Source organism: Desulfovibrio desulfuricans (assembly GCF_004801255.1).
Taxonomy (GTDB): domain Bacteria; phylum Desulfobacterota; class Desulfovibrionia; order Desulfovibrionales; family Desulfovibrionaceae; genus Desulfovibrio; species Desulfovibrio desulfuricans_C.
On sequence record NZ_CP036295.1, the window covers coordinates 2,166,462 to 2,223,523 of the forward strand.

Genomic DNA, 57,062 nt, shown 5'->3' on the forward strand with positions numbered 1-57,062 from the left:
ACGACGGAGCAGGCATGGCCCGCGCCATGCAAAACGCCCTGCGCGAGGCAGGCATTGACGCTTCGGCCATTGGCCACATCAATGCCCACGCCACCTCCACCAGCCTCAACGACAGCACCGAGACCAAGGCCATCAAAACCGTCTTTGGCGCGCATGCCGGCAAGGTCAAGATTTCGGCCACCAAGTCCATGACCGGGCATCTGCTCGGCGCGGCCGGCGGCATCGAATCAGTGTTCACCGCCCTGGCGCTTCGTGACGAAATGCTGCCCGGCACAATCAACCTTGAGAACCCTGATCCCGCCTGCGACCTCGACTACATGGCCGACGGCTCCAAGCACATCGCCTGCGAATACGCCATGTGCAACTCCTTTGGCTTCGGCGGCACCAACGCAAGCGTGATCTTCAAAAAGTGGCAGCAGTAACCGGCAACGTTATTACCGGCTTCTGCCCCCCCCCGTTTGATAATCCTCTGCCCGCCGTTGTGGCGGGCAGAACATTTCAAAAGGATGCGACGTCATGGACGAAATCCTGCTGCAAGACCCGGAACTGGCGCGAGCCATCACGCTTGAATCCAACCGCCAGATGAGCAAACTTGAGCTCATCGCCTCTGAAAACTTTGTTTCGCGCGCCGTGCGCGAAGCCCAGGGCAGCGTGCTTACTCACAAGTATGCCGAAGGCTACCCCGGCAAGCGCTATTACGGCGGCTGCGAATACGTGGACATAGCCGAGACGCTGGCTCAGGACCGTGCCAAAAAGCTCTTTAACTGCGAATACGCCAACGTGCAGCCGCACTCCGGCTCGCAGGCCAACATGGCAGCCTATCTGGCCTTCATGAAGCCCGGCGACACCATCCTTGGCATGAACCTCTCGCACGGCGGGCACCTTACCCATGGCAGCCCCGTGAACTTTTCGGGCCGTCTGTTCAACATCGTTTCATACGGCGTGCAGCGCGAAACAGGCCGCATCGACTATGACGAAGTGGCCGCCCTCGCCCGCGAGCACAAGCCCAACGCCATTGTGGCGGGCGCCAGCGCCTACCCCCGCGCCATTGATTTTGCCCGCTTCCGCGAGATCGCCGACGAGGTCGGCGCCAAGCTGGTGGTAGACATGGCCCACATCGCCGGCCTTGTGGCCGCCGGTCTGCACCAGAGCCCTCTTTCGTACGCCCACATCACCACCACCACCACGCACAAGACCCTGCGCGGTCCTCGCGGCGGCATGATTCTGTCTACCGAAGATATGGGCAAAACCCTGAACAGCCAGATTTTCCCCGGCATTCAGGGCGGCCCGCTCATGCACGTTATCGCGGCCAAGGCCGTGGCCTTTGGCGAGGCGCTGCGTCCTGCCTTCAAGAGCTACCAGCAGCGCGTGGTCACCAATGCCGCCGTGCTCGCCAAGTATCTCATGGATGCCGGGTACGAGCTTGTTTCCGGCGGCACGGACAACCACCTCATGCTGGTCGACCTGACCAACAAGGACATCACGGGCAAGGACGCGGAACACGCTCTTGATCTGGCGGGCATTACCGTCAACAAGAACACTGTGCCCTTTGAAACCCGCTCGCCCTTTGTGACCTCGGGTGTGCGCCTTGGCACTGCCGCCCTGACCACGCGCGGCATGAAGGAAGACGACATGCGCACAGTCGGCGCGTTTATTGTTGACGCCATCGACAAGCGCAACGACGAAGCCGCGCTGGCAAAGATCAGCAAAAACGTTGAGGAATTTGCCCGCCAGTTCCCGCTATTTGCCTGCTAACGGGCAGACATCAGGGCGATTTTTTTGCGACTGCGGCTTTGATGGAAACATCAGGCCAAGGCGCAGAGAACCGCACCCCCTTTGGCAAAGCCCCGGTTTTGAGAAAAACAGGGGCTTTGCCGTGCAGGACGGGGCATTCCCTAAGGCGGAAAGCACGACGCACGCGATGAATTTGACGACCAGAGCCGCCAACGCAGCCTGACGCGGCATCACGGCAAAAGGGACCGCCCCGCCGTGTTGGGATTTTTTGCCGTCAGGCAAGGAAGGCAAGTGAGAGGCGGCGGGAGTGTACTCTTACGGTACACGACCAGAGCCGCCAACGCAGCCTGACGCGGCATCACGGCAAAAGGGACCGCCCCGCCGTGTTGGGATTTTTTGCCGTCAGGCAAGGAAGGCAAGTGAGAGGCGGCGGGAGTGTACTCTTACGGTACACGACCAGAGCCGCCAACGCAGCCTGACGCGGCATCACGGCAAAAGGGACCAACACGGCAACTTGGCATTTTGCCCGGCCGCCTGTACACTGCCCTGAATATATAGGTGGGTGCTTTATGCAGCGAATGCCGTGGCCGGAATATTTTATGAACATCACGTACCTGGTGAGCGGGCGTTCAACGTGCACCAGGCGCAAGGTGGGCGCTGTGGCGGTAAAGGACAAACGCATCCTTGCCACGGGGTACAATGGTGCGCCTGCGGGGGTTCCGCACTGTCTCGAGGTGGGTTGCCTGCGCGAACAGCTGGGCATTCCGTCGGGGCAGCGGCACGAGATATGCCGGGGCCTGCATGCCGAGCAAAACGTCATCATCCAGGCGGCTGTGCACGGCATCAACATCAGAGGCGCTGAAATATACTGCACTACGCACCCGTGCGTGCTGTGCAGCAAGATGCTGATAAACTGCGGCATCCGTCATATTTTTTATGCGGAGTATTACCCGGACGACCTGGCGGAGCAGATGCTCAAGGAAGCTGGGGTGATCGTGGAAAAACTGGACTTTACACCGCCTGTCATCAGTGCCCAAGCCGGAGTAGGCAGCTATGTCTGAAATGGATTACGTCCCCTTTATGCGTGAAGCCATCGCCCTTGCAGAACAGGGCCGGTGGCATACCTGCCCCAATCCTGCGGTGGGGGCTGTGCTGGTGCGAGACAACAAGGTTGTGGCTCGCGGCTGGCATCACGCTGCAGGGCAGGATCATGCGGAAGTGGACTGCATCAAGGATGCTGCCGCCCGTGGCGTAAACCCGGCGGAATGCACGCTGGTCGTCACGCTTGAGCCATGCTGCCACCATGGCAAAACACCCCCCTGCACCGACGCGGTGAGGGCTGCGGGCATCAAGCGGGTTGTGGTGGGCCTGGCCGACCCCAACCCCCAGGCCTGCGGCGGAGCATGCCAGCTGCGCGCAAGCGGCCTTGAAGTTATCGAAGGCGTGTGCGAGCAGGAATGTCAGGACCTTGTGGCCGATTTTCTGGTTTGGCAAAAGCACAAGCGCCCCTATGTACTGCTGAAAATGGCCGCCACCCTCGACGGGCGCATCGCCACCCGCAAGGGGCAGTCAAAGTGGATCAGCTGCGAAGAATCACGCAACGAGGTACAGGAGCTGCGCGCGGGCATCGGCCTGTGCGGCGGAGCCGTTCTTGTGGGCGGCGGCACATTTCGCGCCGACAATCCCCAGCTTACCGTGCGGGGCGAGAACCAGCCCCCCCAGCCTCTGGCCTGCGTGCTCACCTCGCGCCTGCCCCAGCCCGACGCCGATTTTCACCTGCTGAAGGACCGCCCCGAGCAGACCGTTTTTATGGTTTCGCCTGCAGCGGCGGCATCTACCACTGCCAAGGCCCTGCGCGACATCGGCGTACGGGTGCTGGCGCTTGGCCCCGGCATGCACGGCGGGCCGGATTTTCCCGGTTTGCTGCACACCATGTGGGAAGAACTCAACTGCCCCTACCTGCTTTGCGAAGGCGGCGGCCATCTGGCCCTGAGTCTGCTTGAAGCCGGGCTGGTGGATGATTTTCGCCTGCATCTCGCGCCCATGATTCTGGGCGATGAAGATGCTTTGCCGCTCTTTTCCGGCCGCGCGCCCCTCAGCCTTGAAGACGCCCTGCGCATGCGCGTGAGCAACACGCACCTGTGCGGCACCGACATTCACATCCACCTGCGGCCGCTGGAAGCCGCCAAGGCGTAGCGGCATGTTTACAGGCATCATCCAGGGACAGGGCGAGGTTCTGGCGCTGCGCGACAGCGGTACGGAACGCAGGTTTACCCTGCGGCCCCTGTTTACCCTGCCCTCCATTGAGGATGGCGAATCCATTGCCGTAAACGGCGCGTGCCTTTCTGTGGAAACGCACGGCGAAAACGTGTTTACGGCCTATGCCTCGGCGGAGACCCTGTCGCGCACCACGCTCGGCAGGCTCAAAACCGGCGACATGGTCAATATGGAAAGGGCGCTGGCCATGGGCGACAGGCTCGGCGGGCATCTGGTGAGCGGGCATGTGGACTGCCTTGCCACAGTGCGCAGCGTGACGGGCGCTGGCCAGTCGCTATGCTGCCGCCTCGCATTTCCCAAAGAATACGGGGTCGAGGTCATCGCCAAGGGCTCGGTGGCCCTTGACGGCATCAGCCTTACCATTAATGCTTGCGGACCGGATTTTCTCGAGGTCAACATCATCCCCGATACGCAAAAGCGCACCACCATGCGCAACTGGCGGACCGGTACGCTGGTGAATATGGAAACCGACCTCATCGGCAAGTATGTGCGCAGTCTTTTGGGAGCCTGGGTTCCCGGCGGCAACAGCGCGGCAAAAGAGACGGAAATCGCGGCCAAGGCTGGCGGCCTGAGCCGTGAGATGCTGCTGCGCAACGGATTTATCTGACAATAATTTCCCATTATCAAAAAATTACTATAAAACGCGTTTGCGCGGGCAGTTGCGCCGCCGCGCCAAGGAGTAGCCATGAGCACTGTTACCACCATCGCAGGCCAGTTGGATGCCAAAGGCCTCAAAGTGGCCATTGTAGCCACCCGCTTCAACGACTTTATCGTCGACCGCCTTGTGGGCGGCGCGCAGGATTATCTGGAGCGCCACGGTCTTGATGCCGCCAACATCACCCTGGTGCGCATCCCCGGCGCATTTGAGATGCCGCTGGTCTGCCAGAAGCTCGTCAACTCCGGCAAGTACGACGGCGTGCTGGCTCTTGGCGCGGTTATACGCGGCGGCACGCCCCACTTTGAATATGTGTGCGCCGAGGCCAGCAAGGGCATTGCCCAGGCCATGATGCACTCCGGCATCCCCATCGGTTTTGGCCTGCTCACCTGCGACACCATCGAACAGGCCATTGAGCGCGCTGGTTCCAAGGGCGGCAACAAGGGCGTGGAAGCGGCCGCCGCCATGCTCGAAACCATCCGTGTAATGGAGCAGTTGTAATCCATGGCAAAAGGCAAATCAGCCACCCGTCGAGGCGAACGCGAACTGGCCTTTCAGGTTCTGTACGGCCTTTCCTTCACCCCGGCCAGTGATGTCGATGATCTACGGCGTATTTTTCGCATTTCTCCCGACTACCTTGCCCGCTGGCAGGGTCAGGAACCGCCCGTCCATCCCTCTGGCTTTGCCTGGGAGCTGGTGGAGGGCGTGTGGAGTAAGAGCGACGAGCTTGACGCATCGATCAGCAATTTTTCGCGCAACTGGCGCGTCGACCGAATGGGTCGCGTCGAGCTGACCCTGCTGCGGCTGGCAGTTTACGAAATCATGTTCCGCGCTGACGTGCCGCCCAAGGTCGCCATCAACGAGGCGCTGGAACTCAGCCGCCAGTTTGGCGAAGACAATGCCAAAAGCTTTATCAACGGCATCCTCGATGCCGTGGCCAAGGCTCTGGAAACCGGCGGGATCACGCGTCCCGCCGCCGATTCGTCCACCATATCCGAGTAACCCGGTAAAGCCCCATGACGCACGAACGCTATAATCCGCAAGCTATCGAAGAAAAATGGCAGGCCCGCTGGCAGGCCGACAACGCCTTTGCCTGTACCGACAAAAGCGACAAGCCCAAGTACTATGTGCTTGAAATGTTTCCCTACCCTTCGGGCAATATCCACATGGGCCATGTGCGCAACTATGCCATTGGCGATGTGGTGGCGCGCAGCAAACGCATGCTGGGCTTTAACGTGCTGCACCCCATGGGCTGGGACGCATTTGGCCTGCCTGCGGAAAACGCGGCCATCAAGCACAACACCCACCCGGCCAAGTGGACCTACGCCAATATCGACAACATGCGGGCCCAGCTCAAACGCCTGGGGTATTCCTACGACTGGGATCGCGAGATAGCCACCTGCCGCCCCGAGTACTACCGCTGGGAGCAGATGTTCTTTTTGCGCATGCTGGAAAAAGGCCTCGTGTACCGCAAAAAAGCCGCGCAAAACTGGTGCCCCTCGTGCCACACGGTGCTGGCCAACGAGCAGGTCATCGACGGCCTGTGCTGGCGTTGCGACAGCCGCGTGGTGCAGAAGGATCTGACCCAGTGGTTTCTCAAGATCACGGCTTACGGCGACGAGCTGCTGCAAGACCTGCAGGGGCTTGAAGGCGGCTGGCCCGACCGCGTTATCGCCATGCAGCGCAACTGGATAGGCAAATCTACCGGCGCGGCCATAACCTTTGGGCTTGAAAACGCCGCGCTGCTGGCCGAGGGCGTCAAGGGCATCGACGTGTTCACCACCCGGCCCGACACGCTCTTTGGCGTGACCTTCATGACGCTGGCGCCCGAGCATCCGTTGGTGGAAAAGCTCATTGAGGGCTACGACAAGGCCGACGAAGTACGCGCCTTTGTGGAACGCATCCGCAATATGGACCGCATCGACCGGCAATCCGACTCGCTGGAAAAAGAAGGCATCTTCACCGGCGCTTACGCCGTGCACCCCTTTACCGGGCAGCGCGTGCCGCTGTGGCTGGGCAACTTTGTGCTGGCCGACTACGGCACTGGCGCGGTCATGGGCGTGCCCGCGCACGACCAGCGAGATTTTGAATTTGCCCGCAAATACAACTTGCCCGTGCGCGTGGTCATCAGCCCCAAGGATGAACAGATCAACGCCGAAACCATGACCGAGGCCTACACCGCCGAGGGCTTCATGGTTAACTCCGGCTCTTTTGACGGAACGGCCAACGAAGACGGCAAAAAGGCCGTGGCCCAGGCGCTGGAAAAAGAGGGCAAGGGCAAGGCCACCACGCAGTTCCGCCTGCGCGACTGGAATATCTCGCGCCAGCGTTACTGGGGCGCGCCCATCCCCGTCATTTATTGCGACAAGTGCGGCGTGGTGCCTGAAAAGGAAGAAAACCTGCCCGTACTGCTGCCCATGGATGTAAAAATTCGCGAGGACGGACGCTCTCCCCTGCCGGAAACGCCCGGATTCGCCTCGTGCGTCTGCCCCAAGTGCGGCGGCCCGGCCCGGCGCGAAACCGACACCATGGATACCTTTGTGGAATCCTCGTGGTATTTTGCCCGTTACACCAGCGCCCGCAATACCGAAGCGCCCTTTGACGGCGAGGCCCTCAAGTACTGGCTGCCAGTGGACCAGTACATCGGCGGCGTGGAGCACGCCATACTGCACCTGCTCTACTCGCGCTTTTTCACCAAGGTGCTGCGTGATCTGGGCTTTTTCCCCGCCGGGCTCGACGAGCCTTTCGCCAATCTGCTCACTCAGGGCATGGTGCTTAAAGACGGCAGCAAGATGTCCAAATCCAAGGGCAACGTGGTTGCGCCTTCGGACATGATCGACAAATACGGCGCTGATACCGTACGCCTGTTCTGCCTGTTTGCCGCGCCCGCCGAGCGCGACTTTGACTGGTCCGACTCGGGCATTGAAGGCGCTTCGCGCTTTATTGGCCGCGTGTGGCGTCTGTTTGACGATGAAAAAGACCGACTGCTGCCCCTCAAGGCCTGCCAGTCCACCGCGCAGGACGCCCAGAGCGAAGAAGCCCGCGACCTGCGCCGCCGCGAGCACCTCACCGTCAAAAAATGCAACGAAGACATGGGCGACCGCTTCCAGTTCAACACGGCCATCGCCGCCGTGATGGAGCTGGTCAACGCCATGTACCTCTCGCGCGAGAAGCTCGGCGCAAGCGAGGGCGACCGCCGCGTTTTCTCGTCGGCCATGGCCTCTGTGCTCACGTTGCTCTCGCCTATTACGCCGCACGTCTGCGAAGAGCTGTGGCAGCGCCTGGGCCATAGCACGACCCTTTCGGACGTGCTGTTGCCCAGGTGGGACGAAGCCGCGACCGTTCAGGACATGCTTACCGTGGCCTTGCAGGTCAATGGCAAGCTGCGCGGCACGGTGCAGATTCCCGCCGCTGCCGACAAGGCCGCCATGGAGCAGGCCGCGCTGGCCGACTCCTCAGTGCAGCGCCACATTGACGGCCTCACTGTGCGCAAAGTGGTGATTGTGCCGGGCAAGCTGGTCAACATCGTCGCCAACTAGGGCACGAACGACATACCATGATTGCTTGATCCTTGCGGGTGGAGGGGACGCGTTTTCGCAGCCGAAAAAACGTCCCTTCCACCTGAAACCTCTTCCCCGCAACACATTTTGCACTTATATTAACTGCATTGGCAGTTCTGGCCCGACGGCAAAGCCCCCCATGCGTTTTGCGCCGCCACCCGAGACTGCCTTGGCAGTCTTTTTTTATAATTTTTCAGCCTACGGAAGACCATGAGCGCGGCACATCCCGGATTCACCTTTCTTGTTTGCCCCGACGGGCAATTGCTGCGCGCGCGCATGGAGCAGATGCTCGCCTCGTTTCCGCCTGCGTCCGGCCAGTGGGAGCGGCACGTGTACTGGGGCGACGAGGAACCCTCCCCCCGCTTTTGGGAGCAGCTGACCCTGCAGGGCCTGTTTGGCGCGCCCAGGGTGCTGGTGGCGCGCCAGGCGCAGCTGTGGCCCGCAGCGGTATGGAAAAAAATTTCGCACGCGCTGGCCCGCCCCTCTGAGCAATGCTGGCCTTTTTTCTGCATGGAGGTGGCCTGGGACAAGGGGCAGCCCAAAATTCCCGCACACATCGCCAAGCTGCGCTGCATGGCCTTTGCCGACCAGCAGGGCTGGATATGGCGGCAGGACGGCTTGAACGAGCGGGCGGTCAAAAAGCATGTGCTGCAGCGCGCGCACGAGCTTGGCCTGCGCTTTGAGCAGGATGCCCTGGAGCAGTTTTGCGCCTCAGTGCCGCCCGACGCCCAGGCCATCGAAAACGAACTGCGCAAGCTGCAGCTGTTGCGCAATGCCGCGCAGGATGTTGCGCGCACTGGCGCGCAAGCCCCGGAATCCGGCAACATAACCCTGGCCATGACGGCCACCGCAGCCTGGAATCCGGAATGCAACGTCTTTGACTGCATCCGTCACATGGAGGCGGGCAACCTTGCCGCGGTCTGGAAGGAACTTTCGCGCAGTCAGGACGGCGACAGCCTGCTGTTTTCTCTGCTGGCCCTGCTGGCGCGCGAGCTACGGCTGCTCTGGCAACTGTGGGCGGGCGAAAAGGTGCGCGTGCACCCCAACGAGGCGGCATTTAAAAAGCAGCTGGCTACCCGCCTGGGGCCAGCAGTGCTCGCCGAATGCATGTCCACGGTTATGGATGCGGAGCTGCAGGTAAAGAGCGGCCGCCGGTCGCCGGGGCAAAGCCTGGATTACCTGGCCGCGCGCATGACGGATATGTTTGCCGGGGGTCGCGTACGCGCCTGACGCAGTGCGGGCGCTGCGAGGGCGAGATCCCACCCAAGAGCGGCCCCTGACTGATCGGGTTTACGGTCGGCGTGCGCAGACACGACTGACAAAATACAGTTTTCAAATTCTGCTCGGATCAGCGCGCGTCTTAAGGTTTGCAGGCATGCGCCCGCCTTTCGACGCACCTGCCCCTTGCGCAACCTCCAATACTGCTTACCTTATGACAGCAAAGCCAATATCCAATCCGTCCACGAGTCTCGGGCATCGTGAACGGCTGCGGCAAAGACTTGAACTCGAACCTGCGGCAGTGGCCGATTATGAAGTACTTGAGCTGCTGCTTGGCTATGGCCTGACCCGCAAGGACACAAAGCCTCTGGCCAAGGAACTCATACAGAAATTCGGGAGCATTCGAGGCGCGCTGGACGCACGGTCTGAAGAACTGCTTGAAGTTCCCGGTTTCGGGACGGGGCTTGCGGCCCTGTGGCGGGTTCTGGCCGAGACGCGGGCGCGCTACGCGGCGGCAGAGCTGCGGCAAAAGGAAGTTCTGGCCACGCCGGAGGCTGTGGCGCGTATGGCTCAGGCCAGACTGGGGACAAACCGGCACGAGGAGTGCTGGCTGGCCCTGGTAGACAGGCGCAACCGCCTGATGGCCTGGGAGCGCTTGCGCAGAGGCGGCATTGCAGAGGTTGCGATTTACCCGAGGGATGTTCTTGAAGCAGCCCTGTTGCGAAAGGCCAGCGGCATCATACTGGTGCACAACCACCCCGGCGGTAATCCGGGGCCGTCGCAGGAAGACCGCCTGCTCACAGAAGAGCTGCAAAGACTGGCCCCCCGCATGGGGCTGCGCTTTCTGGATCACGTCATCGTTACAGATGGAGACTGCTACAGCATAACGCAATCACAACGCATTTGAATCGAAAGCAGTCGGGGAGAATATATATGGCTGACATCAATGAAAAAGACATTTTGTTGCACCAGGGCGAACCCGTCGAGGCAGAACCTGCCATCGATGCGGATCAGGACAAGCCGGAGCTGAGCGCACACGAAGCGCTGGAGCGCGAGGGCGGACTTAACACCGCCGCGCAGAGCATCCCTGATACCTTGCCCGTATTGCCCGTGCGCGACGTGGTGATCTTCAACTATATGATTCTGCCGCTTTTTATCGGGCGCGACAAATCCGTTCAGGCGGTGGACGCAGCCCTCAAAAACGGACGGCATCTGCTGGTCTGCGCCCAAAGGGAAGAATCTACCGAAGATCCCAAACCGGAAGACCTCTATGAAGTCGGCACGGTGGTGCAGGTTATGCGCATGCTCAAGATGCCCGATTCGCGGGTAAAAATTCTTGTGCAGGGCGTCAGCCGCGCCCGCGTTACCGGCTACCGTCAGGTTGAGCCTTTTCTTGAGGCCCGAGTGGAAACCCTGCCGGAGCAGATTCCGGTTGTGGACGCCACAGTCGAGGCGCTGCTGCGCTCTGTGCGCGAGCAGAGCGAAAAGGTGCTGACCCTGCGCGGCCTTTCATCGCCCGACGTGCTCGCAGTGCTGCAGGGCGTGGACGATCCTGGCCGTCTGGCCGATCTTATCGCCGCCAACATGCGCATGAAAACCGCCGACGCCCAACGTATTCTCGAGGCGGAAAACCCCATCGACCGTCTCATGCTGGTCAATACCCAGCTGCAGCGCGAGGTGGAGGTGGCCACCGTGCAGGCGCGCATCCAGAGTTCGGCCCGTGAGGGCATGGACAAGGCGCAGAAGGATTACTTTCTGCGCGAGCAGCTCAAGGCCATCCGCACCGAGCTTGGCGACAAGGACGAAGACGGCGAGGAGGATCTTGAAAACCTCAAGCAGGCCCTCGAAAAAGCCGGGCTGCCCAAGGATGTGCGCAAGGAGGCCGACAAGCAGCTGCGCCGCCTCTCGGGCATGCACGCCGATTCTTCCGAGGCCAACGTGGTGCGCACCTACCTTGACTGGCTGGTGGATCTGCCGTGGAAAAAGTTTTCGCGCGACAGGCTCGACATTGTTCATGCCAAGCAGATTCTGGACGAGGATCACTGCGGACTCGACAAAATCAAGGACCGCATCCTCGAATTTTTGAGCGTGCGCAAGCTCAACCCGCAGTCCAAGGGTCCCATCCTGTGCTTTGCGGGCCCTCCCGGCGTGGGCAAAACCTCGCTTGGCCGCTCCATCGCGCGGGCTATGGGCCGCAAGTTCCAGCGGCTTTCGCTGGGCGGCATGCACGACGAGGCCGAGATACGCGGCCACCGGCGAACCTACATTGGCGCCATGCCGGGGCGTATCATCCAGGCGCTCAAGCAGGCGGGCACGCGCAATCCTGTTATCGTGCTGGACGAGGTGGACAAGCTGGGCACGGATTTCAGGGGCGACCCCTCCTCCGCCCTGCTGGAAGTGCTTGACCCGGAACAGAACAACACCTTCAGCGATCATTACCTGAACGTGCCCTTTGATCTTTCCAAGGTCATGTTTTTGTGCACGGCCAACCATCTGGAGACCATCCCGGCGGCCCTGCGCGACCGTATGGAGGTTATTTCGCTGCCTGGCTACACCATGCAGGAAAAAGCCCAGATCGCCCGCATCCATCTGCTGCCCAAAAAAGTGGCGGACAACGGCCTGGCCGCAAAAGACGTGGAGTTGACCGAGCCGGCGCTGGAAAAAATTATCAGGGAATACACGCGCGAGGCAGGCCTGCGCAACCTTGAGCGCGAGCTTTCGTCCATCTGCCGCAAACTGGCCCGGAGCAAAGCCGAGGGCAAAAAGCCGCCCTTCAAGGTTGACGCGGCCGATGTGGAAAAACTGCTGGGCGCGCCCCGCTTTATTGAAGACGAAAAGGAAAAGAAGCTCATGCCCGGCATGGCTCTGGGCCTGGCCTGGACCCCGGCCGGCGGCGAGGTGCTTACGGTTGAGGCCACAGTCATGAAGGGCAAGGGAGGCCTTACCCTTACCGGCCAGCTTGGCGACGTCATGAAAGAAAGCGCCCAGGCGGCGCTGAGCTACATACGCAGCCGCGCTGAAGACCTCGGCGTGGACCCCGACTTTGTGGGCAAGTACGATCTGCACGTGCACGTACCCGCAGGGGCAACCCCCAAGGATGGCCCCTCGGCGGGCGTGACGCTGACAACGGCGCTCATTTCTGCGCTCAGCGGGCGTCGGGTACGCGCCGACCTGTGCATGACCGGCGAGATAACCCTGCAGGGACGAGTGCTGCCCGTGGGCGGCATCAAGGAAAAAATTCTGGCGGGCGTGACGCGCGGCCTCAGGCATGTGGCCATCCCGCACCAGAACGTCAAGGATCTTGAAGACGTGCCCAAGGAACTGCTCAAGCGCATAACGGTGCATCCCATCCACCATTATGACGAACTGCTGCCTCTGGTTTTTGAAACCAAGGGCGGACGCGGGGGCAGCTCCTCGGCTGGCAAGAGCGGCGCAACAAAGGCGGAAGAACCCGCCGCTGCTGCGGCCAAACCTGTCAGCGGCAGGGGCCGCAAACGCCCTGCCGAAGCCGGAGCCTGACCTGCGTGCGGCTCAGACAGTATATTGATGAAGCTACCGCGCAATTGACCAGGGCGGGGGTGGACAGCCCCCGCCTTTGCGCGGAAGTTCTGGCCCGCGAGGCCCTGGGCGGCGATGCCGCAAGCTCCGCGCGGCTTTTCTGCATTCTGGCGGCAGACCGGCAAATTGAACCGGACGAGAGGCAAAGGCTGGATGCGCTGGTCGCCCAACGCGCCACCGGACAGCCCCTGGCGCAGATCATTGGCCGCAAGGAATTTTATGGGCGCGACTTTGTAGTAACCCGCCACACGCTTATCCCACGGCCAGAGACAGAGCTGCTCGTCGATACGGCGCTTGAGCTGCTGCCCGAAGAACCACTGCGTTTTGCGGACCTTGGCGCGGGCACAGGCTGCATCGGCCTGACCCTGCTGGCCGAGCGCCCCGCCTGGAGCGGCCTGCTTGTGGACATCTGCCCGCAGGCCATAGCAGTAACCGCCCAAAACACCAGGCTGCTGGGCCTTGAGGGCCGGGCCGCAGCCGTGCGGAGCGACATGTGCAGGCCTCCGCTCAAGGCCCAATCGTTGCGTCTGCTTGTGAGCAACCCGCCGTACATTGCCGAGGCCGAGCGGCACATGGTCATGGACGAGGTGTTGCACAACGAGCCGCACAGCGCGCTGTTTTCGGACAACAACGGGCTTTCCCACCTGGCGGCCGCCATACAGGCGGCGGCTTTTGCCCTGCAGCCGGGCGGCTGGGTGCTGCTTGAGCACGGCGCGGAGCAGGCGCAGGCCGTCGCAGGGCTGCTGCGCGCCACGAGTATTTTTAAAAAAATTGAAAATAAACGGGATATTGCCCAACTTTACCGTTGCACATTGGCACAAAAAGGGCTATAAGGCCAAATCGTTTCTGCGCTAGTTTCGCATGAAGCGGTAAAAAGCAGCACGGCTCACCATAATTTGAAAAAAATTGAGCCAAAGCGATTTTTTTGCTTGCCAAGCAAAATGAAAATGGCTAATAAGCTGTGTTGCCGCTGGCGTAGCTCAACTGGCAGAGCAGCTGATTTGTAATCAGCAGGTTGCGGGTTCGAGTCCCATCGCCAGCTCCACAAGAAGCTGAACGAAGATCGGACCATCCGACTTTGCGGCAAGAGTGGAGGGGTTCCCGAGTGGCCAAAGGGAACAGACTGTAAATCTGTCGTCGTAAGACTTCGGTGGTTCAAATCCACCCCCCTCCACCACCACTTTTCCGTCGCCAAATACTGGACGGTTGGTGGCTGGTTTAATAAAAACTGCCTTGGCTGTAGGAGACAGGAAGCCTGTCGGGGAACTACGGTAGCGTGCGGGAATAGCTCAACGGCTAGAGCATCAGCCTTCCAAGCTGAGGGTTGCGGGTTCGAATCCCGTTTCCCGCTCCAAATCCTGCCTGATTCCGCCTCCCCCTCAGTCACCTTGTCCGCCAATGCACGTTCCCTGGTGTCCAGGGACTGAATGCGGATAGCGGGCCGCCCAACGGAACTTCCCACTGCCGCAGCCGTTACGCGAGGAGCAGGCGTTACAGCAAGCTCGAATTCAACAAAGAATTTAGTAACGCAGGTAAAACGCAAACATTTTTTTCTCCAGGGAGACGTACAATGGGCAAGGAAAAATTTGAACGCAAAAAGCCCCATGTAAACATCGGCACCATCGGCCACATCGACCATGGCAAGACCACCCTCACCGCCGCCATCACCAAGATTGCCGGTCTGAAGGGTTCGGGCAAGTTCATTTCTTATGACGAAATCGACAAGGCCCCCGAAGAAAAGGAACGTGGTATCACCATTTCCACCGCACACGTGGAATACGAAACCCCGAAGCGCCACTATGCCCACGTTGACTGCCCCGGCCACGCCGACTACATCAAGAACATGATCACCGGCGCTGCCCAGATGGACGGCGGTATTCTTGTTGTGGCCGCCACCGACGGCCCCATGCCCCAGACCCGTGAGCACATTCTGCTTGCCCGTCAGGTCGGCGTGCCCCAGCTCGTGGTGTTCCTGAACAAGTGCGACCTGGTCGACGACGAAGAACTGCTGGAACTCGTGGAACTCGAAGTTCGCGAGCTGCTCTCTAGCTACGACTTCCCCGGCGACGACGTTCCGGTTATCCGCGGTTCCGCCCTTAAGGCGCTGGAATGCGACAACGCCGACGCGCCCGAGGCCAAGTGCATTCTTGACCTGCTGCAGGCCTGCGACGATTTCATTCCCGAACCGGAACGCGACATCGACAAGCCCTTCCTGATGCCCATCGAAGACGTGTTCTCCATCTCCGGCCGTGGTACTGTTGTTACCGGTCGTGTGGAACGCGGCATCCTGAAGGTCAGTGACGAAGTGGAAATTGTGGGTATCAAGCCCACCCAGAAAACCATCTGCACCGGCGTTGAAATGTTCCGCAAGCTGCTTGACCAGGGTCAGGCCGGCGACAACATCGGCGCCCTGCTTCGCGGCACCAAGCGTGACGACGTGGAACGCGGCCAGGTTCTTGCCGCTCCCAAAAGCATCACGCCCCACAAGAAGTTCAAGGCTGAAGTGTACGTTCTCTCCAAGGAAGAAGGCGGCCGTCATACCCCGTTCTTCTCTGGCTATCGTCCTCAGTTCTACTTCCGTACCACGGACATCACCGGCATCATCAACCTGCCCGAAGGCGTGGAAATGGTTATGCCTGGCGATAACTCCCAGTTCATCGTTGAACTCATCGCTCCCATCGCCATGGAAGCCGGTCTGCGTTTCGCCATCCGTGAAGGTGGCCGCACCGTTGGCTCCGGCGTGGTGACCGAAATCATCGAGTAGCATATGCGAGTTAACATCATTCTAGCTTGCACCGAGTGCAAGCGCCGCAACTACAGCACCCGGAAGAACAAGAAAAACACTACCGGGCGGCTGGAAATGAAGAAATATTGTCCCTGGGACAAGAAGCACACGTTGCATCGCGAAACCAGGTAATACAAACTTCCGCCGGGGGGCGTTAAGCCCCCCGGACGGTGCGCAGGGCAGTAGCTCTAACGGCTAGAGCGGCGGTCTCCAAAACCGCATGTTGGGGGTTCGAATCCCTCCTGCCCTGCCATTTTTTATCTCCGGATTACACCATGGCAAAAAAACAAGCTCAAGCTGCCGACCTTAAGGCTGACAAAGGCCCCAACCCTGTCGTACGGTTTACACGCTACGTTGAGGATGCCAAGGCCGAATTGCGCAAAGTTACCTGGCCTACGATGCAGGAAACTCGCAAAGCCACCTTGGCCGTTTTGGGCTTCGTAGCCGTGATGGCTGTTATTCTGGGGCTGGTGGACTTTGGTCTGTCTTCCCTGATCAAGACCCTACTGTCCTGAAGGCCAATATGAAAGACCCTGTTATCGACGAAACTTCCGAGCTCTGCAAAAAGGCTCGCTGGTACATCGTGCACACCTACTCTGGTTTTGAGCAGCGTGTGCAGAAGACCATTAACGAGTTGCGCCGCACCGGGCAGGATGAGGGGCTTATTGAGGAAATTGTTGTGCCCACGGAAAAGGTCATCGAACCTACCAAGGGCGGCCAGCAACGCACCTCTACTCGCAAGTTCTACCCCGGGTATGTCATGGTTCGCATGACCATGACGGATCTTTCCTGGCATCTGGTTCAGTCCATCCCCAAGGTCACGGGGTTTGTTGGCGGCAAAAACCGTCCTACCCCGATGCGTGAAAGCGAAGCCCAGCGCATACTCGATCTCATGGAGTCGCGCCAGGAAACGCCAAGGCCCAAGTTCAACTTTGACCGCGGCGACGAAGTACGCGTTATTGAAGGGCCGTTTGGCGGCTTCAATGGCGTTGTGGAAGACGTCAACTACGACAAGGGGAAACTGCGCGTTTCCGTTTCCATTTTTGGTCGTCAGACCCCTGTGGAACTGGATTTTGTGCAGGTATCCAAAGGTTAATGACTTGCCCCCGCGCGGTCGGGTTTGCCCTGACCAGTGCGAGCAGCGATGAAGGATAACGCAAATGGCCAAGAAAGAAGTTGCCAAAATCAAACTGCAGATCCCCGCAGGCGCGGCTAACCCCTCGCCGCCGGTGGGTCCCGCTTTGGGTCAGCATGGCCTGAACATCATGGGTTTCTGCAAGGAATTCAATGCCCGCACCATGGAACAGAAGGGCACCATCATTCCTGTGGTCATCACCGTGTATGCTGACCGCTCTTTCACCTTCATCACCAAGACCCCCCCGGCCTCGGTGCTGATCATGAAAGCCGCCAAGATCGAAAAGGGTTCCGGCGAACCCAACCGTAACAAGGTTGGCAGCCTGACCATGGCTCAGGTTGAAGAAATCGCCAAGCTGAAGCTGCCCGATCTGAATGCTGCCAGCGTTGAAGCTGCGGTGAAGTCCATTGCTGGCACCGCTCGCAGCATGGGCATTGACGTTAAGTAAGGCTCCTTTTTACGCCGTGAGCGCCTCTGGGCGCTCGTTGCATATACGGCAAACCAGCCTTACGGCTTGACGGCATACGCCTGACGGCCATCGTTGAAATCAATTGTACTGCCGCCTTTGCGCAAGACAAAGTCCGGCAGGAGATGCAAAACGAAAGGATTATCTCATGCCCAGACATGGCAAGAATTTCCGCAAGGCTCTTGAAGGTAGCAACCTTCAGGATCGCTTCAGCATTGAAGACGCAGTGAGCAAATCGCTCGGCGCTTCATTTGCCAAATTTGATGAAACTGTCGATGTGGCCGTTCGCCTCGGCGTTGACCCCAAATATTCTGATCAGATGGTGCGCGGCGCTGTGACCCTGCCCAACGGGCTTGGCAAGACTGTGCGCGTTGCCGTTTTCTGCAAGGGCGAAAAGCAGGCCGAAGCCCGCGAAGCCGGCGCCGATGTTGTGGGCGCGGAAGAACTGGTCGCCAAGGTCAAGGAAGGCTGGCTCGAATTTGATGCCGCCGTCGCCACCCCCGACGTCATGGCCCTTGTGGGTCAGATCGGTCGCGTGCTTGGCCCCCGTGGTCTTATGCCCAACGCCAAGACCGGCTCCGTCACCTTTGACTTGACCAAGGCCGTCACCGAACTCAAGGCTGGTCGCGTCGACTTCAAGGTTGACAAGGCTGGCGTGCTGCACGCTCCCCTCGGCAAGGTTTCTTTTGGCCCCGAAAAGATTCTGGGCAACCTCAAGGCCCTGCTTGACGCCGTCAACCGCCTTAAGCCTTCTGCCGCCAAGGGCAGCTACATGCTCTCCATGGCAGTGTCCACCACCATGGGTCCCGGCTTCAAGGTCGACATGGCTCAGGTTAAAAAATTTCTTGAGGGCTAAGCTCTCAAGTTTGTGGGTGCGCTGTTTTGCAGTGCGCCCACAATCTGTCTAAGGAACCGGAATTCGAGTCGAAGACGACAGGTGGGCGAAAGCTCTTAATACCCTGTCTAGACACATCTTCTTTGGCTCGGCATTCCACCTGGCAACCCCGAACGTGAGAGGTATCACGTGAACAGGTCTGGAAAAGCCGCTATAATTGAAGCCGTTAAGGCCCGTGCCGACAAAGCTTCTTTTGCGGTTATCACGGACTTCAAGGGCATGACGGTGGAAGAGCTGACGAACCTGCGTGTTTCCCTGCGTACTGCAGGCGGCGAATATCACGTCGTTAAAAACACGTTGGCCCGCATTGCTCTTACCGACGGTACGCACAACGCTATCAAGGACAAGTTCCATGATAACTGCGGCGTGGCCTTTGGGTTCGATGACCCCGTGGCGGTGGCCAAGGCGCTCAGCGATTTTGCCAAGCAAAGCAAGCTCTTTGAGCTGCGCTGCGCCAGCCTGGACGGCAAGGCTATGGATGCCGCCCAGATTGACGCTCTGGCCAAGCTGCCCAGCAAGGAGCAGCTGCTCGGTCATTTGCTCGGCACCATGAACGCCGTGCCCACCAATTTTGTTTCGCTGTTCGCCAACGTGCTGCGTGGCCTGCTCTATGCCCTCAAGGGCATCGAAGATCAGAAAGCCAACGCTGCATAGCAATCAGCCATCGAATTATTTGAACTCAAGCCAAAGATCAGGAGACTTATCATGGCCGTTACCAAAGAAGAAGTTGTTGATTTTATCTCCAATATGACCGTTCTTGAACTCTCCGAGTTCATCAAGGAACTGGAAGAAAAGTTTGGTGTTTCCGCTGCCGCTCCCGCCGCCGCCATGGTTATGGCCGCCCCCGCTGCCGCTGCTGAAGCCGCCGAAGAAAAGACCGAATTCGACGTGATCCTGAAGGAAGCTGGCGCCAACAAGATCGGCGTCATCAAGGCTGTGCGCGCTCTGACCAGCCTTGGCCTCAAGGAAGCCAAGGAAAAGGTCGACGGCTGCCCCTCCACCCTGAAGGAAGGCGTGTCCAAGGATGAAGCCGAAGAAGCCAAGAAGCTGCTTACCGAAGCTGGCGCCACTGTCGAAGTGAAGTAAGTTCGGTTTTACCGTACTTTTGGGCGGAACCTTCGGGTTCCGCCTTTTTTTGTGTCCTTTTTCTTGCGCCGGACAGCAGTGAAGCTGTCTGTCCCCTTGTCAAAGCTGCGTTGTCAGCCACATCTCTGCCGCACCTCCCCCGCAGACATTTTGCCATACAACTTTTCAGGCAGCCATGCGCACGCGGCTGTTTTGCGGTGCGCATGGCACCGCTACCAATGAAGTTGGCCTGTTGCTGCATTGCTCTTTTGCCGCCAAAGGGGACAGACATTGATTATCCCGCTGTGTTGACATAGCGGGATGTTCTGATACCCATAAGAGTGAAATGGATCATGTAACGGAAGTTGCTGTTCCCAATCGTTGACGTTTTTTGCGGCCTTTGGCCAGATAGAACCACGGTCACCGCAACCCGGAGCCGCCATGAACAACCGCAATCTGCTCTACGCCCTCGCTCTGACCTGTCTTTTGCTGGTCTTTGGCGCGTGGATGCTCACTTTTTTTCACTATGGCGCTGCAGTCCGGCAAAGTCCTCCCGCTCAGGTGCAGAACTCGCTGCACACAGGGCCAGCGGCAGAACCGCAGTTTAACCCTCCGCGACCGCAGGATGCCCCAGAGGCCATCCGCGACGCCGTCATGCTTGGCTACAATATTTTAACGGACACGGCGCAGTACGCACCGGGGCACGCGGGCAACGAGCTGACCTGCGCTACCTGTCATCTTGAAGCCGGGCGCAGCAAGAATTCAATCAGTCTTGTGGGCGCAGCCGCTACCTACCCGCGATTTTCGGCCAGCCATAAAGGCAGCATTGACCTCGCCCAAAAAGTGCAAGACTGCTTTGCCCGCAACCTCAATGCAACCCCGCCCGCGCTCGACAGCCGCGACATGCAGGCCATACTTGCCTATCTGCAATGGATTTCAAAAGACATTCCCGTGTACGCCAGCATACCCTGGGCTCTACCTGCTGCCCTGGGCGGCAGCCACAAGGCTGATGCAGTCAGCGGCGCACAGGTCTATGCCGACGCCTGCGCGGCCTGTCACGGCGAGGCGGGCGACGGTTCACCCCCGCTGTGGGGCAAAGGCGCGTACACCGACGGATCATCCTTGCACGACATAAATACCTTTGCGGTCTTTACCCACCGCTTTATGCCGCCCGACGCCGCCACGCTCACGCCGGAACAGGCGCTCGACGTGTCCTCCTACGTAAACGCCCAGCCTCGCCCTGTGTTTTCTGCCCAGCCCGCGCAAGGAAAGTAAGCCATGAACTTTCCTATTCTGCATATTCCTGTGGTGGGCGACGGCATGACCATTGCCCTCAACGCTGTACTGCACGTCTGCATCAGCCACGGGCTGGCCATCGGCCTCATGGCTATGCTGGTTACCTTTCAGACGCTCACATGGCAGGGCAAGGGAGCCTTTTGGGCAAGGATCGCACGGCAGGTGCTGGGGCCGCTGGTCATTGCGACTACCTCCATAGGGGCCGTTACGGGCGTGGGCATATGGATTCTGACCGGCAGCCTCGCCCCCGAGGGCATCGGCGCACTCATCCATCTTTTTTTCTGGCCATGGTTTATCGAGTGGTTCGCCTTTACAGCCGAGGTTATCCTGCTGCTGTGCTACTACTACCTGTGGGACAAACTTGCGGAGCGCAAACCCGGCGTCCTTGCGGCCATCGGCTGGGCCTATGTGGCCACGTCATTTGTTTCCGCCGTGCTTATCACGGGCATTCTGGGCTTTATGCTTACCCCCCAGGGCTGGCCATGGGCCCGCAGCTTTACCGAGGCATACTTTAACCCCACATTTATCCCCCAGTGTTTTTTGCGTGTCGGGGGCGGCATCGCTATTGGCGCGCTGCTGCTGCTTGCCTGGGTCGCCTGGCGCTTCAAGGGCACGCCCGACGAGCGCGGCAGGGCATTACGCGCCTGCGGCATCGCCCTGCTGGCTTCGCTGGCCGTTACGGCGGCCGCAAGTTACGTGTATTTTTTGCGGGTTCCCCTGACCTACCTTACCCACTGGAAGTTTGCCGTCGCCACGTCGCACCTTTCGCAGCTGCCCGATTTTCTGCCTGCGGCCAATACCGTTGCGGTACTGGTGCTGGTGCTGGCCGCTCTGGCAGCCCTGAGCCGCAGCCCCCTGCTGAGCCGCGCCCTGTGCATACCGGCTGTGCTGTTGAGCCTGTGCATGGTGATGGAATTTGAACGGGTGCGCGAATTTATTCGCGGGCCGTACCTGATGCCGGGCTATATGCACGCCAGCCAGATAACCCTGATAGAAAGCGAGGCCCTGGCCGCCGACAATCAGCCCCTGCTGCCGCGCTTGCGCTGGGTCAACACCAGCGCAAGCCTGCCCCCTGCGGCACAGGCAGCCAAAACGCTGTTTGCCGCCAACTGCGGCGTCTGCCACGCAGAAAGCGGCGTCAACGGCATTGATCAGCGGCTGGCAGGCCGCTCGGCAGACGGCATCAACGCCATGCTGGGCATAACGCAGCGGCTGGCCCCTTACATGACGCCCTTTGTGGGGTCCGAACAGGAGCGCACGCTGCTGACCGAGTATCTGTTCCAGCTTTCGTCCAACTACTCGCGCCGCACGCAGCAGGCAGCCAGGGAGAAGTAGCCATGCAGCAATGGACTGACCTTTTCCTCAACATGCCCTTGCCCGAAGGCTGGATGCGGGGGCTGCTGTTTGTCACCTTTGGCCTGCACCTGCTGTTTGTGCTGCTGATGCTGGGCACGGCAGTACTGAGCCTGCTGTTATTTTTACGCGACCTTTTGCGTCAGCCCTCGCCCGCGCAGCACTGGAACGAACACGTCGCGCATTCGCACATGGGGCTCAAGAGCCTGGCTGTGGTGCTGGGCGTCGGGCCGCTGCTGCTCATGCAGGTAAGCCATTCGCACGCATTTTTTACCGTTACCGGGCTTTTTTCGTATGTATGGATGGCCATTATCCCCCTGCTGATCACGGCCTTTCTGCTGTTTGACGCCTTTGCCCACAAGCTGGGCACCAGCGTGTGGCTGGCCCTGATCTGCGGCATACTGGGCGTTGCTGCGCTGCTCACGGTGCCCGCCATCTTTACCGGCGCGCTGACCCTCATGGAGCGGCCCGCGAGCTGGGTCGACTTTGCCGCACGCGGCATAAGGCCAGATACGGTCTGGCTGCCTCACTGGATACTGCGCTATCTGCATGTGTTGGGCGCAGCGCTGGCCTTTGGCGCGGCCTTTCACCTGTTTTACTCGGCCAGGGACGACGCCCCCAGGGCCCGGCTGCTGCGCAAATGGCTGCTGGGCGCTCTTGCGGCCCAGGCGGTGCTGGGCCTTGCCCTGCTGGCAACCCTGCTGCCGCAGCTCACCGTACCGGTGCTGACCCTGCTTGGCCTTGGCATGCTGGCTCTGGGGATGGCGCTGTGGCTGCTGCGCCCGGATTGTGCCGCCGCCGACTATCGCATGCTGGCCCTGCTGCCCGTGATTTTTGCATCCATGCTGCTGGCCCGCCAGCTGCTGCAGGGCGAGGCCATGGCGCCGACGCAGGCGCAGGCCCTGGCCGAGCGCCAGCAGAGGGCGAGCGAGCTGGCCCCCTTCAGCCAAAAGGCGCTGGAGGCCTTTGCCGTCAAGCTGCGCACCGTCTACGACAATGGCGACACCATTTACGACGGCGCGTGCGAGCCCTGTCACGGCCTGGACGGACGCGGCGTGGGGCCGGAATCGCACCGCCTGCGCATCCCGGCTGCGGAGCTTGCCGCCATGAAAATTGACCGCGACTACGCCTACGAAATGGTGCGCGACGGCACTCCGGGCACGGGCATGCCCTACTTTCGCATGTATGACCGAGAAAAGCTGGAAAGCCTGCTGGACGCCATGGACAGGCGCTTTTCCATGTTTGCGGCCACGCCGCCTCCCGAGCGCGATATCAGCCCCGCTTCGCTGGAGGTCTGGATAGCCACCTGCGCCAGCTGTCACGCGGCCAACGGCAGCGTCAGCACCGCCGGTCGGGCCATGCAGCCCCCGCCGCCGGACTTTCGCCGCAGCAGCGTAAGCCACGAACGCGCGCTCAAAATCATCACCGAGGGCTACCCCGGCACGGGCATGCCCGCGTACCGCAATCAGCCGGCCGCCGTGCGCGATGACCTGGCGATCATCTGCAACAGCTTTCGCGCTTCACACGCCAAACAGTAAACCAGCCGGATTTGAGGACGCTGACAGCCCGCAGCTCGGGCGGCCCCCTGTCGCGGCATAGCAAAGCCCCCGCTCCTTATGGAACGGGGGCTTTGCGTTATCCGGTCGTGTTCAGACAGCCCGTTGAAAAACAATTCAACAATAATAACTAGTTACTGGCACTGTTTGCCCGCGGCTTTTTTGGCTTTTTTGCGCAGGCGGCGTTCTTCTTCCTCAAGCAGAGCACGCTGCTTGTCAAAGGGAACTCAGCCGCAGTTCAGGCGGTCTGTGGGCAGCCAGCCTTTTTTGAGGGCCAGAAGGTACAGGGCGGCAATGCCGCCGAATACCAGCAGAAGAATGAGTGTATCCATACTACCTCCGCCGCGTTACCGGGCCCAGGGATAAAGCCCTGCCGATCCGTCGGCTGCGGCCCTGGCTGCGGTGGCGCGGGTTGCGTACAGGGTGGAGATGCGCAGCCATGACTCCATGATGCGCTGCTGCGAAATTTTGCCGCTGTCCACAAGCCCCTTGAGCGCTGCAAAGGCTTTGCTGGGCAGGTCTGCATCCCAATATAAGTTATTACCGAACAGCAAAATGTCCACCCCCGCGTTTACCGCCAGCAAAACAGCCTGCTCCATGCCGTAGTGGTCGGTGATGGCCTTCATCTGCATGTCGTCGCTGATTATTACCCCCTGCCAGCCCATACGGCCCCGCAGAAGGTCCGTAACCACCGCGCGGGAGAGTGTGGCGGGGTACTGCGGGTCAAGCCCCTTGTGGTACAGATGGCCAAGCATGACCATGCCCGGCCAGCCCTGGGCAAAGGCCTGCGCATAGGGCGCGAGGTCGGCCCTGGCGTTCCAGCAGCGGCTGATGTCTGTCAGCCCCAGATGCGAATCTTTTTGCGCGCCTCCCTGACCGGGAAAATGCTTGAGCGCGGGGATAACCCCCTGCTGCGCAAGCCCCTGCCCAAAGGCCAGCGCATGCGCCGCAACCTTAGCCGGGTCAGGGCTGAAGCTGCGCTCAAGCGCCCCGATGGCAGGGTTGGCGGGGTTGCTGTTTACATCGGCCACCGGAGCCAGATCTACCGAAATGCCGTAGCCCGCCAGCTCCTTGCCCAGCGCCCGGGCTATGGTGCGGGTTCTGTCCGGTTGCGACGCGCCCATGCTCTGCGCGGAGGGCAAATCCGCAAATCCGCGCTGCGGCTTGAGCCGCCGCACGCGCCCGCCCTCCTGATCCACCGCTATCAGCAGGGGGCCGGGCGAGACCGCCCGCAGGGTTGCCGTGAGCTGCCTCAGCTGCTGGGGCGAAACTATATTGCGCTCGCCGCCGGTGGTAACGTCACGGTCAAACAGGATAATATGCCCCACATGCCCGCTGCGCACCTGTTCAAGAAAAGCATCGCCCTGCGGCAACTCCGCTCCGCGAAAGCCCAGCATGAGCATGGAACCAATCATGATGTCGAGCGGAGGGGTAACCTTGGCCGCCGCAGTCTTGCCCGGCGCAGCCGCCAGCGCGCCGGGCGCGCCAAAGGCAGCCTTGCCGCCCGCCATGCCTGCCGCAAGGCAGGCAAACAGCAGCACAAAAGCAAGCCGATTTGCCGCCCGGATCGCGTGGGCAAGAGCAACGCGCAGGACTCGGCCCGCCGGGGGCACCGCCCCGTGTGCAATGGCAACCAGCAGCCGCACCTTACGCCTCCGGGTCCAGGGCAACATAGGGAGCCTGCCCCTGACAGCCAAGACACTGTGCGCCGTGTTCCAGAGGGTAGGCCTCGCCGCAACGCGGGCAGACGCCGATAGCTCCCACGTGGGCATGTCCCAGCAGCTCCTTGTCCATCTGTACGCGCTGCACCTTGCAGATGCTGTGCCCTGCGTCTTCAATTTGCCGCTCCAGTTCGTTTATATCCTGGGCATACTTGGGTTTTTCTTTCATAAACCAGCCGCGTATCTCAGGAAAGGCGTACAACCGGGCCGGATCAATGCTTATCCGCACGCCCACGCCGTCTTTTTTGTTGTAGAGTGAAACCGCGTAGAGCCCCAAGTCGCGGATGTGCAGCCGCCTGTTGCCGGTGCTGCACAGGGTGAGCAGCTGCACGGCGTCCGGCAGGCATTTGCCGGTTTCAACCAATGCTTCAAAAAGGGTGCCCTCAGGCAACAGGCCCTTGCCAAGCTCCACCATATAGCCGCCAATGAGCAGACCAGGAGCCGCGCAGCCGTGAAAGTCTTCTGCAATTTCATGAAACTGTAAAAACGTATAACTACCTATATTCATGAATGATCCAGAATGCCGCCCGCAGGCTGCGGGACAAAAGTAGGATGCGCAGGCAGGCTGCCTGCGCCTGAATGGCAATGCGTGCACCTTTTCAAATGTCACCAATTGCCGTGCAGCGTCAAGGGCTGCGCGGGCGCTTGACCGCGCAAGGCACGGGCTGTATCCGTTGTGCATAGCCCAACATGTTCCGGGCGTCCTTTGAAACTCAACGAGCGGCTCGCCCGCGTGAGGCACGACACATGCAGGCCCTCATACTCATCGATATTCAAAACGATTACTTTCCTGGCGGCAACATGGAGCTGTGCGGCAGCGAAGCTGCGGCAAACAGCGCCGCCCAGCTTCTCGACGCATTTCGCAGGGCCAAACGGCCCGTTTTTCATGTGCAGCATATCTCGCTGGCGCCCACTGCCACGTTTTTTTTGCCCGGCACGCCGGGGGCGCTTATTCACAAAAACGTTGCCCCGCATGCTGGCGAAACAGTGGTGGAAAAGCACTTTCCCAACTCCTTTCGCGACACGCCCCTGCTCGGCCTGCTGAAGGCGCAGGGCATTGCCGGCATTGTCCTGGCGGGCATGATGACCCACATGTGCGTGGATACCACCACCCGCGCCGCCTTTGACCTTGGCTTCAGCTGCAGCCTTGCCCACGACGCCTGCGCCACGCGCGACCTTGAGCACAACGGCAAAACCGTTTGCGCCGCCGATGTGCAAACCGCCTACATGGCGGCTCTGGGCCAGGTTTTTGCCCAGGTTCGGAGCACGCGGGAGCTTTGCTCGATGCTTGACTGAACCGGGGCCAAGCCGGGACCAGCATCCGCCCGCTGCGCACTGCCGGGCGTTTGGCCTCGCAGGACTTCGGACCGCCTTCATGAGGGAAAACACCATGACCCAAATACTGTCGCGCGTACGGGCCGCCGCCCTGACGCTGGCCCTGTGCGCCAGCCTGCTTGCCGGTTTTTGTCTGCTCTCCCCGGCCTGCCCGGCGCAGGACGCAGCAGGCCTTGAGCTGTTGCTGCTGCACACCAATGACCTGCATTCATACCTTGCGGGCAGGGATGCCCACGGCAACGCCTGTCTGCAGTCCGAGGGCTGCACCGGCGGGCTGGCCCGCCTTGCCACCGCCATGCAACAGGCCCGCGCCGCCCATGACAATGTGCTGGCCCTTGACGCCGGCGACCAGTTTCAGGGAACCCTGTTTTTTACAGCCAACAAGTGGCCCATGCTGGCCGACATCAATACCCTGCTGCCCTACGACGCCATGACGCTGGGCAACCACGAGTTTGACGACGGCTGCCAAGCCACCGCCGGATTTGTACGGGCGCAGCCCTACCCCGTGCTGGCCGCCAACCTCGACGCCCGCCCCGGCTGTCCGCTGCGGGGAGCCCCCGTGCGCCCCTGGATCATCAAGGAAATACGGGGCGTAAAGGTGGGCATTGTGGGCCTGGCCAACCCCAGCGTGCGCACGCTTTCGGCGGCCTGCCCCGAAACATGGTTCTACAAAAGCGATGCGACCCTCAAAAAAGCCGTGGCGGAGCTTGAAAAGCAGGGCGTCCGGCACATAATCGCCGTCACGCATCTGGGCCTGCCCAAGGATCTGGAGCTTGCCCGCAGCGTGGACGGCATCGACATTATTGTGGGTGGACATACCCACGACTATCTTGGCCCCGGCTCGTCCAAGGGGCCGTACCCGCTGGTGGAGCATTCGCCCTCCGGCAAACCAGTGCTGGTCGTTACAGCTGGGGCGCTGGCCAAGTACCTTGGACAGCTTGAGGTCACCTTTGACGCGCAGGGCGTGCCGGTGCGCTGGCAGGGCGCGGCCCTGCAGCTTGACGCCTCAATCGCGCCCGACCCGGCGGTGGAGGCCAAGATCGCCCAGTATGCGCAAAAACTGCAGGTCTTCACATCCGTCACCGTGGGGCAAAACAACCTCAACGCCCCCGACGGTCTGCACCAGTGCCGCGTGGGCGAGTGCCTCTCCGGCCTGATCGCAACAGAGTCCATGCTCGAATACGGTCGCCCGTACGGAGCGCAAATTGCCCTGGTCAACGGCGGCGGACTACGCGCGCCGCTACGGCAGGGGCCGCTGAACATGGGCGACATGCTGGCGGTGCTGCCCTTTGGCAACAAGGTCATTATCCGCGACTTCACCGGCCAGCAGCTGCTGGCGGCGCTGGAGCACGGCGTGGCCGACTACAAGGGCGTGAGCTCGCCGCTGCTGCACACGGCGGGGTTGCGCTACGTCTACAATCCTGAGCTGCCTTCGGGCAAGCGCATTGTCAGCGCGGAACTGCTGGAAGCAAACGGCGCCGCGCGCGCCATCGAGCCTGCGACGCGGTACCGGGTCGCCCTGATCGACTATCTTGAGCGCAAGGGCGACGGTTACGCCATGCTGGCCAAGGGCGCGCCCGTGGAAGCTCCGGACGCGGCGGACGTGGATGTGCTGGCTGCGTACATCAAAAAGCACAGCCCCCTGACCGCCCTGCCGCCAGACAGACTGACGCGCCAGACCCGCTGAATCTGGCCGCATTGCCTGCCGCCAAGCTTGCCAAGGGTAACCGGGTTGAGCAATGTGGCAAAAAAGTTGAGGTTTTATGAATTCCCGCGACCTTATCATGGTCATGACTTCGCTGCTTTCCATGGCGGCAGGCGTCTTTCTGCCCCAGGTGGCGGAGCCGCTTGCCGCCATGCCGCGCCTTATCCTCATTTTCATGCTCTACATGAGTTTTCTGGCTGTGGGCATGGAGGCGCTGGTGCGCGAGATACGCCACATGACGGGCACGCTCTGTTTTTTGATCATTCTGCGGCTTATACTGCTGCCCCTGCTGTGCCTTGCGGTTTTTCGCCTGCTCATGCCCCAGTTCGCGCTGGGAGCCTTTTTGCTGGGCGCGGCCCCTATTGGAGTCATGGCCGCTGTTTTTTCGCTGATGGTCGGGGCCAATACGGCGCTGATTCTTGTAGCCAACATAGCCACATCCCTGCTGTTGCCCGCCAGCCTGCCCGCCTTGCTTTCCGCCACCGACGCGGGCTTGCGGCTGCTGGGGCTGACCCCCCTCGACATGCCGGCGCATCTTGAGCTGGGGCACATGAGCCTTTCGCTCTGCGTGACCATCCTTGTTCCCTTTGCCGCCGCGCACATCACGCGCATCCATCTGGACGGTCTGCGCAATCTGCTGCAACGCTGGCAGTTTCCATTACTCACCGTGTCTATTATCGTTTCCAACATTGCCATTTTCAGCCATTACGGCGACCAGCTGCGGCAGTCGCCGCAGCTGCTGCTCAAGTCGCTGGCGGCGGCCTCGCTGCTGTGCCTCATCATGACCCTGGCCGCCATGCCGCTGGCCCGGCGTATGAGCAGACAGGTGGGCATGGCCTTTCTTATCTCGTTTGGGGTCATCAACAACGTGCTGGTGATGATTGTGTGCATGGAATTTTTCAGCGCCACAGAGGCGATCATGTCCGCCGCCTATCTGGCCCCCCTGTACGTACTGCTGTTTTATTACCGCCTGTGCAGCCGCAGCGGCAAAAAAGCCTGACACTGCAGCAAACGGCGACGTATTTACTTCTGCACCCGGCCGAGGTAAAAGCAGACAGGGGATGGGGTTCCCCTTGAACCGCATTTGCTGATAACTCCTACCAGGGCCATGGCGTTGGTAGACTTTTTTGCGACCGCGCCAAAGCGCGGTTGCTTTTTTTATCCAACGCCGGGGCATTACCGCTGCCGCGGCAAACCGCAAACACGGACGGAGCGCTTGCCGGGCAACGCGTCCCCGCACCGCATATCAGGTTGACATCATGGTCAAAAATGTTCTTGTGATTACGCTGGGGGCCGGGGCAGGGGCCTGCCTGCGCTGGGTGCTTTCCATGCTGCTCAATTCCATTTTTCCCGCTGTCCCCTTGGGTACGGTGGCCGCCAACTTTCTTGGCGGCTTTGGCATCGGGGTATCACTGGGCGTATTCAACAGCTTGCCCGGCCTGGCGCCCGAGTGGCGGCTGTTCATCATCACGGGCTTTCTTGGCGGGCTCACGACCTTTTCTACCTTTACGGCGGAGATAGGCACGCTGCTGCAGGAGCAACGCCTTGGCATGGCGGCCGGGGCCATAACCCTGCACGTTTGCGGGTCACTGGTCTGTTTTTTTATGGGGCTGGGCGCGGTGTCGCTTCTCAAATCCCTTTTTCGCTAGAGCGCTTCACGCTTGAAAAGGCCCGCGCAACACAATTTCTGCCTGTCTGGTGCTGACGGCAAGGTATGCGTGACATTTACCTTTGAAACATGGTTTCACAGGTAACCTACTTCAGGAGTAAACCATGAACGGGTACAAACTGACCTTTTATACGCAACAGGGGCGCTCGCACGGTCATCTGAGCATTGCGGAATGGCTGCTCAAGGAGGCCAAGGCCATCGGCGTCGAGGGAGCAACCTTTGCCGCTGCGCAGGGCGGTTACGGGCGCGACGGCAAATACCACAGCACGCGTTTTTTTGACGTGGGCGAGCAGCCCGTGGAAGTGACCATGGCCGTAAGCCCGGAACACAGCGAAAAACTCTTTGCCCGCATCGATCAGGAAAACCTGCAGATATTCTACATGAAGATTCCCGTGGAATTTGGCATCACAGGCGCGACAAAGGGCTAGTTTTGCCTGTCGGCAAAAAAACACACCCGGTAAAAACGGCTGCAAGGCTGCTTTTACCGGGTGTTGCGTTGCAAATTGCCTCAGAGCTTCAAGCCTGATCAAGGCTCCACTGGTCTTCCACTGGCAGGTCCGCAAGACGACGGCGCAGCATGTCGAGCGCGTGACTTGAGGCCAGACGCCGCGTCCACTCCCGGCCCAGATACCGCCCCTGCGGGCGCATGACGCGCACCCAGACGTTGCGCGCATCGCTCAGGGCAATGTACACAAGCCCCACGGGCTTTTGCGGCGTGCCCCCGCCAGGCCCGGCCACGCCGGTAATGCCAAGGCCGTAGTCGGCGCCGCTGTACTCGCGCACGCCCCGCGCCATGGCCTGCGCCACCTCAGGGCTTACCGCGCCGTACTTGCACAGCATATCCTGCGGCACGCCAAGCAGACGCTGCTTGGCCTCGTTGGCGTAGGTTATCATGCCGTAGCCAAAGACATCAGAAGAGCCGGGCTGGTCGGTAATGCGCTTGGCCAGCAGCCCGCCGGTGCACGACTCCGCCGTGGCAAGCGTCTGGCCCAGACTCGCCAGCTCCGCCACCACTACGGCCTCAAGCCCCGTAACGTTAACCCCGTACACAAAATGCCCAAGTAGTTTGCGCACTTCGGCGACCATGGGCGCGGCCAGCGCTTCGGCTGCGGCGGCGTCCTGCGCCTTGGCCGTCACCCGCACAAACATTTCTGCCTCGCCCGCATAGGTGGCCGCCGTGGGGTTTGCCCCGCCGGTGAGACTGGCTATGCGCAAGGCGGCAATGCCCTCGCCGACACCAAAAGTCTTGACCATAAATGACGAGATAACCGCCCCGCTCATGCGCTGCAAAAAAGGCGCGGCGCTGTCGTGCAGCATGGGCAGCAGTTCGGAAGGCGGGCCGGGCAGCATGAGCACCCATCGCCCATCGCCCGCAGGCGTGGCGCAGCCCGGCGCAGTGCCCGCCAGGTTGGGAAAGGCCACGGCCCCGCGCGGCAGCATGGCCTGCTTGGCCTGATTGGCCGACATGGGCCGCGTGCCAAAATATTCGCGCAACCGGGCCATGCTGTCGGGGTGTTCCTCCAGCGGCGCGCCGGTCACAAGGGCCACGGTCTCCTTGGTCAGATCGTCCTCTGTGGGGCCAAGCCCACCTGTGGTTATCACCACCTCCGCACGCTGCAGGGCCTCGCGCAGGGCCGCCTCGAGCCGCTGCGGGTTGTCGCCCACAGTGTGCACCTGTAAAAGATCCATCCCCAGGGCAGAAAGCTCGCGCGCCACATGGGTGGCATCGGTATTGACCGTATGCCCCAGCAAAAGCTCTGTGCCCACCGATATGATTTCCGCCTTCATGCGGCCTCCGGTTTTGTAGACGCGCAGTGCCCTCACAGACCGGCACTGCGTTCAATCCAGCATCGTAGTCCCGCCGCATGCTCCACGCAAGAAGGTTGCCGCAGGGGAAGCCGGGATATCCACAGCTTGGGCGCTTGACAACTTTTCACATCTGGGCCAATCATTTCTCACCAATTCTTACCAATTTACTAAGAAATAGTTTCCCGACTACAACATCCTAACACTGCAACTGAATCAGGGGGCAGACATGAGCAAGGACAAAAAACCGCGTTTTGAGACCCTGCAGGTTCATGCGGGTCAGGAGCAGCCAGATCTGGCTACTGGCGCACGGGCCGTGCCCATTTATCAGACGACATCCTTTGTTTTTGACAATTGCGACCAGGCTGAGGCGCGGTTCAACCTCAGGGATGCCGGCAACATTTACAGTCGCCTGACCAACCCCACGCAGGACGTCTTTGAGCAGCGCGTAGCGGCCCTTGAGGGCGGCGTTGCCGCTCTGGCCACAGCCAGCGGCGCGGCGGCGGTGAGCTACGCCCTGCAGAATCTGGCCAGCGCGGGCGACCACATCGTGGCGGAAAAAACCCTCTACGGCGGAACCTACAACCTGCTGGCGCATACGCTCAAATCATGGGGCATCGACACCACCTTTGTGGACCCGGACGAGCCCGGCGCTTTTGAGCGCGCCATCACCCCGCGCACCAGGGCCGTCTTTATCGAAACCCTTGGCAATCCGCACAGCAACCTTGTGGACATTGAAGCTCTGGCGGCGCTGGCACACGGCAACGGCATCCCCCTGGTGGTGGACAATACCTTTGCCACGCCGTGGCTGTTGCGGCCCATTGAGCACGGGGCGGACATTGTAGTGCACTCGGCCACAAAATTTATCGGCGGCCACGGTACAACCCTTGGCGGCGTGATTATTGACGGCGGCAAGTTTGACTGGGAGGCGTCGGGCAAGTTTCCCCGTCTGTGCGGGCCTGACCCGAGCTACCACGGGCTCAGCTTTGCACGGGCCGTGGGCGAGGCTGCCTTTGCAGTAAGGGCCAGGGCCATACTGCTGCGCGATCTGGGGGCTACGCTGTCGCCCTTCAATGCCTTTATCCTGCTGCAGGGGCTGGAAACCCTTTCGCTCAGGGTCGAGCGCCATGTCAGCAATGCGCTGGCCGTGGTGAGCTACCTTGCAAAACACCCCAAGGTTGAACGGGTCAACCACCCGAGCCTGCCCGACAGCCCAAGCCATACGCTGTACCAGCGGTACTTCCCCAAAGGGGGCGGCTCCATCTTTACCTTTGAGGTCAGGGGCGGCGCGGCCGAAGCCAGATCATTTATCGACAGGCTGCAGGTCTTTTCGCTGCTGGCCAACGTGGCGGACGCCAAATCGCTGGTCATCCACCCCGCGTCCACCACGCACTCGCAGCTCAACGACGCCGAGCTGGCCGAGACAGGCATCAAGCCCAACACGGTCAGACTTTCCATCGGCATTGAGCACGTGGATGACATCATCGAAGACCTCGCGCAGGCGCTGGGTTAGCCCCTTGGTGCATGCAAGTTGAGCGCCCTGCCGCACCGAGCGTCGGGGCGCTTTTGCTTGCGGGCCGGGTAAAAGGCCATTGTCTTTTCAGGGGCCATTGCATACAACTGGCTGATTCAACGCATATGCCCAGCGCCCGGTTTTTCCACCTTTTGGGAGATTGTCGGCGCTTACTGCGGGCACCCAATCAGGAGACGTTCCATGTTCAAAAAATTTGCGGTGTTGCTTTTTTTTATGCTCCTGGCCGCCCCAGTGCTGGCTGACGAAGTAAGCACAAAGTATATTTCGGTTGATCTGCCCGACAACTGGAAGGCGGTAATGCCCCCAACCGAAAACCAGGGCGTCACCACCGTTATTTTCAGCAATGCCGCGGGCAACTCTACGGTAAACTTTGTGACCGGCCCCAACGGCGGCGCGGATCTTAAAACCGTGGCCGAGACCTTTGCCACCCAGTTTAAATCGCCCAAGCCGCCGGTGGAAAAAAACGGCCAGTACACCTTTGCCTTTACCCAGCAGCAAACGCCGGGGCAGTCATGGGTGGCCGCCACGGGCGACTTTTTTATGGTCACCACCATCACCGGCGACCGCAAGCTCGGTCTGGCCTTTATCAAGCGCTATGTAAAAAGTACGGAGTTTGCCAACCTGCTGCCCAAGTAGCGTAACTGCAACAACCGCCCATGGCGGCGACCCGTCCGCACAAGCAAAATGGCCTGACGAACTGCCGTCAGGCCATTTTATTTATACATAATGTATTGTTGCAGAGCTAGTCGCCGCAGCCCTGCCCGCAGGTAGTCCACACCCTTTTGAGGCGGCGCACCACGGCACTGGAATACAGGTCATTGTTGCGGCCAGCTGCCCTGAGGTTGTCGATCAGCTCTTTGCTGCGGCGCAGGGCCACCTTGACGGGTTCGTAGGCGGGGTCTTCCTCCAGTACGACGTTGTAGCCGTCCATATCCTTGATGCGATAGCGCAGGGGTATCTTCCAGTTGCGCACGCACATGTTGTACAGGTAGTAGTTGACCAAAAACATGCCCACGCCGCCGTCCAGATCATTGAACAGCAGGCCGTGCTCGCGGCTCTTGTTCAGCTCCGTGTCTTCGTACTCCGAATTGTCAAAGCAGCCGCAGTGTTCAAAAAAATGGCCCACGTCGTAGCAGTACTGCGGTATGCCCGCGCATTCGAGCCGGGCCCCGTAATCGCCGTCGTCCGCGCCGTAAAGGCCGTAATCTTCACTCCAGTAGCCGATGGTGTCGGACACTGACTTGGGGATGATGGTAGCGCCCCCCGGCACATTGCCATGGCAGATGCCAAGAATGCCGTCGGACGTGTGGAGCGTGCCGGGATCGCCCGTCAGTTTTTGCTCTTCAAAAATCGGCCCCACAATGGACAGGGAATTGCCGTGCGCCCACAGCCTGAAAATATTTTCAAGCCAGTGGGGCGTCGTGGCCACCATATCGTTGTCCAGCTTCATGTAATACGGCGCGTCTACAGCGCGCCAGCCGATGTTGCAGGCGCACGATACGCCCATGTTGCGCGGCAGTAAAAAAAGATTGTCGATAATCCCGCTGGTGCGCAATTCCACCAGCCGTTCACGCAGGGCAGGCTCGCTGCCGTTGTCTACCACCGTAATCGCAAAAGAGATGCCGGGCGCTGTTTTGCGCAGGGCCAGCAGCGTTTTTTGGGTGAGGTGATACCTGTTGAACACAGGGATGGTGATATTGAGAAGGGAGCCGCTCATGGGCATTCTCCTGCCGTGCATCCGCGCTCATACCTGAATGCGGGCCGTTAGCGAACCTCTTCCGCAAGCCAGCGCCGCATAAAGGACTGCCCGGCGACACGCGCCTGCGTCCCCAGTTTTTTGGCGTCCTCCCTGATGGCGCGCGGATCAAACCCGTTAACGCCAAGCTCGCAGCAATGGCCCACAAGCCAGGTTTCCATAAAGACCGCGTCCATTTCGGCATGAAACTGCAGGGCAAGCTGTCCCGGCCCGGGACGAAAAGCCTGATGCGGCGTTATGGCCGTCGAGGCCAGCAAATCGCAACCGCGCGGCAGGTCAAAGGTATCGCCGTGCCAGTGCAGTACGGGCGCGCCGGCAAGCTCCGCCAGGGGGCCGCTGACGCCCGCAGGGGTCAGCTCAACCCGTCCCCAGCCAATTTCCTTGGCTGCACCGGGGTACACGTCGGCATCCAGGGCGCTGGCCATGAGCTGCGCCCCGAGGCAAATGCCCAACAGGGGCCGCCCAGAGGCAAGCCTGCCAGCCACAAGCGCTTTTTCTTCAGTAAGGAAGGGATACAGATCGTCCTGATACACGCCGATGGGGCCGCCCAGAACAACCGCCAGATCAGCGTCCTTCCACAGCTCGTGCGTCAGGGGCACAACCCCGGCCTGCACATAGCTGATGGCGAACCCCGCCTCTTCGATGGGCTGCGCAAACACGCCCAGATTTTCAAAAGCCACATGCTGTATGGCAACGCAACGCTTCATACTGTCTCCCAATGCTTAAATGCCGTGCACTCAATACACCCAAGCATAACTCGGGGCCGGGGGCACATCCCGCGCCCGCCAGTTGGCGGGCGCTCTGAACGCCAGGGGGAAGCTGCGCGCGCTCAGCAAACCAAAACAAAACATCCTGCTGTCTGTCGGACCCGGCAGGCGAGGGCTGTCATCTCACCGGGATATCGTACCCAGCTTGCAGATGAAGCGCAAGAATGACCCGGCGTCCCGAAAAAACAACTTGCTACCTTTTTATTTTTTTTGTTACTACACAACCAGCACGTCATGACATTGCGGCAACCCCTCCACCTCAACAACAGGAAACTTTTTATGTGGAAATCTTGCTGCGCCAGCCTTGCCTTGCTGCTTGTGCTGACGACACCGGCCCAGGCCCACTTCGGCATGGTTATTCCGTCCACGCCCACGGTTACGGACAAAAAGGACGCCAACGTACAGCTGGAGATTTCCTTTGCCCATCCCATGGAAATGCAGGGCATGGATATGGCCGCCCCTGCCGCGGCTACGGTAACCCATGACGGCAAGACCGAGGACCTCAAGCCCGCGCTCAAACCCGCCACAATTTTGGGCCACAAGGCATGGCAAACCACCTTTAGCATCAAAAAGCCCGGCGTGTACCAGTTTGCCGTGGAGCCCGCGCCCTACTTTGAACCGGCGGAAGACAAGTTCATTGTCCACTACACCAAGACCGTGGTGGCCGCCTTTGGTGAAGAAGAAGGATGGGACGCCCCCCTTGGCCTGAAAACGGAAATCGTGCCCCTTACCCGCCCCTTTGCCAACTATGCCGGCAATGTTTTTCGCGGTCGCGTGCTGCTTGACGGCAAGCCTGTTGCTGGCGCGGACGTGGAAGTCGAATGCTACAACAAGGGCAAGGCCCATACCGCCCCCAACGAATTTTTTGTAACCCAGGTCGTCAAGGCTGACGAAAACGGCATCTTTACCGTTGGTATTCCCTGGGCCGGGTGGTGGGGCTTTGCAGCCCTGAGCACCTCCGCTGAAAAGATGGAATACAAGGGCGAAGCCAAGGAAGTGGAACTTGGCGCCGTGATGTGGGTGAATTTTGCCGCTCCCAAAACCAAGTAAACATCATGCCTGAAAAGGCTGATCACGGCCGAACCGGAATCTGCCCCTTTCCGGTTCGGCCTCTGCGCTAGCGGACAGACCAAACAAAGGACTGACCATGCACATCGCCGAAGGCGTTCTTTCTCCCGCCGTACTTGCAACCGGGTACGCCCTTACCGCCGCCGGAACAGCTATCGGGTTGAAAAAGCTCGATTACGACCGACTGATGACGGTGGCCATTCTGGCTGCGGCCTTTTTTGTCGGCTCGCTTATCCATGTTCCCATAGGCCTGGCCAGCGCCCATCTTATCCTTAACGGCCTGTTGGGAGTGCTGCTTGGCTGGGCGGCCTTTCCGGCCATACTTGCGGCGCTGGCCCTGCAGGCGCTGCTGTTCCAGTTTGGCGGGCTTGTGGTGCTGGGCGTCAACACGTTCACCATGGCCTTTTCGGGCGTGGTAGCGGGCTGCATATACCGGGGCCTGAACCGGGCCTGGCCCTCCCCCACAGGGCAAAAGGTCGCCGCCTTCTGCGGCGGCGCGTTGGGCGTCATGGGCGCGGGCCTGCTTACAGCCTGTGCTCTGGCCTTTAGCGAAGAAGGCTTTGCCACAGCTGCGCGGCTGCTGTTTTTGGCCCATCTGCCCATCATGCTGGCCGAGGGGCTTATTACCATGATTACCGTGGGTTTCATCGCCAGGGTACGCCCGGAAATGCTGCACCTCACCGCAGCTTGAGACGGTTAGGAGTTTACATGCATCGTATCTGCATCCGCACGGCGTCAAAATGCGCGTTATTTGCGCTGCTGCCCGTACTCGTCATGATTTTTACCCTCGCAACGGCCGACAGGGCTTTTGCCCACAGGGTCAATATTTTTGCATGGACAGAAGGCGACCAAATTATTGCCGAATGCGGTTTTAACGGCGGCAACAAGGTCAAGCAGGGACAGATTGCCGTCTATGACGCAGCCACAGGCGCAAAGCTGCTTGAGGGCAAAACCGACGACGGGGGCGGTTTCCGTTTTCCCATCCCCGCCGAGGGCAAGGCTCACGGTTTGCGGCTTGTCGTCAAGGCGGGCGAAGGCCACCAGAACGAATGGACCATGGAGGCGGCAGAACTGACCGCTGTGCAGGCATCGGCGCAACCTGCAGCCGCCACGGCCACGACCTCGGCAGCAGCCCCCTCCCCAACGCAGGCGAGTCCTGCAGGCAAACCCCAGACCGGGGCGCAGGCTGCGGGCACGGCAGCTGCGGGCCTCAGTGCCGCAGAGGTGCAAAATATCGTCAACGCGTCGCTGGACGCCAAGCTTGGCCCTATCCGCAGGGAACTTGCCGAAATGCGCGTGGCGCGCCCCGGGTTTACCGAAATTTTTGGCGGCATCGGCTGGCTGGTGGGACTGGCGGGCGTTGCCCTTTACTTCAAGGGACGTCGGGGGTAAATGCTTGGAGTGTTTGACCAGCCCTTTGTACGCCCCTCGCTCATTCAGCGCATTGACCCCCGCGTCCGCATGGCCTGCGCAGGGGGGCTTGCCCTTTGCATATCGCTGCTGCACACCATTGCCGCCTGCTGTTTTGGTCTGGCCCTGGGGCTGACCCTGCTGGCTGCGGCCAATCCTCCGCTTCGCCCCTTGCTGCAGCGCCTGGGGGCCATTAATATTTTTGTGCTTTTTTTGTGGTGCGTCACCCCGCTGACCACGCCGGGCACGCCTTTGGCGCAGTGGGGTTTTGTTGCCGTAAGCGCCGAGGGCGTGCGGCTTGCCCTGCTGGTGAGCATAAAATCCAATGCCATCGCCTGCGCGTTTTTGGCGCTGGTCGCCACCATGAACGCCCCCACTGCCGGGCATGCCCTTGAGAGGCTGCACTGCCCCCCCAAGCTTGTCTTTCTGTTTCTATTCACGGCCCGATACGTGTACGTCATCGCCCAGGAGTGGCGCACGCTGCTTGTGGCGGCACGCCTGCGCGGCTTTCGCTCGCGCACCGACATGCACACCTACCGCACCCTTGCATCCCTGCTTGGCCTTTTACTGGTGCGCAGTTACGAGCGCTCGCTGCGCGTGCGCGAGGCTATGGTTCTGCGCGGGTTTTCCGGCCATTTCAGGTCAGTGACCACATTTAGGGCGCAAACGGGCGACGGCCTTTTTGCCCTGGGCCTGCTGGTCTGCATGGCGGGCATAATCGCAGTTGAATGCCTGGGAGGCCTCAATGTCTGATCACCATCACCACGCGGCCATTTTCAGCCTTGAGGGCGTCTGCTTCAGCTACGGACGCAGCGGGGCGGTGCGTCAGGTGCTGTGCGATGTGGATTTTTCGCTGCAGCCCGGTCAGCGCATCGGCCTTTACGGCCCCAACGGCAGCGGCAAGACAACGCTGTTCAGGTGCATAACCGGGCTGGCCCGGCCCCAGAGCGGCCAGGTGCTGTTTCATGGTGCGCCCCTGCGGGACGAAAAAGATTTTTACGACCTGCGCTGCAAGGTTGGCTTTGTACTGCAGCACGCCGAGGACCAGCTGTTTTTTCCCACCGTGCTCGAGGATGTGGCCTTCGGCCCCCTGAACCTCGGCCTTTCCGCCGACGACGCCAGGGACTGCGCCGTGGAAACCCTGCGCAATCTGGGTCTTGCGGGTTTTGAAAACCGCCTCACGCACCGCCTCTCGGGCGGCGAAAAAAAGCTTGTATCGCTGGCGGCCGTTATGGCCATGCAGCCAGAGGCCCTGCTGCTTGACGAACCCACAAACGGTCTGGACAACGAAGCACGCCAGCGCATCATTGATATTTTGGGCAGCCTTGATACCGCCCGCATAACGATATCGCACGACTGGGATTTTCTGGCCCAGACCTCTACCCAGTACCTCACCATCGCGCACAATCGCCTGAGCGCCTGCGCACCCTCTTTTGCCCACGCGCACATGCACGCCCACCCGCTGGGCAACGAGCCGCACGAGCACTAAGCCGCCATGTCGCCCTTTGCGCAATGCGCCGTTTTGTGCGCTTTGCGCATTCTCATCGCATCAGCCCCAGTTTTTATCTATCCCTATATATAAAATTCTCGCTAGCTATTTTTTCTGAGCCGGAGTATTCTGTTACTCAAAGGCATGCACCCGCGCATAAAACGCTTATGTTGCAAGCCCAATCCTGCCCCAAGGATTTTCATGCGAATACTTCCATTTTCTCCGCATCAGCCCCTTATAGAACTGGACACTCACGATGCCGTGTGGGAATGGCATGTACGCTCTGATCAGCTCTACTTCAGCCAGGGGGCGCAGCGCATACTTGGCCTGGAGAGACAGCCGCGTTGCATGGAGGACTTTCTTTCCGCCTGCCAGGAGGAAAAACGGGAGTGCCTGCAGCTGTCCTTGCAGACATTTATTGAAGGACACATCGGCGCGTATGTAGAATTGGGCTTTCCGCTCAAAACCGTTGAGGCGCGCACCCAGCTGGTAACGCTCGCGCGCAACGGACTGGGCCGGGCCGAGCGGGTGGTGGGCTGCATAAGCGCCGTTGAACGGCAATCTGCCAATCTTTTGCCGTCAGCACGGTTTTCCATGCTGCAGCTCCCCACGCCGCACGCAACGCAGGACCATGCCCGCCTCATGCTGGCGCTCAATGCTTCCGGCGACGGCCTGTGGGACTGGGACGCAGTTACAAACGCCGTTTATTACAGCCCCCGCTACATCGAAATGCTGGGCTACACCCCCGAGACGTTTCCGGCGACCCTGAAATCGTGGGAAGAAAAAATCCACCCCGAAGACTACGCGCATGTGGTGCCCATTCAAAAAGACATCATCGCCTCGCCTGCGCACGGCGACACCTTTGAATGCACCTACCGCATGCGCAGGGCGGACGGTACCTGGGCCTGGATTCTCGGGCGCGGCAACGTCACGCAAAGAGATACCAGCGGCCAGGCCACCCGCGTGGTGGGCCTGCACACCGACATCAGCGCCAGCCAGGCCGACAGGGCGCACCTTGAAGACCTTGTGCGCAACGATCCGCTAACCGGGCTGCGCAGCCGCACGTTTTTTACCATGGCTGTTGATGACATGGAGCAGCGGGCCGTACGGCCTGTGGGGGTGCTAGCTGCCGACATCAACGGGCTCAAGATGATCAACGACCACCTCGGCCACGAGGAGGGCAATGCCGTGCTCTGTCAGGCGGCCCTGCTGCTTCGCGGCGGTATTGATTCCGAAGCCTGCGTGGCGCGCATGAGCGGCGATGAGTACGCGGTGCTCTTGCCCGGCTGCAACCAGCAGACCATGGCCGAAATCGTGTTTACACTTATGCGCCGCTTTGACCAGCATAACGAAAACCTGGGGCACACCCCTGTACTGCTGGCCTTAGGCTCGGCATGCGCCGAAAACATGCAGACCACCATCGCCGCTGCCATGGTGGAGGCGGACAGAAGCATGCTGCGCCACAAGCTTACTACAAGAACAAAAACACGGCAGCAGATCAAAACATGGATCGAAAACCGCACCAATACCAGGGTTTCCTTGAACGATAGCCGGTACCTGTAACGCAGCACCCCCTACGCGGGGCGCCCGCCGCCGCCCCATGCCCTTGACGCACGGCTGGCTTTACGCCAAAGTATTCGCATGTCGGAAGATAACCCTCCCCCTACGCAGGCCCACGGCTCTGCCACAGGAACAAGCACCCATGCCGTGCTTGAACAGCCTATGGTGCAAGAGACCGAAAGCGGCCAAAAGTTGTTACAGTTCCTGCAAAGGCGGCTGAACCTGCCCCCCACCCTGCTTCACCGCTGGGTGCGCACTGGTCAGGTGCGCATTAACGGCAGCCGGTGCAAACCCTTTGCTCGCGTACAGGCTGGCGACATCGTCCGCCTGCCTCCCTTTGCCTTTAAACTGGCGGAAACAGGCACCACACCAGGCGATCCGCAGGCCCCGATCAACGAGTCCGCCTCAAACAATGCCGGTTCGCCCCCCTTGCCGCCCATGATCGGCACGGACGGATACCTGTGGGCCTTCAACAAGCCTGCGGGGCTGCCCACGCATCCCGGCACCGGGCATGAGGACAGCCTCAGCTCACGCCTTGCCGCCTATTTTGCCGATGCGCCGTTCCGGCCCGTGCCCGTGCACCGGCTGGACAAGGAGACCTCTGGCGTTTTGCTGGTGGCGGCCTCTTTCGAGGCGCTGGCCAAGGCTCAGGAGGCGCTGCGCGCAGGCGCGCTGGCCAAGGAATACGTGGTCTGGGTGCAAGGGGCCTGGCCCTATGAGGAAACACAGCTTCTGCGCCATTTTTTGCGCAAGGACAGCGCCCAGGGCTATGAAAAGGTACGCATTGCCGCGCCGGGCGAGGCCAACAGCCGCGAGGCCCTCTGCCTGGTGCGCCCCCTGCGCGTCGCGCAGAGCCAAAGCCTGCTGCTCGTGCGCCTGCTGACAGGCCGCACGCACCAGATACGCGTACAGCTGGCGGCCATGGGGCATCCCGTGCTGGGCGACCCCAAGTACGGGGCCGCGCCGCGCCGCCATGTGCCGCGGGGGGCTTACGCTCTGCCCGCCCCTGCCCGCGCCGGCGGAGCGGACAAAAAAAATCCGCAACCGGAAGGCCTGATGCTGCACGCCCTGCGCGTGACCATGCCATGCGGCCGCATTTTTTCGTGCCTGCCGTCCTGGGTTGGCGAACATGCGCTGACCGACTTGCCCGATCCTGTTGCGACCGCATCCGCCCCGCAGCACGGGGACGGGTGTGGGGCCTTCCCTTTGGCGGAACAAAGTGCTACTAATAAGTTTTTACGCCAGTAAAAGCCGTCATAAAACCCAACTGTCACTGGCCGCCAGGGCAATTTGCCCGGCGATGCACGCCAGACGCCGCAGATAGCACAGCGCTTCGTGGCGCTTTCCTTCTGTCGGAGCGCAAGGCCCCATGACGGCGCACTCCGCTTCACGCACGCAATCTCGCCTGGGCTGCCCAGGCGCACACTAAGGTATTCCCATGGCAGATACATTGCCCCGCGTCATTCTGGTGGGCCGCCCCAATGTGGGCAAGTCCACCCTGTTCAACAGGCTTATCCGCAGCAACCGGGCCATCACCCATGACCGGCCCGGCATCACCCGGGACCGCATGGACGGCGTAGTACGCCGCAGGGACACCCCGGTCTTTGGCATTGTGGATACGGGCGGCATCACCCTTGACGCCCATGCCGCCGTGGTGGAAGGCCCCGAGGGCATCCGCGGCTTTGAGCGCGACATACTTGCGCAAACCGAGGTGGCTCTTGTCAATGCCGCAGCCGTAGCCTTTGTGGTTGACGGACGCGACGGCCTGCTGCCGCTGGACGAGCACCTAGCGGCCCATATACGCCGCAAGGGCCTGCCCACACTCTGCGTGGTCAACAAGGTCGACGGCGTGGAACGCGAAGACGAGTACATGGCCGAATTCCACGCGCTGGGCTTTCCCCTGCTGGCGGTCTCCGCCGAGCACGGGCACAACATCACTGCCCTGGTGGAAGAACTGGTAGCAATGCTGCCCGAAAAGACCTCCACCGAGCCACCGGCCCCGCCGACCCTCAAGCTGGCCATGCTGGGCCGCCCCAACGCGGGCAAATCATCGCTCATCAACGCCATTTCGGGCACGAAGCGCATGATCGTTTCCGACGTGGCGGGCACCACCCGCGACAGCGTGGACGTGCGCTTTCGTCACGGCGACCGCGACTACGTATTTGTGGATACGGCCGGCGTCCGACGCCGCACCAAGATTACCGACAGCGTGGAAAAATACTCCGTCAACTCGGCCATCAAGTCGAGCACCAAGGCCGACGTGACCCTGCTGACCCTCGACGCCGCCGAAGGCGTGAGCCAGCAGGACAAGCGCCTCATGGACATGCTCAATACACGCAAGACGCCCTTTATGGTGCTGATCAACAAATGCGACCTGGCCCCCCGCGAATCGCTGGACAGGCTCAAAAAGAACGTGGCCGAGATGCTGGCCTTCTGCCCGCATGTGCCGATTTTGAACGTCTCCGCCCTCAAGGGGACGGGGCTGAAAAAAATTCTGTCTCTGGCGGCGCAGATTCACGAAGAATGCAGCATGCGCGTCCCCACTGGCAAGCTCAACCGCGCCATGGAAGAAGTGCTCGACAAGCACCAGCCCCCCGTGGTCAAACGCGTGCGGGCCAAGTTCTTTTACCTTACCCAGGCAGAAACCGCGCCGCCGACCTTTGTGTGCTTTGTGAGCGACGCCGACCGCGTGCCCGAAAGCTATACCCGCTATCTCGAACGCGCGCTGCGCAAGATATTTGGCATCACCCATGCCCCCATGCGCCTGCACCTGCGCTCAAGCCACAAGAAAAAATCAGAAAAATAGCAACAACAGGGGGCCAGCCTGACAACAGGCTGGCCCCTAACTGAACAGCGCCGACGCGCGCGGCAAAAAAAGCCCCGGACAAGCCGGGAAAAAATATGCCCGCAGGCAAACATACTGTTATGTAATGGCGGAGACGTATAGGGGTCGAACCTACCACAGACCGCAAGGCCTGCCACCGGTTTTGAAGACCGGGCGCCACACCGGTGACGAAACGTCTCCGCATGGGCGCACCATAGGGTAAAAGCCCGCCGCCCGCAAGGGGGCGCGAGCAGCCGCCTGGCGCCGCAGGGCGCTGAAAGCCGCAGGGGGCGGGCTGCGCCGGGCCAACAGGCAACACTGACTCTTGCACGGTTATTGCTCCATTGCCAATCACATTTTGTGCATTATATTGAACAAGGCAGGCTCAGCCGAAACGCCTGCAACAATGGGCCGCAAATGCTTACGAACATTTGACACCGCCCGCATGCAGGTAGTATTTTGGTAGCTGTGCTGGCCATATATCCGGCCTGGCCGTGCGCCCCCGCGCGCGGAAAACGTAACGGAGGCAGTGTTGAATCAGATAAGTCGCAACCTGATGCTATGGGCAATAATTGTCCTGGCGATGGTCATGCTTTTCAATATGTTCCAGCAGCCGCAGGGGATAACCCAGCGGGTGCCCTACTCGGATTTTCTCAGTCAGGTGGACAACGGGCAGCTTTTGTCCGTGACCATTCAGGGCCATACGCTTACCGGCAGAACCTCTGACGGCAAGACTGTGCAATCGTATGCACCGCAGGATCTCGGTCTGGTAAACCGCCTTATTGAAAAAAAGGTCGAGGTAAAGGCCGAACCGCCTGAAGAGCAACCCTGGTATATGACCCTGCTGGTTTCGTGGTTTCCCATGCTGCTGCTCGTGGGCGTGTGGATTTTCTTTATGCGCCAGATGCAGGGGGGCGGCGGCAAGGCCATGAGCTTTGGCCGCTCGCGCGCGCGCCTGCTCAATCAGGACAGCGCCCGCGTTACCTTTGCCGACGTGGCCGGCGTTGACGAAGCCAAGGACGAACTGTCGGAAGTGGTGGAATTTCTTTCCAACCCCAAAAAGTTTACGCGTCTTGGCGGGCGCATCCCCAAGGGCGTGCTGCTCGTGGGCCCTCCCGGCACGGGTAAAACCCTGCTGGCGCGAGCCGTTGCGGGCGAGGCCGGGGTTCCCTTCTTTTCCATCTCCGGCTCTGATTTTGTTGAAATGTTTGTGGGCGTGGGCGCTTCGCGCGTGCGCGACCTCTTTGTGCAGGGCAAAAAAAACGCTCCCTGCCTCATATTTATTGACGAAATTGACGCTGTTGGCCGCCAGCGCGGCGCTGGCCTCGGCGGCGGACATGACGAACGCGAGCAGACTCTGAACCAGCTGCTGGTGGAAATGGACGGCTTTGAAAGCAACGAGGGCGTTATCCTTATTGCCGCCACCAACCGCCCCGACGTTCTTGACCCTGCCCTGCTGCGCCCTGGCCGCTTTGACCGTCAGGTTATGGTTCCCACGCCCGACCTGCGCGGCCGCCGCCGTATCCTTGAAGTGCACACCAAGCGTACGCCCCTTGCTGGCGACGTGGATCTGGAAGTGCTGGCTCGCGGTACACCGGGCTTCTCCGGCGCGGATCTGGAAAATCTGGTCAACGAGGCTGCCCTTCAGGCCGCCAAGCTCAATCAGGACCGTCTGGACATGCGCGACTTCGAGTATGCCAAGGACAAAGTTCTCATGGGTCGCGAGCGCCGCAGTCTTATCCTCTCCGAGGAAGAAAAGCGCATCACCGCCTACCATGAAGGCGGCCACGCTCTTGCGGCCCGCCTGTTGCCCGGCTCAGACCCTGTGCACAAGGTCACCATCATCCCGCGTGGCCGTGCCCTGGGCGTTACCATGCAGCTGCCGGAAGAAGACCGCCACGGCTACTCCCGCACGTTCCTGCGCAACAACCTTGTGGTGCTGCTGGGCGGTCGCGTGGCGGAAGAAATCATTTTTGAAGACATAACCACCGGCGCTTCCAACGACATCGAGCGTGTCACCCGCATGGCCCGCAAGATGGTGTGCGAATGGGGCATGAGCGAAGCCGTGGGCACGCTTGCCATCGGCGAAACCGGTGAAGAAGTATTTATCGGCCGCGAGTGGGTGCAGAATAAAAACTTCAGCGAAGACACCGCCCGTCTGGTCGACTCGGAAGTAAAGCGCATTGTGGAAGACGCGCACAGCCGCTGCCGCAAGCTGCTTGAGGAAAACCTTGACGCCCTGCACCGCATTGCCAAGGCCCTGCTTGACCGCGAGACCATCACGGGCAATGACCTTGAGCTGCTGATGAACAACCAGGAGCTGCCCCCCATGGACAGCAACGGAAAGCCAGCGACCACCAACGCCAAGGCCTCCAAAACCGCCAAACCCGGAGCGGACTTTGTCATTGAGCCCGACACCGACGCTCAGGTGGAAAAGCAACCCGACGGCGCAGCTTCTGACTCTACTGCCGGTTCAACAGAAACTGGCCGGAACAGCAGTAACGAAAATGACCGATAGCAATTGCCACGTCTCTCCTTGCGGGAGCGCAGGCTGGCATATTCTTGGGGGGCGGGCGTTAAAGACGCCCTCCCCCTTTGGCGTTATGGGCATAGTAAACCTGACGCCCGACTCCTTTTATGACGGCGGCCGCCACAACGGCCCCTTGCCCGGCATCAGCCATGCCCTGTCCCTGCTTGATCAGGGAGCGGACATTCTTGACCTTGGGGCGGAATCGTCCCGCCCAGGCGCCGCCGAGCTGCCGCCCCAGCAGGAAACGGAACGTCTGCTGCCGATCCTCGCCGGGTTGCGTCGCGCCGCTCCCGGAGCCGTGGTCTCCGTCGACACCTATCATGCAGCCACCGCAGCAACCGTGCTGAACATGGGGGCGGCCATCATCAACGATATTTCCGCCTGCGCCTTTGACCCGGCGCTGCTGGACGTGCTCGTGCAGTACAAACCCGGTTATGTGCTCATGCACAGTCAGGGGCGACCGCAAACCATGCAGCACAACCCGCAGTACACCGATGTGCGCCGCGAGGTGCTGCAGTTTTTTGAGCGCGAGATGTCGCGCCTGGTGCGAGCCGGGCTGCCGGAAAACCGCATAATTCTTGACCCCGGCATAGGCTTTGGCAAAACGCTTGAGCACAACCTTGCCCTGCTGGCACATCCCCAAGACTGGCTCTCCCTTGGGCGGCCCGTGCTTATGGCGCTTTCCATGAAATCCGTTTTTGGCGGCCTTCTGGGCCTGCCGCCGCAGCAGCGGGGTCTGGCCACCGCCACCGCCACCGCCATACTGCGCGAAAAGGGTATTTACTGGCATAGGGTGCATGATGTGGCGGCCGCCCGCCAGGCCATGACTGTGGCCATGGCGTTGCGGGCCTGCTGAATATCAACCGTCAACCTAGCGAGCCTGTCTGAATGGTGCGTTTTTTTACAACTCGCCCTTTTTTCGGCATCTTGCTGTTGACGCTGACAGTAAACCTACTATTGACTTGGGTTTTGGTCGACCGCAAACAGCAGGTCGAACGGGTCAAGCTTGAAAGCATCGCCCGAGCGCAGCGCGATGCTCTGCACAACGATCTGCACCGCCTTGTCTACAAGGTTGAAACGCTCGGCGCTCTTGCCGTGGACCCTGACGGCCATGTTGTGGAATTTGAGCGCGTGGCTGCCGCCCTGCGCGACGACAGCATCGTTCAGGCCTTTGCGCTGGCCCCCGACGGCATCATCAATGCGGTGTTTCCCTGCGACCCGGCAAACAGCATGCTTGTGGGACAGGACATGCTTTCCGACAGCCTTGGCAGCAACGAGGCCGTCAAGGCGCGCCACGCGCCCCGGCTTACCCTGGCCGGTCCGGTAACCCTGCCGGACGGGGGGTCAGCCCTTGTGGGGCGCTTGTCCCTGTATCTCAACGATGGGCAGGGCCACGCCAGATACTGGGGCACGGCCGCCATTTTTTTGCGCTTTCCCGAGGTGCTGGCCGCCTCCGACCTCTATTTGCTCGGCAACATGAACATGGCCTTTGGTCTGTGGCGCGCCTGCACCCAACCCGACAAAAAGCGCCTGATCGCCGGCAACATCGAGTCAGAAAGCGGGCCTGTCAGCATCGAAGTGCCGATAAACATCCTCAACGCCAGATGGTTCATCCGTGTTGCTTCAAACGAGGCTTGGTACACCTCGCTTGAGACATGGCTTTATGTGGCCCTGAGCATACTTCTGAGCCTGTTTCTCTCTGGTCTTGTGCAGCGAAACCATGACCTCACCGGCATCCGCACCTATCTTGAAGCAATCGCCTATCGTGACCCCCTTACAGGGGCGCTTAACAGGCGAGGACTGTTTGACGAGCTGCAGCGCCGTATAACCTCTGCGGCAAAAAGTAAATTCGTATTATATTACATTGACTTAAATAATTTTAAAGCCATCAATGACACCTATGGACATGAGGCCGGTGACCGAGTATTGCAACTCTTCACAGAGGTCGTGCGCGCGCACGCCCATCTGACCCATGTATTGGGGCGCATCGGGGGCGACGAGTTTATACTTCTGCTCAGCGGCCCCCCGGTTTCGCAACGCGACGAGGTCGCCTTTGACTGCATGCGCAAGGCTCTTGCCAATGGGTTGCCCTCGCAGAAGATTCCCGGCCCCATTACGTTCAGCATGGGACGGGCCGTATACCCTGACGATGCCCAAACAGCGGACGCCCTGCTCTCCTGTGCGGACGCCGCCATGTACCAGGAAAAGGAACGCGCAAAAAACGGCTGAGGCAGACGGACCCGCTAAACGCGGCTCTGCTCCGCACGGGATGCTCGCCCGAGCCGCCGCCTGACAAATGGAGAACATCGCTGCGCATCACTACGCATGCATGTTGCCCTGCGCTGGCATGTTGCAGTGACACCCCAGACTGTGCGCTGCGGTTGCCCGATACACATTGCTGCAAGGAACACACCGTGTTTGACCATATTGCCATAGACTGGCGCGACATTATGGACATCGCCGTGGTCAGCATCCTGCTGTACCAGGTCATCCAGATGTTGCGCGGTTCGCGGGCGCTGACAGTCCTTACGGGGCTGGGCCTGCTGACGCTGCTGTACTTTTTTTCAAACGCCCTGGGGCTCTACACCCTCACATGGCTGCTGCAGCACATCTTTAGCTCACTGTTCATCCTCATTGTGGTTATCTTTCAGGCCGACATCCGTCAGGCCCTGGGCGAGATGGGCGCACGCCCGATATTTCGACGTTCCAAGCTCAAAAACGTCGGCGTGGAAGAAGTGGTGACCGCCTGCGTCGAGATGGCCCGCCTGCGTGTGGGCGCGCTGATTGTTATCGAACGCAGCATGCGCCTTGGCGACATGATCAAACGCGAGGGTGTTCGCGTTGACGCGCAACTGTCGCGTCAGCTGCTCATGAATATCTTTTACCCCAAGGCTCCTCTGCACGACGGCGCGGTGGTTATCAGCCGAGGCAGAATAACCGCTGCCGCCTGCATACTGCCCCTGGCGGAAGCAAAAGGGCAGAATTTTGGCACACGGCATCGCGCGGCCCTGGGCATTGCCCGTGAAAGCGACGCCGTGGTGATTGTTGTTTCTGAAGAACGGGGCGAAATTTCCCTGGCGCTCAAGGGCGAGCTTATGCGGGCCCTTGACGCTGCACGTCTCAGGCAGGTGCTTGATGAAATCCTCTGATCCCTCTCGCCGCCCGCCGCATCTGCTTTCCATGCTGCTGGCGGTGTTCATAGCCGTGAGCATGTGGTACATGGTCAGCGTGCGCGACCGGCTGGAAGCGCAGATCGAAGTAAACCTGGATTATTTTGGCATTCCCGCCAATCTGGTGGTGACGGACGGTCTCATCAACAAGGCTGTTGTGCGCCTGCGCGGGCCGGAAACCCTGCTGCGCTCGGTTACGCAGCGCAAGATCATTCAGGCCGTCGACCTGTCTACCATCAAAAAAGGCACCACGGTCGTGCCCCTGTCGGCAGAGCATCTGGGGGCGGGGTTTCGAGCGTTTGAACTCATCGACGTGCAACCGCCCCGTATTGTGGTCAAGGCCGACAACCTTCAGGAGCGCAGCGTACCCGTGCGGGCCGTGGTCGATTCGCCCCTGCGCGGCGGCGCCCTGACCGTGGAAAACGTCAGCGTGACCCCGGCTACGGTGGCGTTGCGCGGGCCGGAGTCTGTCGTTACGGCCATATCAAGCGTGCCCCTGACCATCATGCTTGACCCCAAGGCCGCAGGCACAACCGTGCACCAGACCATCACCCTGGACACTCCGGGCATGGTCACGGCCAACCCGCCTTCGGTCAAGGTGCAGTACACCATCACCAGCGGCAGAACAGTGGTGTCGCGCCGCTGCAAGGTTGAGCTCGCCAAGGAAAACAGGCCCTTCTTTACCGTGGAGCCCGATGAAATCGCAGTTCTGGTAGAGGTGCCCGACGCACTGGCCAAAAACAGCCATTATCTGGGCGAGATGGACGTTTCGCTCATCACCCCCGATATTCCGCCTGGTGAGAGCGTCAAGGTGCCCCTGCGCTTTAAGCTGCCGGAGGGCATGACTCTCTTGAACCCCGTTACAGAAGAAGTTACGGTAACAAGAAAAAAGAAATAGATTGTCACCTCGCGGCAGGGGCATTACGGTCCCGCCCGATGGCTGCAAACTGCCGTTGCGCCCTGTGGCGATTACTGCGGCACAAAAACAAAGCGCTGCCCCGGCACCTTGATGCAAGCGTGAAAGCGCAGCGTGAACGCATACTCAGGCAAGGAGATTTCATGGCTGAGCGTCTTTTTGGCACAGACGGGCTGCGCGGCACGGTCAATACCGCCCCCATGACCGTGGATGTGGCCCTGCGGCTTGGTCTGGCGGCGGGCGTGCGCTTTCGGCGCGGCGACCACCAGCACAAGGTGGTTATCGGCAAGGATACGCGCCTTTCGGGCTACATGTTTGAATCAGCGCTTACCGCTGGCCTGTGCGCCGCAGGCATGCACGTCATCACGACCGGCCCCCTGCCCACACCGGCCATATCCTTTCTGACCCGCAGCATGCGGGCTGACCTTGGCGTGGTTATCTCCGCCTCGCACAACCCCTTTCATGACAACGGCATAAAATTTTTTGACGCCGAGGGGTACAAGCTGCCCGACATGACGGAAGACGAAATCTCCGCCATGGTGCTTGATGCCGACTTCAAGTGGCCTTACCCCGAAGCGCGCGGCGTGGGCCGCGCCATCAAGATTGAAGACGCCGGGGGCCGCTACATCGTCTACACCAAAAGCTGCTTCCCCACGCAGCTGACGCTCTCGGGGCTGCGCATCGTGGTTGACTGCGCCAACGGGGCCAGCTACAAGGTTGCCCCTCTGGCCCTTGAAGAGCTCGGCGCCGAGGTGTTTCGCATCGGCACCACCCCCGACGGAACCAACATCAACGAGCACTGCGGCTCGCTCTACCCCGAGCTGGTGGCGGCCAAGGTGCGCGAGGTGCGGGCCGACGTGGGCCTGGCGCTGGACGGCGACGCCGACCGACTCATCGTGGTGGACGAGCATGGCAACATCATCGACGGCGACCAGCTCATGGCCATGTGCGCTCAGGCCATGATGGCCCGGGGCGAGTTGCCGGGCAACCTGCTGGTGGCCACGGCCATGAGCAATATGGCCCTGGAAATTTTTATGAAAGATCACGGCGGTTCGCTGCTGCGCACCAAGGTGGGCGACCGCTACGTCATGGAAGCCATGCGGCGCGAAGGTGCAATGCTGGGCGGCGAGCAGTCGGGGCACCTTATTTTCCACAAGTACAGCACCACCGGCGACGGGCTGCTGGCTGCCCTGCAGATACTGCGCATCATGCGCGAAAAGGACAAACCCCTCTCTGAGCTGGCAGGCAGGCTCCAACCCTTTCCGCAAAAGCTCATCAACGTGCGTGTGGAAAAACGGCTGCCCTTTGAAGAGCGCCCCGCCATTGGCGAAGCCGTCGCCAAGGTCGAGGTGGAGCTGGCCGGTCGCGGCAGGGTGCTGCTGCGATACTCTGGCACAGAATCCCTCTGCCGCGTCATGGTAGAGGGCGAAAACCCCGACAAAGTCAAAACCTTTGCCGAGGACCTCGCTGTTGTGGTAGAACGAGAGTTGCGCTGATTTTGTCCCAAGGATGCCCTGGCGACACCGGATATCTTGACAGGCGGGCATGTTGCAGAATTGACGTAGCCCGTTTAGTGCGTGCAACGGCTTGACGCCAGTCCAAATTGATTTGTCTCCCCCTTTGGAGGTATGCATGAAGAATATTCGTAAAGTTGTTATTCCCGTGGCCGGTTGGGGAACCCGCTCCTTGCCTGCGACCAAGAATATTCCCAAGGAAATGCTGCCCATCTACAACAAGCCCGTCATTCAGTACGTGGTTGAAGAGGCCCAGCGCGCCAATATCGAAGACGTGATCTTTGTCACCAACCGCGACAAGACCGTCATCGAAGACCACTTTGACTACAACCTCCAGCTTGAGGGCGTGCTTGAACGCGCCGGCAAGCTGGACAAGCTGGCCGAGGTGCGCAAGGTGGCCGAGATGGTCAACATCATGTCCGTGCGCCAAAAACGCCAGCTGGGCCTTGGGCATGCGGTGCTGTGCGCCCGTGAGCTGGTGCGCGACGATCCCTTTGCCATCATGGTGGGCGACGACCTCATGTTTGGCGGCGCGCCCGGCATCGGCCAGCTTATTGAAGTGGCCATGGCGGAAAAAATGCCGGTCATCGGCGTTATGGAAGTGCCGTGGGAGAAGGTCAGCCGTTACGGCATCATCGACGGCGACGAGGTGACCCCCGGCGTGTTCCGCGTTAAAAGCATGGTGGAAAAACCCGCCCGCGAGGACGCCCCCTCGCGCATGGCCATTGTTGGCCGCTATGTGCTTACGCCCGACATTTTTGACTACCTTGAAAAAGTCGAACCGGGGCACGGCGGCGAAATACAGCTCACCGACGCCCTTCAGGCCATGGCCCAGGAAAAGGGCATGATGGCCGTGCGCATGTCCGGCATGCGCTTTGACGCGGGCGACTGGGCCGAGTTTCTCACCGCCAACATCTACTTTGCACTGCAGGATGAAGAACTGCGCTACGATCTGCTGAAGCTGCTCAAAAACTTTGTGCAGTTTCACTAGAGCCAGCCGAGCATAACCAGATCCCCAAAGCCTCCTCCGGTTCGCCGGAGGAGGCTTGCCATTGGGGCCGTATTGCGTAACTCTGCCCCATATGTACGCCACAGTCGCCCTGCTCACCCCGCCTTACGCCAGTCTTACCTATCTGCTGCCGTCCGAATTTCCCGCTGACTTCTGGCAGCCGGGCCTGCGCGTGGCCGTGCCGCTGGGCAGGGGCGAACGCGCCGCCCTGCGAGCGGCCGTGCTGCTGCGCCTTAGCCCCACAGCCGACATCCCCGAAGGCGTTGACTGCAAAGAACTTGGCTGGCCGCTGGAAAACGCCCCCCTGCTCTCACTGGGGCTGCTGGAGCTGGCCGAAGATCTGGCCCGGCGTCAGGGCCTGCATCCCGGTCATATTCTGGGGCACGTACTGCCGCAGGGGCTGCGGCTGGCCCGGGCGCGGCTGCGCAGCATCAAGGCCGGTCAGGCCACGGCATGGACGCTGGCCCGCATCCGCGAGGCCACGCCAGCGCAACGTCAGGAACTGGCCCAGGCCCTGTGCGACGGGCAAGCCCGCCTGCTGCCGCCGGGAACAGACGCCGCCAGTCAGGAATTTTGCCTGCTGCAGGTCGATCCCCCCTGGCCGGTGCGGCCCTCGGCCAAACGGCAGATTGAAATTCTGGAGTATCTGCACCAGCACGGCAGCGTCAGCCGCAGGCGGCTTGCGCAGACGCTGGGTCAGGCTGTCGCTCCGGCTCTGCACGCGCTGCTGGAGGCAGGGCATGTCAATCTTTGCCGCGACAACGGGCTGGACGACGACAGCATCGACGCGACCGAGCAAAGCCTGCTGCCGCCGCCCCCCCCGCCGTTTACGCTCAACGACGACCAGGCGGCCGCGCTTGAGAGCATGCTGCAGGCCCTGCAAACCGACGAGGCAGCCTCGCGCCTGCTGTTTGGCGTGACCGGCAGCGGCAAGACCGCTGTGTATCTTGAGCTGGCCAAGGCCTGCCTGGCGGCGGGCAAAAGCATACTGCTGCTGGCCCCTGAGGTGGCGCTGGCCCATAAGCTGCGCCGCGATGCCACATGCGCCCTGCCAGACGCCCCGCTCTTTTTTTACCACGGCTACCAGTCGCCCGCACGCCGCGAGGCCACATTTAGACAGCTGGCCCAAACCGGCACGCCCTGCGTTGTTGTGGGTACGCGTTCCGCCCTTTTTTTGCCTGTGCCGCATCTGGCGTGCATTGTGCTCGACGAAGAGCACGACGGGTCTTTCAAGCAGGATGAAAGTCTGGCCTACCAGGCCAAGGAAGTAGCCTGGTTCAGAATCGCCCAGACCAGGGGCCTGCTGGTGCTGGGCTCCGCAACGCCCGACCTCAAAACATTCTACGCCGCCGAAAACGGCCATCTGCCCATGCTGCGGCTGCCGCGCCGCGTGGGAGGGCGAGATCTGCCCCCGGTGGAACTTGTGGACATAAGCTCCCTTTCGCCCGCCGCAACCAGTATGGACGGCCTGCTGGCCCCCCAGAGCGAGGAAGCCCTGCGCGAAACCATCTCGCGCGGCGAGCAGGCCGTGGTGCTGCTCAACAGGCGCGGCTACGCCCCATTGATGTACTGCCTCGACTGCAACCGCACCCTGCGTTGCCCCCATTGCGAAATCGGCCTCACCTACCACAAGGGGCTGGAAAAACTCGTCTGCCATTACTGCGGCTACAGCCGGCCCTTTCCCTCGCCATGCCCGGAATGCGGCGGCATGAATTTTTTGCCCATGGGCGAGGGGACTGAACGGCTGGCCGAGCGGCTGAGCGTGCTGGCGGGCGGCCAGGTGCTGCGGCTCGATCGGGACAGCACCCGACGCCCCGGCAGGATGGAAGAAATCCTCGCAGCGTTTTCGCGTCAGGAGGCCCCCATCCTTGTGGGCACGCAAATGCTCTCCAAGGGACATCACTTTCCGCTTGTGACCCTTGCGGTGATCGCCGACGCCGACCTTGGCCTCAACCTGCCCGACTACAGGGCAGCGGAGCGTACCTTTCAGCTGCTTGTGCAGTCCGCCGGGCGGGCGGGCCGGGGTGAAAAACCCGGCCGCGTGCTCATCCAGACGCGCGACGTCAGCCACTACTGCTGGCAGTATGTGCGCACCGCCGACTATGAGGGCTTTTATCAGGCCGAGCTTGCGCGCCGCAAGCTGCGCCGCTACCCGCCCTTTGTGCGTCTGGCGCTTATCCGCATTTCATACGGTATCACCGAGCAGGCAGGGCCCGCCGCGCTGGGCGATCTGGCGCACGCCCTGCGGGGCAAGGCTACGGAACTGGGCGTGCAGCTGCTGGGCCCGGCCCCTGCGCCGCTTGCCCTCCTTAGAGGACGTAAACGATTTACATGCCTGGTAAAAGGGCAGGAATGGCAAGCTATCCGCTCGCTGTATTTTTTTGCCCTGGCGCAAAAGGCTTCGAAACACCTGAGACTTTTTCTTGACCTTGATCCAATAAATATGTTGTGACAGCCCATTACTGTTGCCGAGGGCGGCCCAACAGCCGCGCCTGTCCGCGTGGCACGCAACTATTCCAGCAGGAAAGCATGCCGGATGGGCTGTCGTGCGCTTTTTTTGCAGCTTAGGGAGGATTTGATGAAGGTTTTTCGTGCTGTATGGCTGGCGCTGGCCCTTGTGGCGTGCTGCGCTCCCGTGGCCTGGGGTGAAGGTTTTGCTCTCAACGAATGGAGCGCCAGAGGCCTTTCCCTGGCTGGCGGCATGGTTGGCCGTGCCGATGACGTTTCCGCCATTGCCTATAACGCAGCAGGCATTACCCAGCTACCCGGCACGCACCTGATGGGCGGCTTTGCCCTGATCAGCCCCGCAGGCGGCATCACCACCCAGTCTGGCGGCCGCGAAACCGACACCTATACCAAGCCCGCGCTCTGGAATGCCCCGCACGCCTATGCCAGCCATCAGCTGAGCGACAACGCCTGGATCGGTCTGGGCGTTTTTTCGCGCTTCGGCCTGGGCAACAGTTATGCAGGCGACTGGGCGGGCAAGTCCAATGTCTATGATATCGGCGTGCAGACCATCTCCTTTGTGCCCACGCTGGCCATCAAATTCAACGATACATTTTCCGCTTCTGTGGGCGTGGAAGCCATGAACGCCCACATGTACATGGGCAATAAAATCTATACTGTTCCTCCTTCCAACCCCGGCAGCCCTTTTTACAACGACATGCAGCTTGAGGGCAACGGATGGGGCTACGGCGCCCACCTCGGCCTGCACATGCGCCTCAACGACCAATGGTCGGTGGGCCTCTCGTACAAGAGCCAGGTGACCATGAACATCAACGGCGATGTGGAGTTTGCCAACAATGGCGGAAACCTGGCCGCCCGCACGCTGCATTTGCCCCAGGCCGTTGACTGTTCAGCCAACACGGTGCTGCAGCTGCCCGACTCCGCCGCGCTGGGCGTTGCCTACAAGCCGCTGGACAACCTGAGCTTTGAACTGGGTGCGGTGTGGACCCGCTGGTCGACCTACAACGCCCTGAACATCTATATGGACAACGGCTACAGCTCCATCAACAACAAGGAATGGCGCGACGGCTGGAACTTTAACGCCAGCGTGGAATACAAGCCCCTTGACTGGTGGGCCCTGCGCGCGGGTTTTGCCTATGAGACCCCGGTTGTCAACGAACGGCACGCCGACTTCATGATCCCCACCAACGGCCGCCAGATGCTGAGCCTTGGTACTGGCTTTAATTGGGACAACTGGACCGTTGACCTTGCCTACGCCCA

At 60.8% G+C, this 57,062-nt stretch carries 52 protein-coding genes, 5 tRNA genes and 1 riboswitch (2 of these 58 cut by a window edge); of the genes, 51 read left to right on the plus strand and 6 right to left on the minus strand.

Annotated elements, in window-relative coordinates; genetic code table 11:
* From fabF to DDIC_RS09215, 27 genes are all read left to right on the plus strand, one after another.
* On the plus strand, nt 1-422 hold the 3' portion of the coding sequence (fabF, locus tag DDIC_RS09085) for a beta-ketoacyl-ACP synthase II (protein WP_136400145.1). Its footprint begins 826 nt before the window's first position; only the last 422 of its 1,248 coding nucleotides appear in the window; the start codon falls outside the window, past its left edge; it ends in the stop codon at nt 420-422.
* Nucleotides 423-516: 94 nt separating this feature from the next.
* Nucleotides 517-1,755: a serine hydroxymethyltransferase gene (glyA, locus tag DDIC_RS09090; protein WP_136400146.1), complete on the plus strand. Its 1,239-nt coding sequence runs from the start codon at nt 517-519 to the stop codon at nt 1,753-1,755.
* A gap of 548 nt (nt 1,756-2,303) precedes the next feature.
* Nucleotides 2,304-2,795 carry a deoxycytidylate deaminase gene (locus DDIC_RS09095; RefSeq protein WP_136400147.1) on the plus strand — a complete coding sequence of 164 codons (492 nt, stop codon included), beginning with the start codon at nt 2,304-2,306 and terminating at the stop codon, nt 2,793-2,795.
* Entirely contained in the window at nt 2,788-3,930 is a 1,143-nt protein-coding gene (gene ribD, locus DDIC_RS09100) for a bifunctional diaminohydroxyphosphoribosylaminopyrimidine deaminase/5-amino-6-(5-phosphoribosylamino)uracil reductase RibD (RefSeq protein ID WP_136400148.1), read from the plus strand. The genes DDIC_RS09095 and ribD overlap by 8 nt, the downstream gene beginning before the upstream one ends.
* A 4-nt stretch (nt 3,931-3,934) precedes the next feature.
* Nucleotides 3,935-4,618, plus strand: coding sequence for a riboflavin synthase (locus DDIC_RS09105; protein ID WP_136400149.1), 684 nt, complete (start codon nt 3,935-3,937; stop codon nt 4,616-4,618).
* A 78-nt stretch (nt 4,619-4,696) separates the two neighbouring features.
* Nucleotides 4,697-5,167 carry a 6,7-dimethyl-8-ribityllumazine synthase gene (gene ribH, locus DDIC_RS09110; RefSeq protein WP_136400150.1) on the plus strand — a complete coding sequence of 157 codons (471 nt, stop codon included), beginning with the start codon at nt 4,697-4,699 and terminating at the stop codon, nt 5,165-5,167.
* A 3-nt stretch (nt 5,168-5,170) separates the two neighbouring features.
* Nucleotides 5,171-5,668 (plus strand): transcription antitermination factor NusB, encoded by a 498-nt coding sequence (nusB, locus tag DDIC_RS09115; RefSeq protein ID WP_136400151.1) that lies wholly within the window; start codon nt 5,171-5,173, stop codon nt 5,666-5,668.
* A 14-nt stretch (nt 5,669-5,682) separates the two neighbouring features.
* Entirely contained in the window at nt 5,683-8,205 is a 2,523-nt protein-coding gene (gene leuS / locus DDIC_RS09120) for a leucine--tRNA ligase (protein ID WP_136400152.1), read from the plus strand.
* A 231-nt stretch (nt 8,206-8,436) separates the two neighbouring features.
* Nucleotides 8,437-9,456 (plus strand): DNA polymerase III subunit delta, encoded by a 1,020-nt coding sequence (locus tag DDIC_RS09125; protein ID WP_136400153.1) that lies wholly within the window; start codon nt 8,437-8,439, stop codon nt 9,454-9,456.
* 202 nt (nt 9,457-9,658) lie between these two features.
* On the plus strand, nt 9,659-10,351 hold the full coding sequence (gene radC / locus DDIC_RS09130; RefSeq protein WP_136400154.1) for a RadC family protein: 693 nt from the start codon (nt 9,659-9,661) through the stop codon (nt 10,349-10,351).
* Between the two features lie 26 nt (nt 10,352-10,377).
* Nucleotides 10,378-12,963 (plus strand): endopeptidase La, encoded by a 2,586-nt coding sequence (lon, locus tag DDIC_RS09135; protein ID WP_136400155.1) that lies wholly within the window; start codon nt 10,378-10,380, stop codon nt 12,961-12,963.
* 5 nt (nt 12,964-12,968) lie between these two features.
* Nucleotides 12,969-13,835, plus strand: coding sequence for a peptide chain release factor N(5)-glutamine methyltransferase (gene prmC / locus DDIC_RS09140; RefSeq protein ID WP_136400156.1), 867 nt, complete (start codon nt 12,969-12,971; stop codon nt 13,833-13,835).
* A 136-nt stretch (nt 13,836-13,971) separates the two neighbouring features.
* Nucleotides 13,972-14,047: transfer RNA gene (locus DDIC_RS09145), tRNA-Thr, on the plus strand.
* A gap of 46 nt (nt 14,048-14,093) precedes the next feature.
* Nucleotides 14,094-14,179, plus strand: a tRNA-Tyr gene (locus tag DDIC_RS09150).
* Nucleotides 14,180-14,280: 101 nt separating this feature from the next.
* Nucleotides 14,281-14,356 (plus strand) — tRNA-Gly (locus DDIC_RS09155).
* 216 nt (nt 14,357-14,572) lie between these two features.
* The gene (gene tuf, locus DDIC_RS09160) at nt 14,573-15,766 is read left to right on the plus strand and encodes an elongation factor Tu (protein ID WP_136400157.1); all 1,194 of its coding nucleotides are present in this window, start codon (nt 14,573-14,575) and stop codon (nt 15,764-15,766) included.
* 3 nt (nt 15,767-15,769) lie between these two features.
* A complete protein-coding gene (gene rpmG / locus DDIC_RS09165) occupies nt 15,770-15,919 on the plus strand; it encodes a 50S ribosomal protein L33 (RefSeq protein WP_072334080.1) in 150 nt (49 codons plus the stop codon).
* Between the two features lie 44 nt (nt 15,920-15,963).
* A tRNA-Trp gene (locus DDIC_RS09170) sits at nt 15,964-16,040 on the plus strand.
* A gap of 22 nt (nt 16,041-16,062) precedes the next feature.
* Nucleotides 16,063-16,302, plus strand: a complete 240-nt coding sequence (secE, locus tag DDIC_RS09175) for a preprotein translocase subunit SecE (RefSeq protein WP_136400158.1) — start codon at nt 16,063-16,065, stop codon at nt 16,300-16,302.
* Nucleotides 16,303-16,310: 8 nt separating this feature from the next.
* Complete coding sequence (nusG, locus tag DDIC_RS09180) at nt 16,311-16,883, plus strand: transcription termination/antitermination protein NusG (RefSeq protein WP_136400159.1); 573 nt, start codon at nt 16,311-16,313, stop codon at nt 16,881-16,883.
* 64 nt (nt 16,884-16,947) lie between these two features.
* Entirely contained in the window at nt 16,948-17,370 is a 423-nt protein-coding gene (rplK, locus tag DDIC_RS09185; RefSeq protein WP_136400160.1) for a 50S ribosomal protein L11, read from the plus strand.
* 166 nt (nt 17,371-17,536) lie between these two features.
* Nucleotides 17,537-18,244: a 50S ribosomal protein L1 gene (gene rplA, locus DDIC_RS09190; protein WP_136400161.1), complete on the plus strand. Its 708-nt coding sequence runs from the start codon at nt 17,537-17,539 to the stop codon at nt 18,242-18,244.
* A 168-nt stretch (nt 18,245-18,412) separates the two neighbouring features.
* On the plus strand, nt 18,413-18,937 hold the full coding sequence (gene rplJ / locus DDIC_RS09195) for a 50S ribosomal protein L10 (RefSeq protein WP_136400162.1): 525 nt from the start codon (nt 18,413-18,415) through the stop codon (nt 18,935-18,937).
* Nucleotides 18,938-18,988: 51 nt separating this feature from the next.
* A complete protein-coding gene (gene rplL / locus DDIC_RS09200) occupies nt 18,989-19,369 on the plus strand; it encodes a 50S ribosomal protein L7/L12 (RefSeq protein ID WP_136400163.1) in 381 nt (126 codons plus the stop codon).
* Between the two features lie 420 nt (nt 19,370-19,789).
* A complete protein-coding gene (locus DDIC_RS09205; protein WP_136400164.1) occupies nt 19,790-20,623 on the plus strand; it encodes a c-type cytochrome in 834 nt (277 codons plus the stop codon).
* Between the two features lie 3 nt (nt 20,624-20,626).
* Nucleotides 20,627-21,979: a cytochrome ubiquinol oxidase subunit I gene (locus tag DDIC_RS09210; RefSeq protein WP_136400165.1), complete on the plus strand. Its 1,353-nt coding sequence runs from the start codon at nt 20,627-20,629 to the stop codon at nt 21,977-21,979.
* Between the two features lie 2 nt (nt 21,980-21,981).
* Nucleotides 21,982-23,535 carry a c-type cytochrome gene (locus tag DDIC_RS09215; RefSeq protein WP_136400166.1) on the plus strand — a complete coding sequence of 518 codons (1,554 nt, stop codon included), beginning with the start codon at nt 21,982-21,984 and terminating at the stop codon, nt 23,533-23,535.
* A 365-nt stretch (nt 23,536-23,900) separates the two neighbouring features.
* On the opposite strand, the gene DDIC_RS09220 is transcribed toward DDIC_RS09215, so the two are convergent.
* Together DDIC_RS09220 and DDIC_RS09225 are read right to left on the minus strand one after the other, a co-directional pair.
* Nucleotides 23,901-25,199 carry a glycoside hydrolase family 3 N-terminal domain-containing protein gene (locus DDIC_RS09220; RefSeq protein ID WP_247647437.1) on the minus strand — a complete coding sequence of 433 codons (1,299 nt, stop codon included), beginning with the start codon at nt 25,197-25,199 and terminating at the stop codon, nt 23,901-23,903.
* A 1-nt stretch (nt 25,200) separates the two neighbouring features.
* Nucleotides 25,201-25,782 (minus strand): FmdE family protein, encoded by a 582-nt coding sequence (locus tag DDIC_RS09225; protein WP_136400167.1) that lies wholly within the window; start codon nt 25,780-25,782, stop codon nt 25,201-25,203.
* A 239-nt stretch (nt 25,783-26,021) separates the two neighbouring features.
* Here DDIC_RS09225 and DDIC_RS09230 point away from each other — a divergent pair, with 239 nt between their 5' ends.
* From DDIC_RS09230 to DDIC_RS09250, 5 genes are all read left to right on the plus strand, one after another.
* Nucleotides 26,022-26,570: a cysteine hydrolase family protein gene (locus DDIC_RS09230; RefSeq protein ID WP_136400168.1), complete on the plus strand. Its 549-nt coding sequence runs from the start codon at nt 26,022-26,024 to the stop codon at nt 26,568-26,570.
* Between the two features lie 94 nt (nt 26,571-26,664).
* The gene (locus DDIC_RS09235; RefSeq protein WP_136400169.1) at nt 26,665-28,296 is read left to right on the plus strand and encodes a bifunctional metallophosphatase/5'-nucleotidase; all 1,632 of its coding nucleotides are present in this window, start codon (nt 26,665-26,667) and stop codon (nt 28,294-28,296) included.
* Nucleotides 28,297-28,372: 76 nt separating this feature from the next.
* Nucleotides 28,373-29,314, plus strand: coding sequence for a symporter (locus tag DDIC_RS09240; RefSeq protein WP_136400170.1), 942 nt, complete (start codon nt 28,373-28,375; stop codon nt 29,312-29,314).
* A gap of 48 nt (nt 29,315-29,362) precedes the next feature.
* Nucleotides 29,363-29,421: riboswitch (Fluoride riboswitch) on the plus strand.
* Nucleotides 29,422-29,573: 152 nt separating this feature from the next.
* The gene (gene crcB / locus DDIC_RS09245) at nt 29,574-29,963 is read left to right on the plus strand and encodes a fluoride efflux transporter CrcB (protein WP_136400171.1); all 390 of its coding nucleotides are present in this window, start codon (nt 29,574-29,576) and stop codon (nt 29,961-29,963) included.
* A gap of 124 nt (nt 29,964-30,087) precedes the next feature.
* On the plus strand, nt 30,088-30,411 hold the full coding sequence (locus DDIC_RS09250) for a DUF190 domain-containing protein (protein ID WP_136400172.1): 324 nt from the start codon (nt 30,088-30,090) through the stop codon (nt 30,409-30,411).
* A gap of 88 nt (nt 30,412-30,499) precedes the next feature.
* Here DDIC_RS09250 and DDIC_RS09255 read toward each other — a convergent pair whose 3' ends face one another.
* Complete coding sequence (locus DDIC_RS09255) at nt 30,500-31,771, minus strand: competence/damage-inducible protein A (protein WP_136400173.1); 1,272 nt, start codon at nt 31,769-31,771, stop codon at nt 30,500-30,502.
* Nucleotides 31,772-32,018: 247 nt separating this feature from the next.
* Here DDIC_RS09255 and DDIC_RS09260 point away from each other — a divergent pair, with 247 nt between their 5' ends.
* Nucleotides 32,019-33,302: an O-acetylhomoserine aminocarboxypropyltransferase/cysteine synthase family protein gene (locus DDIC_RS09260; RefSeq protein WP_136400174.1), complete on the plus strand. Its 1,284-nt coding sequence runs from the start codon at nt 32,019-32,021 to the stop codon at nt 33,300-33,302.
* A 201-nt stretch (nt 33,303-33,503) separates the two neighbouring features.
* Nucleotides 33,504-33,959: a hypothetical protein gene (locus DDIC_RS09265; protein ID WP_136400175.1), complete on the plus strand. Its 456-nt coding sequence runs from the start codon at nt 33,504-33,506 to the stop codon at nt 33,957-33,959.
* Between the two features lie 106 nt (nt 33,960-34,065).
* On the opposite strand, the gene DDIC_RS09270 is transcribed toward DDIC_RS09265, so the two are convergent.
* Nucleotides 34,066-35,040 (minus strand): glycosyltransferase, encoded by a 975-nt coding sequence (locus DDIC_RS09270; RefSeq protein WP_168732519.1) that lies wholly within the window; start codon nt 35,038-35,040, stop codon nt 34,066-34,068.
* A 47-nt stretch (nt 35,041-35,087) separates the two neighbouring features.
* The gene (locus tag DDIC_RS09275; protein WP_136400177.1) at nt 35,088-35,786 is read right to left on the minus strand and encodes a glutamine amidotransferase; all 699 of its coding nucleotides are present in this window, start codon (nt 35,784-35,786) and stop codon (nt 35,088-35,090) included.
* 339 nt (nt 35,787-36,125) lie between these two features.
* On the opposite strand from DDIC_RS09275, the gene DDIC_RS09280 reads away from it, so the two are divergent.
* The 8 genes from DDIC_RS09280 (at nt 36,126) to der (ending at nt 44,179) form a co-directional block, all read left to right on the plus strand.
* Nucleotides 36,126-36,896 (plus strand): DUF4198 domain-containing protein, encoded by a 771-nt coding sequence (locus DDIC_RS09280; RefSeq protein ID WP_136400178.1) that lies wholly within the window; start codon nt 36,126-36,128, stop codon nt 36,894-36,896.
* Nucleotides 36,897-36,993: 97 nt separating this feature from the next.
* Nucleotides 36,994-37,605, plus strand: coding sequence for a cobalt transporter CbiM (gene cbiM / locus DDIC_RS09285; protein WP_136400179.1), 612 nt, complete (start codon nt 36,994-36,996; stop codon nt 37,603-37,605).
* Nucleotides 37,606-37,622: 17 nt separating this feature from the next.
* A complete protein-coding gene (locus DDIC_RS09290; RefSeq protein ID WP_247647438.1) occupies nt 37,623-38,306 on the plus strand; it encodes a cobalamin biosynthesis protein CbiL in 684 nt (227 codons plus the stop codon).
* Nucleotides 38,307-39,077 carry a cobalt ECF transporter T component CbiQ gene (gene cbiQ, locus DDIC_RS09295; RefSeq protein WP_247647439.1) on the plus strand — a complete coding sequence of 257 codons (771 nt, stop codon included), beginning with the start codon at nt 38,307-38,309 and terminating at the stop codon, nt 39,075-39,077. It begins immediately after the preceding gene.
* Nucleotides 39,070-39,813, plus strand: a complete 744-nt coding sequence (locus DDIC_RS09300) for an energy-coupling factor ABC transporter ATP-binding protein (RefSeq protein WP_136400180.1) — start codon at nt 39,070-39,072, stop codon at nt 39,811-39,813. Before cbiQ ends, DDIC_RS09300 begins: the two co-directional genes overlap by 8 nt.
* A 201-nt stretch (nt 39,814-40,014) precedes the next feature.
* Nucleotides 40,015-41,376: a GGDEF domain-containing protein gene (locus DDIC_RS09305; RefSeq protein ID WP_136400181.1), complete on the plus strand. Its 1,362-nt coding sequence runs from the start codon at nt 40,015-40,017 to the stop codon at nt 41,374-41,376.
* Nucleotides 41,377-41,454: 78 nt separating this feature from the next.
* A complete protein-coding gene (locus DDIC_RS09310) occupies nt 41,455-42,621 on the plus strand; it encodes an RluA family pseudouridine synthase (protein ID WP_247647440.1) in 1,167 nt (388 codons plus the stop codon).
* A 190-nt stretch (nt 42,622-42,811) separates the two neighbouring features.
* Nucleotides 42,812-44,179, plus strand: a complete 1,368-nt coding sequence (gene der, locus DDIC_RS09315) for a ribosome biogenesis GTPase Der (RefSeq protein ID WP_136400182.1) — start codon at nt 42,812-42,814, stop codon at nt 44,177-44,179.
* 125 nt (nt 44,180-44,304) lie between these two features.
* On the opposite strand, the gene DDIC_RS09320 is transcribed toward der, so the two are convergent.
* A tRNA-Sec gene (locus DDIC_RS09320) sits at nt 44,305-44,398 on the minus strand.
* A gap of 331 nt (nt 44,399-44,729) precedes the next feature.
* Here DDIC_RS09320 and ftsH point away from each other — a divergent pair.
* The 9 genes from ftsH to DDIC_RS09365 all read left to right on the plus strand — a co-directional run.
* On the plus strand, nt 44,730-46,715 hold the full coding sequence (ftsH, locus tag DDIC_RS09325) for an ATP-dependent zinc metalloprotease FtsH (RefSeq protein WP_136400183.1): 1,986 nt from the start codon (nt 44,730-44,732) through the stop codon (nt 46,713-46,715).
* Entirely contained in the window at nt 46,705-47,583 is an 879-nt protein-coding gene (gene folP, locus DDIC_RS09330; RefSeq protein WP_247647441.1) for a dihydropteroate synthase, read from the plus strand. Before ftsH ends, folP begins: the two co-directional genes overlap by 11 nt.
* Before the next feature lie 113 nt (nt 47,584-47,696).
* Nucleotides 47,697-48,956 (plus strand): GGDEF domain-containing protein, encoded by a 1,260-nt coding sequence (locus DDIC_RS09335; protein ID WP_168732520.1) that lies wholly within the window; start codon nt 47,697-47,699, stop codon nt 48,954-48,956.
* A gap of 185 nt (nt 48,957-49,141) precedes the next feature.
* Nucleotides 49,142-49,876, plus strand: coding sequence for a diadenylate cyclase CdaA (gene cdaA / locus DDIC_RS09340; protein ID WP_136400185.1), 735 nt, complete (start codon nt 49,142-49,144; stop codon nt 49,874-49,876).
* A complete protein-coding gene (locus DDIC_RS09345) occupies nt 49,863-50,795 on the plus strand; it encodes a CdaR family protein (RefSeq protein ID WP_136400186.1) in 933 nt (310 codons plus the stop codon). Before cdaA ends, DDIC_RS09345 begins: the two co-directional genes overlap by 14 nt.
* A 161-nt stretch (nt 50,796-50,956) precedes the next feature.
* Nucleotides 50,957-52,309, plus strand: coding sequence for a phosphoglucosamine mutase (gene glmM / locus DDIC_RS09350; RefSeq protein ID WP_136400187.1), 1,353 nt, complete (start codon nt 50,957-50,959; stop codon nt 52,307-52,309).
* Nucleotides 52,310-52,445: 136 nt separating this feature from the next.
* Nucleotides 52,446-53,318 (plus strand): UTP--glucose-1-phosphate uridylyltransferase GalU, encoded by an 873-nt coding sequence (galU, locus tag DDIC_RS09355; protein ID WP_136400188.1) that lies wholly within the window; start codon nt 52,446-52,448, stop codon nt 53,316-53,318.
* A gap of 91 nt (nt 53,319-53,409) precedes the next feature.
* Entirely contained in the window at nt 53,410-55,788 is a 2,379-nt protein-coding gene (gene priA, locus DDIC_RS09360; RefSeq protein ID WP_136400189.1) for a replication restart helicase PriA, read from the plus strand.
* A gap of 126 nt (nt 55,789-55,914) precedes the next feature.
* A protein-coding gene (locus DDIC_RS09365; RefSeq protein ID WP_136400190.1) for an OmpP1/FadL family transporter crosses the window boundary here: on the plus strand, nt 55,915-57,062 show its 5' portion. It continues 133 nt past the right edge of the window; only the first 1,148 of its 1,281 coding nucleotides appear in the window; it begins with the start codon at nt 55,915-55,917; the stop codon falls past the right edge of the window.

Coding starts and splice junctions, on each gene's coding strand:
- DDIC_RS09215 (WP_136400166.1), top strand. CDS start 21,982: ATGCAGCAATGGACTGACCTTTTCCTCAACATGCCCTTGCCCGAAGGC.
- DDIC_RS09345 (WP_136400186.1), top strand. CDS start 49,863: ATGAAATCCTCTGATCCCTCTCGCCGCCCGCCGCATCTGCTTTCCATG.
- priA (WP_136400189.1), top strand. CDS start 53,410: ATGTACGCCACAGTCGCCCTGCTCACCCCGCCTTACGCCAGTCTTACC.
- leuS (WP_136400152.1), top strand. CDS start 5,683: ATGACGCACGAACGCTATAATCCGCAAGCTATCGAAGAAAAATGGCAG.
- rplL (WP_136400163.1), top strand. CDS start 18,989: ATGGCCGTTACCAAAGAAGAAGTTGTTGATTTTATCTCCAATATGACC.
- DDIC_RS09290 (WP_247647438.1), top strand. CDS start 37,623: ATGCATCGTATCTGCATCCGCACGGCGTCAAAATGCGCGTTATTTGCG.
- DDIC_RS09235 (WP_136400169.1), top strand. CDS start 26,665: ATGACCCAAATACTGTCGCGCGTACGGGCCGCCGCCCTGACGCTGGCC.
- DDIC_RS09270 (WP_168732519.1), bottom strand. CDS start 35,040: ATGAGCGGCTCCCTTCTCAATATCACCATCCCTGTGTTCAACAGGTAT.
- DDIC_RS09125 (WP_136400153.1), top strand. CDS start 8,437: ATGAGCGCGGCACATCCCGGATTCACCTTTCTTGTTTGCCCCGACGGG.
- DDIC_RS09210 (WP_136400165.1), top strand. CDS start 20,627: ATGAACTTTCCTATTCTGCATATTCCTGTGGTGGGCGACGGCATGACC.
- rplK (WP_136400160.1), top strand. CDS start 16,948: ATGGCCAAGAAAGAAGTTGCCAAAATCAAACTGCAGATCCCCGCAGGC.
- nusG (WP_136400159.1), top strand. CDS start 16,311: ATGAAAGACCCTGTTATCGACGAAACTTCCGAGCTCTGCAAAAAGGCT.
- DDIC_RS09205 (WP_136400164.1), top strand. CDS start 19,790: ATGAACAACCGCAATCTGCTCTACGCCCTCGCTCTGACCTGTCTTTTG.
- radC (WP_136400154.1), top strand. CDS start 9,659: ATGACAGCAAAGCCAATATCCAATCCGTCCACGAGTCTCGGGCATCGT.
- glyA (WP_136400146.1), top strand. CDS start 517: ATGGACGAAATCCTGCTGCAAGACCCGGAACTGGCGCGAGCCATCACG.
- lon (WP_136400155.1), top strand. CDS start 10,378: ATGGCTGACATCAATGAAAAAGACATTTTGTTGCACCAGGGCGAACCC.
- DDIC_RS09250 (WP_136400172.1), top strand. CDS start 30,088: ATGAACGGGTACAAACTGACCTTTTATACGCAACAGGGGCGCTCGCAC.
- tuf (WP_136400157.1), top strand. CDS start 14,573: ATGGGCAAGGAAAAATTTGAACGCAAAAAGCCCCATGTAAACATCGGC.
- DDIC_RS09275 (WP_136400177.1), bottom strand. CDS start 35,786: ATGAAGCGTTGCGTTGCCATACAGCATGTGGCTTTTGAAAATCTGGGC.
- DDIC_RS09305 (WP_136400181.1), top strand. CDS start 40,015: ATGCGAATACTTCCATTTTCTCCGCATCAGCCCCTTATAGAACTGGAC.
- cbiM (WP_136400179.1), top strand. CDS start 36,994: ATGCACATCGCCGAAGGCGTTCTTTCTCCCGCCGTACTTGCAACCGGG.
- der (WP_136400182.1), top strand. CDS start 42,812: ATGGCAGATACATTGCCCCGCGTCATTCTGGTGGGCCGCCCCAATGTG.
- ribH (WP_136400150.1), top strand. CDS start 4,697: ATGAGCACTGTTACCACCATCGCAGGCCAGTTGGATGCCAAAGGCCTC.
- crcB (WP_136400171.1), top strand. CDS start 29,574: ATGGTCAAAAATGTTCTTGTGATTACGCTGGGGGCCGGGGCAGGGGCC.
- DDIC_RS09105 (WP_136400149.1), top strand. CDS start 3,935: ATGTTTACAGGCATCATCCAGGGACAGGGCGAGGTTCTGGCGCTGCGC.
- DDIC_RS09265 (WP_136400175.1), top strand. CDS start 33,504: ATGTTCAAAAAATTTGCGGTGTTGCTTTTTTTTATGCTCCTGGCCGCC.
- rplA (WP_136400161.1), top strand. CDS start 17,537: ATGCCCAGACATGGCAAGAATTTCCGCAAGGCTCTTGAAGGTAGCAAC.
- galU (WP_136400188.1), top strand. CDS start 52,446: ATGAAGAATATTCGTAAAGTTGTTATTCCCGTGGCCGGTTGGGGAACC.
- ribD (WP_136400148.1), top strand. CDS start 2,788: ATGTCTGAAATGGATTACGTCCCCTTTATGCGTGAAGCCATCGCCCTT.
- glmM (WP_136400187.1), top strand. CDS start 50,957: ATGGCTGAGCGTCTTTTTGGCACAGACGGGCTGCGCGGCACGGTCAAT.
- rpmG (WP_072334080.1), top strand. CDS start 15,770: ATGCGAGTTAACATCATTCTAGCTTGCACCGAGTGCAAGCGCCGCAAC.
- DDIC_RS09230 (WP_136400168.1), top strand. CDS start 26,022: ATGCAGGCCCTCATACTCATCGATATTCAAAACGATTACTTTCCTGGC.
- DDIC_RS09300 (WP_136400180.1), top strand. CDS start 39,070: ATGTCTGATCACCATCACCACGCGGCCATTTTCAGCCTTGAGGGCGTC.
- secE (WP_136400158.1), top strand. CDS start 16,063: ATGGCAAAAAAACAAGCTCAAGCTGCCGACCTTAAGGCTGACAAAGGC.
- DDIC_RS09240 (WP_136400170.1), top strand. CDS start 28,373: ATGAATTCCCGCGACCTTATCATGGTCATGACTTCGCTGCTTTCCATG.
- folP (WP_247647441.1), top strand. CDS start 46,705: ATGACCGATAGCAATTGCCACGTCTCTCCTTGCGGGAGCGCAGGCTGG.
- DDIC_RS09095 (WP_136400147.1), top strand. CDS start 2,304: ATGCAGCGAATGCCGTGGCCGGAATATTTTATGAACATCACGTACCTG.
- DDIC_RS09280 (WP_136400178.1), top strand. CDS start 36,126: ATGTGGAAATCTTGCTGCGCCAGCCTTGCCTTGCTGCTTGTGCTGACG.
- nusB (WP_136400151.1), top strand. CDS start 5,171: ATGGCAAAAGGCAAATCAGCCACCCGTCGAGGCGAACGCGAACTGGCC.
- cbiQ (WP_247647439.1), top strand. CDS start 38,307: ATGCTTGGAGTGTTTGACCAGCCCTTTGTACGCCCCTCGCTCATTCAG.
- DDIC_RS09310 (WP_247647440.1), top strand. CDS start 41,455: ATGTCGGAAGATAACCCTCCCCCTACGCAGGCCCACGGCTCTGCCACA.
- DDIC_RS09255 (WP_136400173.1), bottom strand. CDS start 31,771: ATGAAGGCGGAAATCATATCGGTGGGCACAGAGCTTTTGCTGGGGCAT.
- DDIC_RS09225 (WP_136400167.1), bottom strand. CDS start 25,782: ATGAATATAGGTAGTTATACGTTTTTACAGTTTCATGAAATTGCAGAA.
- DDIC_RS09260 (WP_136400174.1), top strand. CDS start 32,019: ATGAGCAAGGACAAAAAACCGCGTTTTGAGACCCTGCAGGTTCATGCG.